Source organism: Bacteroides sp. GM023, from assembly GCF_014750685.1.
GTDB lineage: Bacteria > Bacteroidota > Bacteroidia > Bacteroidales > Bacteroidaceae > Bacteroides.
Map to the genome: position 1 here is coordinate 403,699 of NZ_JAAXGE010000009.1, position 57,671 is coordinate 461,369.

The 57,671-nt window shown below is 43.4% G+C and carries 48 protein-coding genes and 1 tRNA gene (2 of these 49 only partly in view); 26 read left to right on the forward strand and 23 right to left on the reverse strand.

Features of this window, described 5'->3' with window-relative positions:
* The 7 genes from HC965_RS19735 to HC965_RS19765 form a co-directional block, all read left to right on the forward strand.
* Positions 1–214 carry the end of a SusC/RagA family TonB-linked outer membrane protein gene (locus HC965_RS19735; protein ID WP_191033062.1) on the forward strand. The gene continues 3,164 nt to the left of window position 1, outside the view, so 214 of the gene's 3,378 nt are visible here — the last part of the coding sequence; its start codon lies beyond the left edge, outside the window; it ends in the stop codon at positions 212–214.
* Between the two features lie 20 nt (positions 215–234).
* Complete coding sequence (locus tag HC965_RS19740) at positions 235–1,842, forward strand: RagB/SusD family nutrient uptake outer membrane protein (protein ID WP_191033063.1); 1,608 nt, start codon at positions 235–237, stop codon at positions 1,840–1,842.
* A 10-nt stretch (positions 1,843–1,852) separates the two neighbouring features.
* Positions 1,853–2,728: a DUF4843 domain-containing protein gene (locus HC965_RS19745; protein WP_191033064.1), complete on the forward strand. Its 876-nt coding sequence runs from the start codon at positions 1,853–1,855 to the stop codon at positions 2,726–2,728.
* A 34-nt stretch (positions 2,729–2,762) separates the two neighbouring features.
* Positions 2,763–4,679, forward strand: coding sequence for a PKD-like family lipoprotein (locus tag HC965_RS19750; RefSeq protein WP_191033065.1), 1,917 nt, complete (start codon positions 2,763–2,765; stop codon positions 4,677–4,679).
* Between the two features lie 78 nt (positions 4,680–4,757).
* Positions 4,758–6,122, forward strand: coding sequence for a TlpA disulfide reductase family protein (locus HC965_RS19755; RefSeq protein ID WP_191033066.1), 1,365 nt, complete (start codon positions 4,758–4,760; stop codon positions 6,120–6,122).
* 4 nt (positions 6,123–6,126) lie between these two features.
* Complete coding sequence (locus HC965_RS19760) at positions 6,127–7,374, forward strand: retropepsin-like aspartic protease (RefSeq protein WP_191033067.1); 1,248 nt, start codon at positions 6,127–6,129, stop codon at positions 7,372–7,374.
* Positions 7,375–7,470: 96 nt separating this feature from the next.
* Positions 7,471–8,871 (forward strand): alpha-L-fucosidase, encoded by a 1,401-nt coding sequence (locus HC965_RS19765; protein WP_191033068.1) that lies wholly within the window; start codon positions 7,471–7,473, stop codon positions 8,869–8,871.
* A 41-nt stretch (positions 8,872–8,912) separates the two neighbouring features.
* Here the strand turns inward: HC965_RS19765 and HC965_RS19770 are convergent, their stop codons facing one another.
* Positions 8,913–10,343 (reverse strand): DUF4419 domain-containing protein, encoded by a 1,431-nt coding sequence (locus HC965_RS19770; protein ID WP_191033069.1) that lies wholly within the window; start codon positions 10,341–10,343, stop codon positions 8,913–8,915.
* A 202-nt stretch (positions 10,344–10,545) separates the two neighbouring features.
* Between HC965_RS19770 and dinB the strand changes: the two genes are divergently transcribed.
* The 3 genes from dinB (at position 10,546) to HC965_RS19785 (ending at position 14,431) form a co-directional block, all read left to right on the forward strand.
* Complete coding sequence (dinB, locus tag HC965_RS19775) at positions 10,546–11,637, forward strand: DNA polymerase IV (RefSeq protein ID WP_191033070.1); 1,092 nt, start codon at positions 10,546–10,548, stop codon at positions 11,635–11,637.
* Positions 11,638–11,744: 107 nt separating this feature from the next.
* Positions 11,745–13,679, forward strand: a complete 1,935-nt coding sequence (locus tag HC965_RS19780) for a heparinase II/III family protein (protein WP_191033071.1) — start codon at positions 11,745–11,747, stop codon at positions 13,677–13,679.
* A gap of 50 nt (positions 13,680–13,729) precedes the next feature.
* Positions 13,730–14,431, forward strand: a complete 702-nt coding sequence (locus HC965_RS19785; protein ID WP_191033072.1) for a DUF4627 domain-containing protein — start codon at positions 13,730–13,732, stop codon at positions 14,429–14,431.
* Positions 14,432–14,523: 92 nt separating this feature from the next.
* Here HC965_RS19785 and HC965_RS19790 read toward each other — a convergent pair whose 3' ends face one another.
* From HC965_RS19790 to HC965_RS19825, 8 genes are all read right to left on the reverse strand, one after another.
* A complete protein-coding gene (locus HC965_RS19790; protein WP_191033073.1) occupies positions 14,524–15,702 on the reverse strand; it encodes a C1 family peptidase in 1,179 nt (392 codons plus the stop codon).
* A gap of 117 nt (positions 15,703–15,819) precedes the next feature.
* On the reverse strand, positions 15,820–17,853 hold the full coding sequence (locus tag HC965_RS19795; RefSeq protein WP_191033074.1) for a hypothetical protein: 2,034 nt from the start codon (positions 17,851–17,853) through the stop codon (positions 15,820–15,822).
* 18 nt (positions 17,854–17,871) lie between these two features.
* Positions 17,872–18,861 carry a glycoside hydrolase family 43 protein gene (locus tag HC965_RS19800; RefSeq protein WP_191033075.1) on the reverse strand — a complete coding sequence of 330 codons (990 nt, stop codon included), beginning with the start codon at positions 18,859–18,861 and terminating at the stop codon, positions 17,872–17,874.
* Positions 18,862–18,887: 26 nt separating this feature from the next.
* Positions 18,888–20,546 (reverse strand): DUF1735 domain-containing protein, encoded by a 1,659-nt coding sequence (locus tag HC965_RS19805; RefSeq protein ID WP_191033076.1) that lies wholly within the window; start codon positions 20,544–20,546, stop codon positions 18,888–18,890.
* A 72-nt stretch (positions 20,547–20,618) separates the two neighbouring features.
* Positions 20,619–22,433 carry a RagB/SusD family nutrient uptake outer membrane protein gene (locus HC965_RS19810; protein ID WP_191033077.1) on the reverse strand — a complete coding sequence of 605 codons (1,815 nt, stop codon included), beginning with the start codon at positions 22,431–22,433 and terminating at the stop codon, positions 20,619–20,621.
* A 12-nt stretch (positions 22,434–22,445) separates the two neighbouring features.
* Positions 22,446–25,760, reverse strand: coding sequence for a TonB-dependent receptor (locus HC965_RS19815; protein ID WP_191033078.1), 3,315 nt, complete (start codon positions 25,758–25,760; stop codon positions 22,446–22,448).
* A 200-nt stretch (positions 25,761–25,960) separates the two neighbouring features.
* Positions 25,961–29,950 (reverse strand): hybrid sensor histidine kinase/response regulator transcription factor, encoded by a 3,990-nt coding sequence (locus tag HC965_RS19820; RefSeq protein WP_191033079.1) that lies wholly within the window; start codon positions 29,948–29,950, stop codon positions 25,961–25,963.
* Between the two features lie 99 nt (positions 29,951–30,049).
* Complete coding sequence (locus HC965_RS19825) at positions 30,050–30,187, reverse strand: hypothetical protein (RefSeq protein ID WP_191033080.1); 138 nt, start codon at positions 30,185–30,187, stop codon at positions 30,050–30,052.
* Positions 30,188–30,486: 299 nt separating this feature from the next.
* Here HC965_RS19825 and HC965_RS19830 point away from each other — a divergent pair, with 299 nt between their 5' ends.
* From HC965_RS19830 to HC965_RS19845, 4 genes are all read left to right on the forward strand, one after another.
* Positions 30,487–33,174 carry a transglutaminase domain-containing protein gene (locus tag HC965_RS19830; RefSeq protein ID WP_191033081.1) on the forward strand — a complete coding sequence of 896 codons (2,688 nt, stop codon included), beginning with the start codon at positions 30,487–30,489 and terminating at the stop codon, positions 33,172–33,174.
* 119 nt (positions 33,175–33,293) lie between these two features.
* Entirely contained in the window at positions 33,294–33,674 is a 381-nt protein-coding gene (locus tag HC965_RS19835) for a hypothetical protein (protein WP_223854954.1), read from the forward strand.
* Positions 33,675–33,801: 127 nt separating this feature from the next.
* Positions 33,802–34,233, forward strand: a complete 432-nt coding sequence (locus HC965_RS19840; protein WP_191033082.1) for a LapA family protein — start codon at positions 33,802–33,804, stop codon at positions 34,231–34,233.
* A 14-nt stretch (positions 34,234–34,247) separates the two neighbouring features.
* The gene (locus HC965_RS19845) at positions 34,248–35,462 is read left to right on the forward strand and encodes a sodium ion-translocating decarboxylase subunit beta (protein ID WP_191033083.1); all 1,215 of its coding nucleotides are present in this window, start codon (positions 34,248–34,250) and stop codon (positions 35,460–35,462) included.
* A gap of 141 nt (positions 35,463–35,603) precedes the next feature.
* Here HC965_RS19845 and HC965_RS19850 read toward each other — a convergent pair whose 3' ends face one another.
* From HC965_RS19850 to HC965_RS19870, 5 genes are all read right to left on the reverse strand, one after another.
* On the reverse strand, positions 35,604–36,527 hold the full coding sequence (locus HC965_RS19850) for a hypothetical protein (protein ID WP_191033084.1): 924 nt from the start codon (positions 36,525–36,527) through the stop codon (positions 35,604–35,606).
* 11 nt (positions 36,528–36,538) lie between these two features.
* On the reverse strand, positions 36,539–37,288 hold the full coding sequence (locus HC965_RS19855; protein ID WP_191033085.1) for a copper homeostasis protein CutC: 750 nt from the start codon (positions 37,286–37,288) through the stop codon (positions 36,539–36,541).
* Positions 37,289–37,358: 70 nt separating this feature from the next.
* Positions 37,359–38,894 (reverse strand): ribonuclease Y, encoded by a 1,536-nt coding sequence (rny, locus tag HC965_RS19860; protein WP_191033086.1) that lies wholly within the window; start codon positions 38,892–38,894, stop codon positions 37,359–37,361.
* A 118-nt stretch (positions 38,895–39,012) separates the two neighbouring features.
* Positions 39,013–39,303, reverse strand: coding sequence for a cell division protein ZapA (locus HC965_RS19865; protein ID WP_022138753.1), 291 nt, complete (start codon positions 39,301–39,303; stop codon positions 39,013–39,015).
* 11 nt (positions 39,304–39,314) lie between these two features.
* Positions 39,315–39,629, reverse strand: a complete 315-nt coding sequence (locus tag HC965_RS19870) for a hypothetical protein (protein WP_022138754.1) — start codon at positions 39,627–39,629, stop codon at positions 39,315–39,317.
* A gap of 990 nt (positions 39,630–40,619) precedes the next feature.
* On the opposite strand from HC965_RS19870, the gene HC965_RS19875 reads away from it, so the two are divergent.
* Together HC965_RS19875 and HC965_RS19880 are read left to right on the forward strand one after the other, a co-directional pair.
* The gene (locus tag HC965_RS19875; RefSeq protein WP_191033087.1) at positions 40,620–41,906 is read left to right on the forward strand and encodes a Fic family protein; all 1,287 of its coding nucleotides are present in this window, start codon (positions 40,620–40,622) and stop codon (positions 41,904–41,906) included.
* A 24-nt stretch (positions 41,907–41,930) separates the two neighbouring features.
* Positions 41,931–42,497: a nucleosidase gene (locus tag HC965_RS19880; RefSeq protein WP_191033088.1), complete on the forward strand. Its 567-nt coding sequence runs from the start codon at positions 41,931–41,933 to the stop codon at positions 42,495–42,497.
* On the opposite strand, the gene HC965_RS19885 is transcribed toward HC965_RS19880, so the two are convergent.
* Positions 42,467–42,826, reverse strand: coding sequence for a YbaN family protein (locus HC965_RS19885; RefSeq protein WP_191033089.1), 360 nt, complete (start codon positions 42,824–42,826; stop codon positions 42,467–42,469). The two genes, HC965_RS19880 and HC965_RS19885, sit on opposite strands and share 31 nt — an antisense overlap.
* 128 nt (positions 42,827–42,954) lie before the next feature.
* Between HC965_RS19885 and HC965_RS19890 the strand changes: the two genes are divergently transcribed.
* The 8 genes from HC965_RS19890 (at position 42,955) to HC965_RS19925 (ending at position 49,315) form a co-directional block, all read left to right on the forward strand.
* Positions 42,955–43,335: a 6-carboxytetrahydropterin synthase gene (locus HC965_RS19890; RefSeq protein WP_191033090.1), complete on the forward strand. Its 381-nt coding sequence runs from the start codon at positions 42,955–42,957 to the stop codon at positions 43,333–43,335.
* Positions 43,336–43,362: 27 nt separating this feature from the next.
* The gene (locus tag HC965_RS19895) at positions 43,363–43,908 is read left to right on the forward strand and encodes a radical SAM protein (protein ID WP_191033091.1); all 546 of its coding nucleotides are present in this window, start codon (positions 43,363–43,365) and stop codon (positions 43,906–43,908) included.
* Positions 43,909–43,957: 49 nt separating this feature from the next.
* Positions 43,958–44,698 (forward strand): (Fe-S)-binding protein, encoded by a 741-nt coding sequence (locus tag HC965_RS19900; RefSeq protein WP_191033092.1) that lies wholly within the window; start codon positions 43,958–43,960, stop codon positions 44,696–44,698.
* The gene (locus HC965_RS19905; protein WP_191033093.1) at positions 44,695–46,080 is read left to right on the forward strand and encodes a lactate utilization protein B; all 1,386 of its coding nucleotides are present in this window, start codon (positions 44,695–44,697) and stop codon (positions 46,078–46,080) included. Before HC965_RS19900 ends, HC965_RS19905 begins: the two co-directional genes overlap by 4 nt.
* Positions 46,077–46,658, forward strand: a complete 582-nt coding sequence (locus HC965_RS19910; RefSeq protein WP_191033094.1) for an LUD domain-containing protein — start codon at positions 46,077–46,079, stop codon at positions 46,656–46,658. The genes HC965_RS19905 and HC965_RS19910 overlap by 4 nt, the downstream gene beginning before the upstream one ends.
* A gap of 149 nt (positions 46,659–46,807) precedes the next feature.
* Positions 46,808–47,326 carry a methylated-DNA--[protein]-cysteine S-methyltransferase gene (locus HC965_RS19915; RefSeq protein WP_191033095.1) on the forward strand — a complete coding sequence of 173 codons (519 nt, stop codon included), beginning with the start codon at positions 46,808–46,810 and terminating at the stop codon, positions 47,324–47,326.
* Between the two features lie 12 nt (positions 47,327–47,338).
* Complete coding sequence (locus HC965_RS19920; protein WP_191033096.1) at positions 47,339–48,196, forward strand: methylated-DNA--[protein]-cysteine S-methyltransferase; 858 nt, start codon at positions 47,339–47,341, stop codon at positions 48,194–48,196.
* A 246-nt stretch (positions 48,197–48,442) separates the two neighbouring features.
* Positions 48,443–49,315 (forward strand): pyridoxamine kinase, encoded by an 873-nt coding sequence (locus HC965_RS19925; protein WP_167963086.1) that lies wholly within the window; start codon positions 48,443–48,445, stop codon positions 49,313–49,315.
* 34 nt (positions 49,316–49,349) lie between these two features.
* Here HC965_RS19925 and HC965_RS19930 read toward each other — a convergent pair whose 3' ends face one another.
* The 5 genes from HC965_RS19930 to HC965_RS19950 are packed head-to-tail and all read right to left on the reverse strand — an operon-like array spanning position 49,350 to position 53,538.
* Positions 49,350–50,678 carry a carboxypeptidase-like regulatory domain-containing protein gene (locus tag HC965_RS19930; RefSeq protein WP_191033097.1) on the reverse strand — a complete coding sequence of 443 codons (1,329 nt, stop codon included), beginning with the start codon at positions 50,676–50,678 and terminating at the stop codon, positions 49,350–49,352.
* Entirely contained in the window at positions 50,675–51,247 is a 573-nt protein-coding gene (locus HC965_RS19935; RefSeq protein WP_191033098.1) for an RNA polymerase sigma factor, read from the reverse strand. The genes HC965_RS19930 and HC965_RS19935 overlap by 4 nt, the downstream gene beginning before the upstream one ends.
* A complete protein-coding gene (locus HC965_RS19940) occupies positions 51,248–51,904 on the reverse strand; it encodes a lysophospholipid acyltransferase family protein (RefSeq protein WP_191033169.1) in 657 nt (218 codons plus the stop codon).
* A gap of 24 nt (positions 51,905–51,928) precedes the next feature.
* Complete coding sequence (locus HC965_RS19945) at positions 51,929–52,885, reverse strand: phosphatidate cytidylyltransferase (protein ID WP_022138765.1); 957 nt, start codon at positions 52,883–52,885, stop codon at positions 51,929–51,931.
* Complete coding sequence (locus tag HC965_RS19950; protein ID WP_191033099.1) at positions 52,882–53,538, reverse strand: CDP-alcohol phosphatidyltransferase family protein; 657 nt, start codon at positions 53,536–53,538, stop codon at positions 52,882–52,884. The genes HC965_RS19945 and HC965_RS19950 overlap by 4 nt, the downstream gene beginning before the upstream one ends.
* 190 nt (positions 53,539–53,728) lie before the next feature.
* Between HC965_RS19950 and HC965_RS19955 the strand changes: the two genes are divergently transcribed.
* A complete protein-coding gene (locus HC965_RS19955; protein ID WP_191033100.1) occupies positions 53,729–55,570 on the forward strand; it encodes a VWA domain-containing protein in 1,842 nt (613 codons plus the stop codon).
* A gap of 54 nt (positions 55,571–55,624) precedes the next feature.
* Here the strand turns inward: HC965_RS19955 and HC965_RS19960 are convergent.
* The 3 genes from HC965_RS19960 to HC965_RS19970 form a co-directional block, all read right to left on the reverse strand.
* Positions 55,625–55,697 (reverse strand) — tRNA-Trp (locus HC965_RS19960).
* 65 nt (positions 55,698–55,762) lie between these two features.
* Complete coding sequence (locus tag HC965_RS19965) at positions 55,763–56,116, reverse strand: arsenate reductase family protein (RefSeq protein WP_191033101.1); 354 nt, start codon at positions 56,114–56,116, stop codon at positions 55,763–55,765.
* 42 nt (positions 56,117–56,158) lie between these two features.
* A complete protein-coding gene (locus tag HC965_RS19970) occupies positions 56,159–56,737 on the reverse strand; it encodes a uracil-DNA glycosylase family protein (RefSeq protein ID WP_191033102.1) in 579 nt (192 codons plus the stop codon).
* Between the two features lie 109 nt (positions 56,738–56,846).
* Here HC965_RS19970 and HC965_RS19975 point away from each other — a divergent pair, with 109 nt between their 5' ends.
* On the forward strand, positions 56,847–57,671 hold the 5' end (the start) of the coding sequence (locus tag HC965_RS19975) for a TonB-dependent receptor (protein WP_191033103.1). The gene runs 2,304 nt beyond the window's last position; the window shows 825 of its 3,129 coding nt (coding positions 1–825); the start codon lies at positions 56,847–56,849; the stop codon falls past the right edge of the window.

Sequence of the window (57,671 nt, forward strand, 5' to 3'; positions counted from 1 at the left end):
TTTCATACAGAAAGACGATCAGTTCCGGGGAGAAAGCTTTAAAATCTCCTACGATTTCACCAAAGACAAGTGGATCAAGAAGTGGTATCTCAAAGATCTCAGAGTACATTTCTCCATGCAGGAGTTATTCGTGATAAGCTCCATGAAACAGGAACGTGGATTGGATTATCCTTTCCAGCGAGCATTTTCGGCAGGTATAAGTGCCAGATTTTAATTTTAACATATAAACGAAACATGAAAGCAATTAAATATAATTTCATTCTATTGTTGAGCATACTGTTCGCAAGTTGTAACGACTGGCTTGATATAACACAATTGGGAAATGAAACGGAAAAGACCCAGTTTACTACGCTCGAAGGCACAGAAAGAGTTCTAAATGGTTTTTACCGCGAAATGATTTCTTCCAATTTATACGGAGCTTATTTAAGCCAAACCGCTATTGAAGCTATGGCTAATCGATTTGTTTATAACGACAAAGGAATCAGCACCTCTGAAAATGCGGCAACTATGATTGAAGAATTGAGCAATCACAAATATACGGAAGCTAATATAGAATCTATTTTTAGCGCTATATGGAAAAGCGGATATACGTTGTCTTTCAGGATAAACAATTACTTCAAATCAATAGAGGAAATGAATCTTCCGATGGACCCCGACAAGAAGAACATTCTTTTAGGAGAGGCTTACGCGATTCGCGCATATATTCATTTTGATTTGTTCAGAATCTTCGGTACAACTTATGAACTCCAAAAATTGCAGGAGGAGCGATTGCCTTATAATGATTTGGACTTTATCGACAAAACGGAAGATATAGTAAACAAATTATACTCTTTGCGAGAAGAGAGTACAGAGAAATTCTTCAAGAAACTGCTGCGAGATATCCAGACGGCAGAAAGTTTATTGGAAAAATCAGACCCTATATTAACCAATCCCGGTGCTGTCACCGAAGAGTTGGTAATTGATGATTTCTATATGAATAGAAACCGTAGAATGAACTACTATGCCGTATTGGCGCTTAAAGCTAGAGTGCTGCAATATATGGGCAATACTGAAGAAGCGGTTTCGGCTGCCGAAAAAGTACTCACGGCAGTAGGAGAGGGAAAGCCCTTCCAATGGCATACAGCTTTGCGGGGATCTGACTATACATTCTTCTCAGAAGTGATATTCGGAATCCACTACTTAAATATGTACACAGACGGAAATAGCCGCTATTATGGTTCCAAAGTATTAAGCGGATATTTTGTATCCCAACAGATGTTGAATAACTTTATGTTTGCTAAACCTGCAGGTCATGACAATCCGGATGTCGCACTCGGAGATTTCAGAAGAGAGTGCTGGACGGAGAATAACGGAACCGATGTAGGAACGGGTAGCAATATATTTGGCGAAGGGGATGGAGTAACCAAGGTCTTTATCCAAAGACGTTTTAAGGAACCGGCAAACTCTACGACTCAATCGAATGCCTACCATCAGCCCCTTATTCGTTTGGCGGAGATGTTTTACATTATCGCCGAAGCCAAAGTTGAAGCCGGACTTTATGATGATGCCATAGCAATGTTCAATGAACATCTGGAACGCAGAACAGTCAATGAAATCTATCGTTTCGGGCATTCAAACAACCCAATCGATACCAATAGTCCCGAAATTAAAAGTGTCTTAATGGATTTTATCCGGAAAGAATATTACTGCGAATTTGCCGGTGAAGGACAATTATTCTTCTTTAATAAAAGACAGCAACAGGATACATTCCGTGATTCGAATACAGTAAATTCAATATTGCAAATTCAGGATAAAGAAAAAGCATACGTCATAGACATACCGACTATAGAAACTAACATTTAAATGCATGATTATGAGAAAATATATAGTATTAGGTTTATTGGCTACCTTTTTGATTGCATGCGAACATGAAAAAGTGGTAAGTTATTCCTCACAGGATAGAGTTTACTTTAAACATGGAGATAATGGCAAAATAGATTCTATGTACGTGAATTTAAAAGAGATGAATGCCGTTGAATTTAAAGAAGACTCTATTATTAATATTGAAATCTCATTATTGGGAGGTATTGCCGATATCAACCGTCCTATCAATGTGCAGCCTAAGGACACCACCATTGCCAATGGGCAAAAATATACGGCGAAAGAAGGGGTCGATTTTATAATCAAGCAGGCATTTGTATCGGCGGGAGCAAGCAAAGGCAGCATTCAGATACAATTATTGAATTCTGACAAATTGAGAAACGACGGGGATACACTGATTGCTTACCTTAAACTACTGGAAAATGATATGTTCCTCACTGATTATAACAAGCAAAAAGGAAATAGTGATAAAGAGATCAAGAACAGTACGGAATTCAGAATTTTCTATTTTTCTTCAATCAATGTTCCGCCACGTATGTGGGAAGAATTCTATCATGAAACTTCAAGAATCGGAATGAAAGCTTATTTGGGAGAGTATACTCCCCAGAAACTTGAAATATTTCTGGCGGCGACCGGGCTGTCGCTTGCTTCTTTGGAGTATACCCAGGAAGAATTGGATGCACAGCCTGATAAAGAAATATACAAAAAGGCTGAAAGAATATTCAACAGTAGATTTGGCGGAACAAGAATTTTCGACAGATGGAAAGCACTAGTGAAATTTTATTTGCAAGATAATGAGGATAAATATCCGGAACCAATTCAATGGGGAGTCTGGTGGAACATACTTCATACACCAGGAGTAAGTTGACTTTTAAAGGTGAATAAGATAAATAAAAGACAATATGGAAAAAATATTCAATCTATTTAATAAAAGTGTACTCCTGCTGGGTACATTCTTGCTTCTCTTTTCTTGTAATGAAGACAAAGGAAATTATGATTATCAGGAAATTAACGACCTGAATACAGCGGAGTTTAAAGTGAAAAATGCCACCGGAGATTACATCACTAAGGGAGAAAACGAGACGTTCTACGATGTTACTGTAGAAGCGGGCGACAATCTGATTTTAACTCCGGAATTAGCTTTCATATCAGACGAAGAGGCAGACTATTCATTCAAATGGTATGGTTATCAGAGAGGTAAAACCAAGCCGGAAGAAGGTCTGGTTGTTTCTGAAGAAAAAGATCTCATATATCCTATGACGAAAGAATGGGGAGTAGAGACTACAGCTCAATCAGGTGTGTATTCATTTGCTTTTGAAGCCAGCAACAATAAAACAGAGGTCAAGAGAATATGGATGTTCAGAATCAGTGTACATTCCCGTGCAAAATACGGATATGTTGCTTTATGCAAAAAAGAATACGGATTTGATGTTGATATAATAGCCAAGAATGAGTTGAAATATCATCTAGTGACCAATTTATTTAGCAGTATCAAGAACTTGGATCTTTCAGCCGAGCCTTATGGTATTGAGACATTATGGGATATCACTGCACCGGAAGTAGGACGAGATAATTATGCATTCTACGTATTAACGGATAAAATAACGACACGGCTTGCTCCCGGTGACTATTCGTATGATGAAAAATACTCCATTTCATCTATAATAGAACCATGGTCTCCGTTGGCCAATCAGAATGTAGTCGCTAAGAAAATAGTAGCGAGGGGCCCCAATGCTGCAGGCGCCCAGACTCGTGCTTATTTTCTGTATAACGATGACTGGTACTTTCAAAATACGAGTAGTTCCTGGTATTATCTCGATCAACCGGTCAACCGCATGGTTGTATATAATGATGAGGGGCAAATAACTGAAATAAAGCATTATAAACCAGCTCCCTTTGTTGCTATAAACGTGAATAATGCTAATGGTATTGGTATTTTATTTAATGAGACAGATAAGAAATTTGTCTGTCACAAATTGAGTAAACCAGGCAATCGTTACGAAATCTTTTATACACAGGATATTAATGCTGAATTTAATGATAAAATGATGTTCACCGATGCGGGAGTATCAGATCCGCATACGAAATTAGTATATCTGGCTGATGACATCCGGAGTCGGACTTATAGTTCTACCAGTCATACAGTTGTACAGGATAATTTTGCCATTTTTCAAGGTCCGCAGGGAGATTACCGGGGTGTTTTATTCAGAACAGATAATAACGGGGTAATAGATGCCGGATTTAGCAGATTTTATTTTCCTTCAATGTTAACGAATAAGAACATAAAAATTTGGTTTAAAAGAGCATTGACTCTATATTGTGTAACAGATGACAATACCATTTACAAATTTAAGTTGCAGGGATTGACCGTAGGTAGTAAGAGTCAGTTGGTACCTCAAGGAAAAGATGATGGTTTCTGGGATGCCGGCGGCAAAGGTACATATGAAGATGTGACCAGTCAGTTTGTAAAAGACGGATATACAACGGTAACCTGTATGAAATCTGTGGATGATCACAATCTTGGAAGTTGGGATAACCCTTACTCTATGAAAATACAACAATCGAGAGGATCAAAATATGGAACAGTAATTGTTGGTACTATGAATCCGAACTTGCCTAAGGGAAAGAATGGCAAAATGGAGTTTTTCCAATACAATTATACAGAAAACACGTTGGTTCCCCGTCTGCTTCCTTTAGCCGGGACGGAAAATGAAAAAAGCAATGTTTTTACCGGAGTAGGTGAAATTATAGATGTAGTATATAAAGGAGGTTTAATATCTCCGACAGTTAATGATTCGCAGCCCGATCCGCTCATTTAAAACAACGCGCGTGATAATTAAGTTTGGTACATCCAATTGAAAATGAATTCAAAATACGTTATTTAAAATAGTTTTAATATGAAAAAGTATCTTCTGAATTTTGCACTTCTCATACTCGCTTTTTCAGCAAGTGCACAAGACTTCTCTACAGTAGAAGGAGTCTGGGAAAAAGGCAAATCTAAAAATATTAAGTTATTTGCCATTGAAAATAGTAATTATAAAGAGGTGGCATCTTCCAGAGTGGATGAAAGCGGTCGGTTCGTTATCGCTTTTTACCCTGCTAAAGAAGGAATCTATGCACTTAACAATTATAACTTTTATTTTAAACCCGGAGATAAGCTATCTATAAATATAACTGATACAAGTTATGAACTGAAAGATGAAAACACTCCTGAAAATATAGAGATTGCCCGCTGGGAACTGCTTGTCACACCGTTGAAAGAGATGCGGCGGCGTACACAAACTACATACGCCGATTTTTTTCCTTTACTTGTACAAACCGAAAAGGAAATGAACTATAAGGCATCTACGCCGAACAAGACATTTAACGCTGTTTTTGACAAATACAAAGAGCTTAATCTTTTGGATATAGCGACGAACTATTTGTTTTCTCCCCGTACGGCACATCCCCGGAAAGAAGATTTCCCCGATTATTTCAAGAAAATAGACTTGAAGAAAATGATAGCCGATCCTTTTATTTTGAATTATCCCAATGGTCTCTCTCTTTTGGGAAAAAGCAAAATTATCCCGATATGGACAGGAGAAAGTAAAAGTACGGAAAAAAAGAAAGATATTACTGCTTCTCCTGAATCCGGTATTATTGATAATGAAGAGTTAATGAAGGTGGCCGATCCTATGGTAAGGGCTGAGCTGGTTTTACTATACGCTAAAAACAAACAAGTATTAATTGTATTCGACGAGTATGTAGACATGTATAGTAAATATCTCGTCACAGACGAACAAAGACAAAGACTTGCGCAATTAAGATTCCCGCTTATTAAGAATGATAAAGGAGAACCGGCAACGGATTTCGCTTTTACAGACGCCAATGGAAAATCACACGCTCTTTCCGATTTTAAAGGAAAAATAGTTTATGTCGATGTTTGGGCCACTTGGTGTGCACCGTGCAAAAAAGAGCTACCTCATTTAAAAAAGCTGGAAACTGAATATAAAAACAATAAAGACATTGTATTTGTCGGTGTCAGTGTAGACAAGGAGAAAGATAAACAAAAATGGAAAGAATTCCTTGTACGTGAAGAATTACCGGGTATTCAACTATTTGCAGGTGACGAAGCTTCCGAAAAACTGATGAAACCTTATAAAATCACTGGAATTCCACGCTTCATCTTAGTGGACAAAAATGGCAATTTGCTTTCTGCTAATGCTCCCCGCCCTTCCTCACCGGATGTCAGAACGGTATTGAATGATGCGCTAAAGAAGTAAATACATGGTTACAATAAAAACGCTAACTATCTTATGGGCGGTCATAGCACCATTGGCAGTAACAGCTCAGGTAAACATAGACAGTATAAAGGTGGATTTATCCACCTTTTCTGCAGGGTTAAAGGCTAAGGATTATACGATTGTTCAGAAAGCGGTAGCTCCGGAGTTTGGTATTTATACGTATACATGGCCCTCCGCTCAAAGTCTATTGAGTCAAATTTGGGAGAGTCAGGAAATCAGTTCATTGGAATTGTCCTCCGAGCGACTGTATGAAGAAGAAGGAAAATTTGTAGTAGATGCAGTCTTCACTTTGAGCAATCAAACCCGCCAAAAATCTAAAATAGGATTTAATCGGAATCATAAGATTGTATTTGTTGATTACTTTGATCGGTTATTCGGTAGTAGTCGCTATACGGAGTCGGTTCGGGTGGCCACCCTCCCTTTTGAAAATTCCGAAAGTTCCATCATACTTACTTTACAGTTAAACGCATCCCAGCGTCCTCTACGTTTTTTATTAGATACCGGAGCTGACGGCATGGCCATCCGTAAAACACTGGCTGATTCATTAGGGTTAACCGTCACGCATACTCAACAAGCACATGTAGTGGGTGGGCAACAGCAAATTGAAATTTCCAAAGGAAATACCGTGCGACTCTCAGAATCACTGGTGCTGAATAATCAGAATATAGCCCTTTTCCCTCGGGTAAGACATCAGATGGATGGCATTATCGGATTAAATCTAATCAAACGCTATATTACTGAGATAAATTATGATAAGAGTGAAATCTCTTTCTATACATTTGGCAACCGAAAATATGAAAAGAAAGATATCACACTGCCTGTGAAAACTTCCTATGGGCTTATTCTATTGCCGGGCAGTATCAACCTGGCAGGCGACCAAATCACTGGTGGAAACTTTATTATGGATACAGGCGCTGCTTACTATTTGATTTTGTTCAGTCCTTTTGTATACACAAATAACTTGCTTCAATCGGGATTCAAGCCCGAATCACAAGCACAGACTGTCAGTTTAGGAATCTCCTCTTTAGTTTATAATGGAAAATGTAACGAACTTTTCTTGGGAAATGGTTTTGTTGACAGGAATATTCCTATTACATTACAGGTCGGTTCTAAAGAAAATAGCACTATCTCCCCATCCTCACCTGATGGTTCTTTAGGCGTAAAGTTTTTTAGTAAATTCAATTTTATTATTGACTTGCTGAAAAATGAAGTTCATCTAATAAAAAGATAACTCCAGATATAACTTATATTATATTTATTGCTTTCTATTTTCACTGATAAAATGTAATTTTACAGAGAAATCTAATTCCAAAAAACATTATATTATATGAACAATAAACTTATATTGCTTATTCTTTTATTATTCTGGGTGACAAGTTTAAAAAGTCAGAATACCTTTGTACATGGACGTTCACACAACTATGAATGGCCTACTGACTTACTCGTGTTGGAAAAACTAGATCGGTGGCAAGACCTGAAATTCGGAGTCATCTTCCACTGGGGGCTGTATGCTGTACCCGGTATTGTTGAATCGTGGGCTCTCTGTTCCGAAGATGTTGACTGGATTAGTCGCTACGGACATGACAATTATCAAGAATTTAAGAATTGGTATTGGAACGGATTGAGCCAGCAGTTCAATCCCGTTCATTTCAATCCTACACAATGGGCTGATATCATGAAACAGGCAGGAATGAAATATATGGTGTTCACTACTAAACACCATGATGGTTTCTGTATGTTCGACAGTAAATATACCAATTTTTCCATCGCGCAGGGGCCTTTCAAAGGAAACCCCAAAGCCGATGTTACCCGCTATGTATTTGAGGCTTTTCGCAAAGCAGGCTTTATGACGGGCGCCTACTTTTCTAAACCGGATTGGCATAATCAAGATTATTGGTGGGATTATTTCGCAACTCCTAACAGAAATGTGAATTACAAAATCGAACGTCATCCCGAAAAATGGGAAAATTTCAAGACCTTTACTTACAATCAGATTGAAGAACTTATGAGCGGCTATGGGCCAATAGATATTCTTTGGTTGGATGGTGGTTGGGTATCCATCCGCAATAACCAAGATATTGATATGCCACGAATAGCCAACATGGCACGAAAAAAACAGCCCGGTATATTGGTGGTAGACCGTACCATAAGTGGTCGATATGAAAATTATCAGACTCCCGAGCGGTCAATCCCCGAAACACAACTTCCTTTTCCGTGGGAAAGTTGTATCACCTTAACTTCAGATTGGGGATGGGTAAAGAACGCCAAATACAAAACTTCCAATCAGGTTATTTCCATGTTGATGGAGGTCGTTGCTAAAGGTGGTAGTCTGCTTCTCGGTGTAGGACCTACCGCAGAGGGTATTATTGAACAACCTGCCATAGAACGTCTTGCCGAGGTGGGCCGTTGGCTGCAAAAGAATGGAGAAGCGATATACAATACCCGTATTACTTCCAATTACCATTCTAACAATGTTTGGTTTACTGCAAACAAGAACGGGAAAACACTGTATGCACTTTATGCTTTGCCGGAGGGTGAAAAAATACCAGCAAGCATAGAATGGCAAGGGAATATTCCTACAAAAAATAGCCGGATCAAGTTGCTGGTCTCCGGTCAGAAGGTAAAATGGACGATAAAGGATAATGATAGAGTTATACTTACTGTTCCTGATAAATACGTAGGTAGTAATGAACCGCTTGCTTTCCAATTGGAAATTTGCGATAAATAACGTGAACTCGTTATATTGAACTCACGTTAAGTAGATAATAATTAGAAGAGACGGAATGGCTTGCTCTCGCCATTCCCTGTTCCGTTTATTGTTATATCCGTATTGGGTAACAGGCTTTTAATACGCTCTATTCCTTCTTTTGTAATCTTTCCATATAGCACTAAGCTTCCGATTTTTATTTTTGATATTTCATCGGGAATATCAATGTCGTCGATAAATCTTATTTCCAGTCTTTTTATCTCTTTGAGTTCTAACAGGACAGGTGGGAATTCTTTTACTCTGATGGAAATGCCATTGCCCCAACCTTCGCTCTGCGCGTCAGCACTTAGCTTACTTTTTAATCTGTCATTTTTAACGTCTTTCTTTCTGACCATCCAGCCAATTTGTAGTCTTAGAGCGAAATTTCTCTTATTTTGTTTCAGTCCGATAAAACCTGCCCAAAGTTCTAATGGAGTATCTTTGACAGCGTTGGCATATACTTCCTGATACTTTAAATCCACTTTTACAATCTCATCCGGCAGGCTGTTCGTACCTTTGAGCTCTTTCAGGTTATTTCTTTTTCCTTCCTTGTCATAAGGGAAGAATTTCACTATCCATCCGTCGATGATGTTGGGAGCTCCATATTCCTTCTGTGAGTGGTATTTAAACATATTGCGCCAAAAGGTTTTGTTTACGTCACCTTTAGAAGCATTTACAAACTCTTTCAAAAGAGGTTCCAGTTCGGAAATCCACCATTCAAGTTCGTAACGTTTTAGTTCTTTAGCTTTGTTCAGTACTTTTTCCCAGTCTTCGGGAGTCCCTTCAAGAGTTATTTCAGGGATACCGCAAAGTACACGCATGACTATAAATTCAAAGTAAGGCTTGACCGTCTCCATAATGGTTATTTCAGAAGCGATTTTCTCTAAAGAAGTTGTTGTGGAAAAATTGCAAGTCAGTAGTTCGGTCAGGTCATTGCCGGCATATTTTTGTATTTGTTCGGTGAATTTTGGGAAGATTTCTTCCCATGAAAGAGTAGGGTCGTCCGGTGCTTTGTCTGCTGAAACGATTAGGGACAGTTTACCGGAGAAATCAACAAAATGATGTCTCATCGTTTCCTGATTGGTATTGATATGTTGTGCAAATCCCTGGCTGATTAGTAGCCAAATCATGTCGGGAGACAGAATGAACGGTCGGTGGTCTGCATAAGCCTGATACATACCGTTAAAAAAAGAATTGTATCCATAAGATACCAGGCTATCGGGAGCTTCGCTCTTGGCGAGTATGTTATAGGGTATTTTGAGATTGTCCTTTTTTACCTTGTAAGGTGCTATGTCCATACCTGATAAGATAAGTCTTTCATAAATCTCGTTATGGGAATACAAATCAAGTAGTTTTTCGGATTTTGAGAGAGTCTCGATTTTGAAAGTAACTCCTTTCTGCGCAACTACTGAAACACTGCAAAGTATGAATAAGCAAAATAATACGTTTCTCATAATACTGAATTTATAGTATGGTGATATAGCTTTCGGATATAGTCGATACTATGCAAATATACTATTATTATGAGTAGTCTTGATGTGATATTGAATATTTTTTGACTTATATCTATAAAAATCATAACCATATTATTTCTTGAACCTATAAGCGGGAATAATTCGGGAATTTGTAGTAAGTTTGCTCTGCTAATTCCCTGAGATGACTCAAAGAAAGATTATACATATTGACATGGACGCCTTCTACGCTTCAGTAGAACAGCGTGATAATCCGGAACTTCGCGGCAAACCTTTGGCGGTAGGTCATGCAGAGGAGAGGGGAGTTGTGGCTGCTGCCAGTTACGAAGCCCGGCGTTATGGAGTGCGTTCAGCTATGTCCTCGCAGAAGGCGAAACGGCTTTGTCCGCAGTTGATTTTTGTACATGGGCGGATGGAAGTCTATAAAGCAGTTTCCCGGCAGATACATGAGATTTTCCATGAATATACCGACATTATCGAACCTCTTTCTTTAGATGAGGCTTTCCTGGATGTAACAGAAAATAAGAAAGGCATTTCATTGGCTGTGGATATAGCGAAAGAGATTAAGCAGAAGATTCGCGAACAACTGAATCTGGTAGCATCCGCCGGAATTTCCTACAATAAATTCCTGGCAAAAATAGCTTCGGATTATCGCAAACCGGATGGATTGTGCACCATTCACCCGGAACAAGCTCTTGATTTTATCGCACGTCTTCCCATCGAATCATTTTGGGGAGTAGGCCCTGTGACTGCCAAAAAGATGCATTTGCTAGGCATTGGCAACGGTTTCCAATTGCGGAAATGCTCTCTTGAGATGCTGACTGCGCATTTTGGCAAAGTGGGAGCACTCTACTATGAATGTGCGAGAGGTATTGACGAACGTCCGGTAGAAGCAGTCCGTATCCGTAAATCCATTGGGTGCGAACGTACGCTGGAGCAGGATATTTCGGCTCATTCTTCTGTCATTATCGAACTGTATCACGTGGCGGTAGAACTGATTGAACGTCTCAACCATAAAGACTTCAAGGGAAACACCTTGACATTGAAAATCAAGTTTCATGATTTTAGTCAGATAACCCGAAGTATTACCCAATCACAGGAACTGACAACTTTGGACAAGGTACTTCCGCTTGCAAAGGAATTACTTAAAAGTGTGGAATATGCGCAACACCCCATCCGCCTTATCGGGCTCTCCGTTTCCAATCCGAAAGAAGAAGCGGATGAGCAACATCGGACGTGGGAGCAGTTGAGTTTTGAATTTAGTGACTGGGAATAGTACGATTTTTGAAGTATGTACTTTTTTGTCATCAGGTTCGTATGATTTGCTCACCTTGTTTTTTTAGAGATACACTATCTTTGTACTGCTTAAATGAACAAAATACCATGAATCGAATGAAACATTTGCTTTGTGTTCTTCTAGTAGCAGCTTTGGGAAGCTTTTCTTTCAAAGCCAACGCTTACACCGAACGCAACATGCTGCAAAAAGCGGCAGACGAAACTACGTTGAAAAACGTGCTAGTAATGAAACAAGCCTGGGTGCCTTACCCTGCTTACACAGACCGCGCCGCCTGGGACTCACTGATGGGCCCCAACAAACAACGCCTCATCGAAGCCGGCGAAAAACTTCTCAACTACAAATGGCAACTGATTCCTGCCACCGCTTATTTGGAATACGAACGCAGCGGTAACCGGAAAGTGATGGAAGTCCCTTATGACGCCAACCGCCAGGCACTCAACGCGCTGATGCTTGCCGAATTGGCCGAAGGCAAAGGACGCTTTATCGACCAACTGCTGAACGGAGCTTATATGAGCTGCGAAATGAATTCATGGGTTTTATCCGCACACTTGCCCCGTCAGAGCAGTAAACGTTCACTTCCCGATTTCCGTGAACAGATTATCGACCTTGGTTCAGGCGGCTACGGAGCTTTGATGGCTTGGGTACACTATTTCTTCCGCAAACCATTCGATAAAATAAATCCCGTCGTATCCCTGCAAATGCGCAAAGCAATCAAAGAACGCATTCTCGACCCTTATATGAACGACGATGATATGTGGTGGATGGCCTTCAACTGGCAGCCGGGAGAAATTATCAACAACTGGAATCCCTGGTGCAACTCCAATGCCCTGCAATGTTTCTTCCTGATGGAAAACAACAAGGATAAGTTGGCTAAAGCCGTTTATCGCTCCATGAAATCCGTAGATAAGTTCATCAATTTCGTGAAATCCGACGGTGCTTGCGAAGAAGGAACATCCTACTGGGGACATGCTGCCGGCAAACTCTATGATTATCTTCAAATCCTGTCTGACGGTACAGGTGGTAAAATATCCTTGTTCAACGAACCGATGATTCGCCGGATGGGAGAATATATGTCCCGTTCTTATGTTGGCAATGGCTGGGTAGTGAACTTTGCCGATGCTTCAGCACAGGGTGGGGGTGATCCTCAGTTGATTTACCGTTTCGGAAAAGCTGTAAACAGCGATGAAATGATGCATTTTGCCGCTTACTTGCTGAATGGCAGAAAGCCATACGCTTCTATGGGCAATGATGCTTTCCGCTCACTCCAATCCCTGCTTTGCTGCAATGACCTGGCGAAAGCAACCCCGAAACATGATATGCCGGACGTGACCTGGTATCCCGAAACGGAATTTTGCTATATGAAAAATAAGAATGGCTTGTTTGTTGCCGCCAAAGGCGGATTTAATAACGAAAGCCATAATCACAACGATGTAGGAACTTTCTCTTTATATGTGAATACCATTCCTGTATTTATCGACGCAGGGGTAGGCACTTATACCAAGCAGACTTTCGGTAAAGACCGCTATACCATATGGACGATGCAGAGCAATTATCATAACTTGCCGATGATAAACGGCGTACCGCAGAAATTCGGTCAGCAATACAAAGCTACGAATACCGTCTGCAACGAGAAGAAACGTACTTTCTCTACGGACATTGCCACTGCTTACCCTGCGGAAGCAAAGGTAAAGAACTGGAATCGCTCCTACACGTTGGATGACCGTAAGTTGACTATCGCAGACAACTATACACTGAACGAAGCAGTAGCCCCCAACCAACTGAATTTCCTGACTTGGGGAAATGTAACTTTCCCCTCACCGGGCAAAGTACGTGTCGAGGTGAAAGGACAGAAAGTCGAATTGGACTATCCCTCTCAATTCAAAGCCGAACTGGAAACCATCAAATTGGACGACCCGCGTCTTTCTAATGTATGGGGCAAGGAGATTTATCGCATCACACTGAAGACAGATGAAATGAAAGCGACTGGAAATTATAAATTTGTCATTCAACAAGTAAAGTAAAATAAGAAGTTAGAAAAAAATAAAGGTATAAACATTTAAATCACAGTAAGATGAAAAAAGTATTATTTGCCGGCCTTTTGGCTATTGCAGGAGTGACTGTAAGCGCTCAGAATCTGATTAAAAACGAGAAGTTCGCCACAGAAGTAACGAACAAGGTGACCAATGCCAACAAGGCTACTGCCGGCGAATGGTTTATCATGAATAACGAAGCCGACGGAGCAACTGCCATCGTCTGGGAACAAACCGGTGACACAAAGTATCCTAATGCTATGAAAATAGACAACTCGGGTGCTGCAAAGAACATCTCCTGGTACAAAGCATTCCTGGGACAGCGTATTACAGACGGATTGGATAAAGGTATCTACGTCCTGACTTTCTATGCAAAAGCAAAAGAAGCAGGTACTCCGGTAAGTGTTTACATCAAGCAGACTAACGAAGAAAAGAATGATAACGGTAAGTATAACACTACCTTCTTCATGCGCAGGGACTACGATGCCGATGCACAGCCGAACGCGTCAGGCGCGCAATACAACTTCAAGATTAAAGATGCTGATAAGTGGACTAAAGTAGTGGTTTACTACGATATGGGACAAGTAGTGAATGCTATCAGCAGCAAGAAAGCCAATGCCGACCTGGAAGTGTCTGATACGGACGATGACGCTGCTATCCTGAAAGATTGCTATGTTGCCATCCTTTCACTGAATAAAGGCGGTGTTGTAGAAATCAGTGATGTGACATTGAAAAAGAAATAAAAGAAAAGGGGTTTAAAATAATAAGTTAATAAAAAATATAGGGCGATCAAGTAGTGATACTTTGTCGCCCTATCTCTTTTCTATCTTCTCTTTTAGTTAATCCCAAGCTTCTTTTTCAGCTCTTTCGGGAGAGAGTCTTTGTGTACCATGACGCTGATTGTTTTGGCACGTACATAGCTTTCGGACATATTCTGATAACCGCCGAATTTATTCCCTTCCGCTCCCCAGGAATTCTTGGTAATATAATATTTGGTTCCGTTCTGGTCTTTTGCGATACCGGTGATATGCATCAGGTGGTCGTCGGTTGTCACAAACTTCTCATAACCTTCCTGGCGGATTTCCGGTGTCACGTCGATTTCAGGATAAGGATGCTCGAACTTGAATACTTCTTCCATACGCTGATACTTCGGCATTGCTTCGAAACGGGCACGGTCGGTAGTAGAGTAGTCTTTTACATCTTCCACCTGCGGGTTGATGGCAATTCCGTTCTTATAAGAGAAACCCTGTTCGCTGACGTCACCGTCCCAACAGATGGTATATCCGCTGTTTAGCGCGTGGTCGATAGCGCCAATCAACTCGTCCAAAGGAAGATTATACATTGGCTGGTTTTCCCAGTTGTCGGGAACTTCGGGTGAGAACGTTTCGTAATAAGGTTTATGCGTGAAGCTGGTCAACTCGATGTAGTTATTCATATCCAGTCCCAGGCTTTCTGTGAAAGATTGGGGAGTATATTCCTTTCCTTTATAAGTAAATTTTTCGGGAAGCTTGCCCAGATACGTGTCAAACAGATTATTGATAAGGGCATCATATTCAGGCGTGCGCTTCTTGGAAGCGATATTGGCATCCACCAAAGCTTTGAAATAGCGTGTCAGTGCTCCGTGATTATGGTCTTTGCTATCATTGAGCAAACCGGAATATGCTTCTTCGGGAACGATACCTACTTGCTTATAGGCATTTGTGAATGTATGCGCCAGGCTACCTTCTCCGATATTTCCCTTTCCGCGACGGAGATAGTTATCTTCCATCTGATTCATATACTTCTGACGGACGATGTACATTTCCGAGAGATCATATTCTCCTTTACCCATGCGGAGCAGTTCGGACTCCATGAAAGAAGCGGTGGCAAAGCACCAGCAAGTTCCTGTGGAACCCTGATCCTTGACGGGAGTTGCTTTGTGGGATACAACGGTTGTGAATTCATAACCGGGTGTTTGTGCAAAAGAGGTTGCAGCTATGAGAAGCAACGCAACCGACATTAATAATTTCTTCATGATATATGTGTTTTATTATCTTTGAAGTACAAAAGTAAAAATAAAAAGTGAAGAATCTCCTCTTTTACTTATGAAAAGAGCAGATTCCTCACTTTTTACCGTTCGCTGATTGTTCCTTTATTTTCCGATGAATTTCTCCGGTCGTCCCGGTGAAAGCAGTTCCCATAAAGAGGCGACTACCCAGCCCGGTGCGAATATATGATTGTAATACCCTTTTCCATTTTTACCGTAATCCCAGTTGGTATGCTGAACCACTTCCGGGTAGTATCCTTTCTTGGCGATGCCGCATTGATGTCCTTCGTAAGGTAGCAGTTGGCGCATGGAAGAACTGATTACTGCCGCAAAGTCGGCGAAGCGCGGTTCATTATACTCTTTGGAGAGCCAATGAAGTACGTCGGCAAAGTCGAAGACAAAGACGTCGATGTGATTATTTTCTACCGACACATTGCCCCAGCCACGCGTTTTCAGGCCGATGTCACCTAACATTTGTCCCTGGGCAAACGGAACATCCCAGGTGTAGTACCATGACAGAGCGAAGTAAGTAGCTTTTTTTGCCAGTCCGGCATAGTGTGCACGTTCCGCTCCTTTGGTAGCCAGTGCCAGGTAGTAGGCGGCAGTGGAAGCGTAGAGTGAAGCCTCTTTGTCTTCACAGTTGGCATCAAGGGTAGACGAGAAGTAGTCTGCTTTCGAGATTAATTCCTTTTCCAAATAATCTACCGAGTGTCTGGCTGCGTCGAGATAACGTTTATCCTTGAAATATTTGTATCCCATTACTAAAGGCAATGTTGCCGACGGGGTACTCCCGCCGCTCTTGTCTACAATAGACAGGTCGTCCATGAACTTACGCGGGAAACTACCGTCTTCATTTTGCAGGCGCAGGAAGGTGTCGAGCATTCCTTTGATACGTTTTTCCCATTCGGGATGCTTGCGCCCCTTGTTCTTTTCGTAGTTCAGGTAGTAGAGCGTGGAATACACACCTTCCGACTGGCGACGGATGCTGTGCACAGGTTCTACAAAATTGCGTTTGTAGTGTACCACTTCGTTGAAGAATCCTGCCGGCGAGAAACCGTTTTGCAGGTAGGAGTCAAAGATAGCGTTGGCATTTGCCACCAAATCCATACGTTGCTTGTCTTCGCCATATTCCAGTGCATTAAAAGCATTCAGCAGATTGCGTCCTACGAAACCGACTTCGGCTACATCTACATTGTCGCACGTTTCCGTATGAAGTTCTACGCCTGAATAGTAGCGGGTAGGGGTATCGCCTATGAAACTTTCTACGAAGAAGTTACTCATTACTTCTTTCATGATTTCGTTGGTATAGGGCGTCTCCACCTTTGTAGGTTTGTAGAGGTCGTAGCTATATTCCCATGCTTGCTTCACGCAGTCGGAGAAGTCGGCAGGAGTAGCTTCGTTGATTTCCCAGGTTAGTGTCATGCTTTTTCCCTTGCCTAAAAACTGATAGGCTTCTACGGAAGGGGCTAACGTCAGTTTGCGGATGTAAGTCTTCGGCGCTTCTTTATAAGGATAGCCGAAGGATAACGTAGCTACGCCATTGCAGTTTTCAAATCCGGTATACCCCAAAGAGGTAGTACCCGATAAGATTACTTCACCCTCTTTGTGCGTGGTCAGCGCGTCGCTCTTGAACTTGTCAATGCGGGCTACTGAAAGCGACTTGCCGTTCTTCTCATCAAAGATGGTTGTCATAGGCGTGCTCAAGCGGTCTTCACGTACCACCCAACTGTCCGAAGTATGGAAAGAAGGCGCTTCTTTGGGGGAACGGAGATTACGGCGATACCAAAAGCCCGGCATATAGAACAAGCAATCGTCATGGCGTGCTCCGCTCTTCACTAATTCGCCATAGTTGAAGTAGATGTCTTCGGTGGCTGTGATGAAAAGGGTAATCCGCTTGTTGGTTTCCCCGCCTTCTACTTTTTGGTAGAGAAGGACAGGAAGGCTCTCCGCACCCGTCAATTGGTAGTCGAACTGTTCTTGCTGGAGTTTGCGGAACTCCAGCGGATAATGTATTGCAGCGTTTCCCGGGATTTTCAGTCCGATAGAGGCGGATACATTGGCAGGAGTGTACTCGATGGCATTGGCGGTCGATATTCCTGCCAGTAACGCTATTCCGCTGATTATTTTTATAAGGTTCATATGATTCTTTTTTAATGGTTATTCCTGATAAGGCTCTATTACTTCTTCTTTTTTGACGCTTATGTCGTAGATACCGCTTTCGTTCTTTTCGAAATGCAGGGGGATAATACGTGTCTTACGTGGAGAAACGTTTGTTTTTGATGCATGCACGTGGTACACATAGTAATAGTTGCCTGCTTTATCCATAAAGATGTCACCGTGTCCCGAACCATTCTCGCCTACGATATTGCGATGAATGATAGGGTTGTTTTCACTCTTCGTCCACGGGCCGGTGGGAGAAGTGGAAGTGGCATAGCCGACGGCATAGTCAATGCTCCGGAAATCATTGGCAGAGTAGAAGAAGTAGTACACACCTTCCAACTTAATGATGGTAGGGCCTTCCATTACGGGATTGGAGATGTAAGAAGCGGTTGCTTCCCATTCTTCAGTACTTTCCATACACTTCTTTAGTGTGCCGGGGATGATTTCACCTTTGGCTATATCAAATTCTGCTACCCAAAGAAAATTACCATTGTCGAAACGTACGTGATACAGGTAATATCTGCCGTCATCATCGCGGAATAAGAATGGGTCGATATTCTTTTGGCTTCTGTCTATCGGCTTTATATCCGTTTGGCGGAAAGGTCCCATCCAAGTGTCGGCAGATGCCATTACAGTCTGCTCATTAGCGGTATAAATAAAGTAGTAGCGGTCTTGTCCCTTGAACCATTGGGGAGCCCAGAAGCCTTCCGTGCCATAGGTCTGGTCACCTTTCTTCAGGACAAATTCATTGTCCTCTACGGTGTGCCAGCTTTTCAGGTCGGATGATTCCAGCATGACGAAGCCTTGCTGTTGCTGGTTGCCTGTTCCTGTCAGATAATACTTGTCGCCCTCTCTGATGATGGTAGGGTCTGCCAGGAAGATTTCGTCTCTGTATTGCGATGCTCCGTTATAAATGCCTTCGGAGTCTTGTGCGCATCCGGTAGTAACGAATGTCATTATTCCGATAAAAAATTGTAGTACTTTCATATCTGTTTTCTCCTAAATTTATAAAGTTAGTTGGCAGCCGATTGCCAGTTGAATTGTGGTTTTTCTCCCGAGAAGTCCCAAATCTCCATGCTCCATCCCAAAGTATTTTGGGTAACGTTTATCAAGTCAGTAGCTATCAGACCGTGGTATCTGAGCGAGGAACCGTTTGTGGTGTTGAAACTTGCCGAAGGTTGAATGTCATTGCCTGCCAGCGGATTGCCGTTTACTATCACGTCCACTGCCTTGGCATAGCAGTCCTCACCTTTGTTGCCATTCGTGCCGTTGCCACGGGGCATCCAGCCGCAGATACGTCCTGAAGCAATATCCATGGTAGAAGAAATATAGTCATTCCAGGCTACACAATTGACTATATAGTTTGTATTGTTGCTGTCTCCATCTCCGAGCTGGCATTGTCCGGCAATACCGCCTGCACTGGCATGACCTTTCACTGTGGCTGTAGAGTAACAGTTGCGTATATTGCTGCCGACATATAAACGTGCTGCGATACCTGCCGCAGGGCCAGTAAACTCTCCGTTCGGTGATAATGTAGATATATTTCCCACGCTGTAACAGTCGGAAACGAGAGCACCGTGAACACTCCCCACTATACCACCTGCACTGTAAAGGGAGTAAACAGAACCTTCATAACAACTCTTTTCGATGGTAGCTTCTACCAACTGACCTACCAGCCCGCCTACGCACCATTCGCCTGTGACATCGACTTTGGCGGAGCATTCGCTGATTTTACCTGTACGCATATCTCCTACAATGGCACCTACTGAGCCTGTACCCCAATGGTCACGTCCGTTTTCCACTTGGTTGACTGTGCCGTTAATTACACGTGTGTTACTGATTTCTGTATCCGAAATCACATTAGGGATATGGCCTGCAACGACACCGGTAGGAGTTTGGTATCCACTGATTTCAACTTCTTTGAAAGTTACGTTCTTGCAACTGCCGATTAACTGTCCGAAGAAACTCGGGTATGCTCCCTGAGTACATTTCAGGTTACTAATCGTGTGGTTGTCTCCGTCGAAGTTGATGCGGTATTTTCCTTCCACGTTGAGCGGCGTCCATTCTTCGTTATTCATATCAATGTCTTCCATCATCTTGAAGCAGATGGTGACATCGGGTTTCAGCAGGCTGCCCATACTCTTCAGGTCTTCGAGCGTGCGGAGACGGTATGGGTTGCGGAGCGTGCCGCCTTCGCCCGTATTCAGTATCAGGATGATATTTTCTTGCGTTGCGGGTACATCTATTCTTTGGCTCGAAGAAGTGAGTTTCAAGCCCAGTGCATAATTGACAGCAGGTTCCAACTGTTCGATGTTGGTGAAAAGGATGTTTACCGATTGAGACTGTTCGTCTTCGGCAAATTCCAGTTCGGTGCTGCTAATGCGGTATATATTGCTTGCCAGTGGCAGATATTCGCTGCCAAGCTCTTCCGCACTCATCACAGAGAGCGAAGCGGTCGTCTCAACAAAGGGATGGCTCTTTTCTATATTGAAAGAAAAAGAGGGGCGGGTCTTGTTCAGGTCCACTTGCTTCTTGCCGAATTGTGACAAGGTAAGTGTTATGTCCAGTGGTTCAACCAGGCTTTCGCCCGGTTTCACGATGGAATCATCCTCTACACAGGCAGTTGTCACGAAGCACGCCAATAACAGAGGTAGTAGGAATAACTTTTTCATGATAATTCTTTTAAAAGGTAAATTATTGTTTTACTCATAATTTCAATTCAAACGTTTCAGGTTCCTGGCTGCTTATTTCCAACCTTCGTTTTGCTGCATATTAGGATTCATCTGCATCTCACGGGCAGGAATAGGCAGTGTCCAGTAGTTGTTTCCTCCCCAACTGTAAGAGTAAGTCGGGCTTCCCCAAACCTGGCGCATACCGTTCGTGCGACCTTCCTTGTCGGTGTAGAACTTCAGTTCTTTCCAGGTACCCCAACGTATTTCGTCGAAGTAGATAAGGTCTTCGCCTACCAGTTCCCAATGACGCTCGTTCATGATGCGGCGGTGCATATCTTCTTTGTCCTTGACAGTAGTATATTGGTTGGAATTCAGGGCAGCTACTCCGGCGCGGTTGCGCACCTCGTTCACCTTGCTGACTGCTCCGGGAATATCGTCCAGTTCATTCAAGGCTTCCGCCCAGTTCAGCAGTACGTCCGCATAACGGATGAACGGGATGTCTATCTCAGAATAATAGGTCATGATTTCCGTGCCTTCACCTACAAACTTACGGTTCAGATAGTACATCTTGGCATTGGTATCCGTTTCGATGTCCTGTGTACCCCTGCCTCTCGAACGGTAAGGGAAACGCATGGTGTAAGGCAACGGTTCGCCTTCAATACCGCCTGTGAATGTAGAATAAGGAGTGATGACGGAAAATGCGAGACGCGGGTCACGGTTGGCATAGGCAGCCTTGATGCGGTCTTCATTACCGGAGTTCTTATACTGGCTCATGTCGGCACCAGCCGCTTCTGCGTTGGCACGCTCTGTTGCGTTGATTTCGTTGCGCAGGAAGTAAACCAAGCGTGCATCCGTGCTCATGGCATTATAGCCGGGGATGATGTCGTCCCAGTTGAATGGACTTCCATCTTTGTTCTCGTATGAATCTACGAATTGCGGATTTATTACGTAGTTGTTCCATCCTATACCTTTTCCTTCGTTGTCGGGTGGCAGACAGCGGTTTCCGTAACCACGGTTCTTGATACCGCCGAAGCCTTCTTCGCTGATACACTGCAAAGAGAATATCATTTCGTCGCAATGCTCGTTGGCTGCCTTGAATAGCTGCTTGTAGGCATCGTTCCCGTTCGTGTAGAGCTTGTAGCCGCATTTGCTTACTTCTTCGAAGTCTTTGGCGGCTTTTCCCCACTCTTTCTTCCACATATAGACTTTACCTCTCAAGGCATAGGTGGCTCCTTTGGTGATATGACCGTAGTCTTCGCTGTCGGCACCGTACTTGTTCGGCAGGTTGACATCTTCGATACATGAAGTCAGGTCCTGAATCAGGTAGTCCCATATTTCATCTTGGGTGGAACGTGCTTTCTTGGCACCGTCGATGCTCTTTACCGGTTCGGTATAATAAGGTACTCCGCCGTAAAGAATGTTGAGACGGTAGTACCACCAGGAGCGCAGGAACTTACATTCGGATACATAACGTGACTTTTTAGCCTGGCTGATACCTTCTACACCGGGAAGATTGGTTATCACATCGTTGGCACGCAAGATGCCGGAGTAATAATTCTTCCACCAACGTTCGCTACCGAAGTCACTGGTAGGGGTGTTGTTGGCGTGCAGGAAGTGATAACCTGCCGTCCAGTTGGCATCAATATCCATGATACTCGACCACATGTCGAACCATCCTTTGTTCGGGTCTGCCGTATAATCTTCGAATAAGCGGTTGTAGACACCGGCAATGGTCTGTTCTGCCATACTGGCGCTGTTCCACACATTTCCTTCGGACGGAGCGTTCGCCGGAGCGAGGTCCAAGTCTACGCATGCCGTAAGCGTACCGCCCATTACGAGTGCAGCCGAAGCTGCCGCCATTATATTTTTTATGATACTCTTTTTCATCTGATTCTTCTTTTAGAATGTAACATTAATGCCGAAAGCGTATTGACGCATTGGAGCATATCCCACACCAGTCATCATTTCAGGGTCCATGCCTTTGAACTTCGTGATAGTCAGCAGATTCTCACCGGAAGCATAGACGCGGACATTCTGCATATAGGCTTTCTTAACCCATGTTTTCGGGAAGGTGTATCCGATTGTCAGATTCTTCAGTTTCAGGTAGTTGCCGTTGTGCAGACGCCAGGCGCTGGCTGCACTTACCTGTCCCGCCTGGTCGGTAGTCAGACGAGGGGTGCTCGACGTGAGATTCGTGCGGGGATCATCCGGATTTTCCGGGTCATAGTAGTAGTGGTCATAAGCTACATCCCTGCCGATGCCGTATCCGTAGGTAACAATCGAGCTATTTTGTGCTTTCTCGTACCAGTTGATTTTGAATCCGGCAGCACCGCTCCAGTTCATGGAGAGGTCGAAACCTTTCCATGCTGCGTTCATTTGGAGTCCGAAGTAGTATTTCGGTGTTCTGGAATATCCCTGGAAGGCACGGTCGTCATCGTCGCCATATACGCCGTCACCGTCGAGGTCGTCATAGATAATGTCGCCATACCATATTTTGTCTTTACCTACTCCCTGTTTGGGATAGAACTGATAACCGGCGGTCATCATGGCTTTCAGCCACTTCATGTTTTCTTCGGTGCGAATCATACCATCGGTAGGTCCACCGGCCGGATTGACCGAACCATCGGGGTTGAAGGCGTTGCCCGAGCCTTTGTAAAGGTTCAACACGTAGTATTCGTTCATCATGTGGCCTTCTACGATGCGTTCGTCGCCACCGGTAGAAACTTCGCCGAGGTTGGTTTGGTAAGTCCATTTGCCATTGGCGTCTTGCTGCCATTCGCGTATCAGTTTGCCTTTATATTTGCTGACTTCGTTCTTGTTGAAGGAGAAGTTAGCGGATATGCCGTAAGAGAAATCTTTGATGCGGTCTTGCCAGCCCAATGTTACTTCAAAACCTTTGTTGGTGACTTCGGCAATGTTCTGTCGGGGAGAACCGAAGTAACTCAATGTCGGTGAAAGGGTGGGATTGTAGAGGATACCGTCCGTCACCTTGTTATAATAGTCGATTGTACCTGTCAGACGGTTGTCCAGCACGCTGAAGTCGAGTCCGAAGTCGGTTACTGTAGTCGTTTCCCACTCCAATGCATAGTTGGAGAAAGAAGACATGCCCAGGCCGGATACTTTCTTGTTGCCGAAAACGTATTGGGTGGCGGCATAGACGGCTTGCCATTCGTAGTTGCCTATGGAGTTATTACCCAACTGTCCCCATGAAGCGCGGAACTTCAGATTGTCGAACCAACCGAGGTTCTTGATAAAACGTTCTTCGGAAAGGCGCCATCCGGCAGAGAACGAGGGAAATACACCCCAACGACTTTCGGGAGCAAAGCGGGAAGAACCGTCGTAACGTATATTGGCTTCGAGCAGATAGCGTGAATCGTAGGCGTAGGCGGCACGACCGAATACGGAACGTGAAGAGAATTCCGTAGTGGAGCCTTTGATATATCTCGGGTCGGTCAGGGCATCGAAATCAGTCAGGCTCGTATCCACCATCCCTTTCTTATCTATATCGACAGTGGAACGCCATTTGCGATATTCTTCATAACCTGCCATAGCGTTCACGTCATGTTTCTTGCCGAACACTTGGGAGTAGTTGAGAATAGTGGAGCTTTTCCAACTTTGGTCGCCGTCATACCACATGGCTACGTGATACTCTTGCAGGGCATCGGAAGTCGGAGGAGCATTCTTTACTTCACCCGCCTGGAAACTGAACTGTTCGCGATAATCGGAACTGTTCCACTTATGTTCGTTTCTGAAGTGGTCGTAATAGAAGTTGTAGCTCGCGGAGAAGTGTTTCAGGAAGTCTACCTTTACGTATGGGTTAACGTAGAACTTCGTTTGCTTGTAATAACCTTCTGCGTTATTGATAAAGTAGACAGGATTACTTGCCGAAGGGTCTTCTTCTGTTGCTTCGGGCACACCGTATTTACCGTTGTAGCGGGGATAGATGCCCGGTATACTTTTCTGCATCTGCAAGCCGTTCAGGTTATCCACGTCATTACGTTCCTGGTCGGTGTGGTAACCCCAGGCACGCATACCTACGGTAAGGAAACTGGTGACACGTGATTCGATGTCGCTACGCAGGTAGTATTTCTTCATTCCGGCGTTTTCTACCAGTCCCGGGTTGCTCAGGTAGGTCGCGCTCAGGCTGTATGTCGTACGTTTCTCAGAACCGGAAACGGTTATGGAGTGCTCTTGCATCAGCTTCGGATTGTACACTTCGTCATACCAGTCGGTATTAGGATAGGCTACATAGTTGGGATAACCGGATTCGGACAGCCCGTTGGGATTCTTGTCTGCTTCTCTCCATTTCTTGATGGTGCTTCCGTTGAAAATTTGGGTTTGTCCCGAATTGATGGAAGCTTCGTTCATCAACTCCATGTAGTTGGCGTAGTTGGCAACCATATGGATAAGATTGGCAGGGGTATTATAAGAGAACTTACCCGAGTAGGTGACATTGATTTTTCCGTCGTTTCCGCGTTTGGTTGTTACCAAAATAACACCGTTCGCACCCCGGTTACCGTAGATGGCGCATGAAGCGGCGTCTTTCAGAACGGAAATGGTGGCAATATCATTCGGATTGATTTCATTGAGCGGCATTTCCATGCCGTCTACCAATACTAACGGACTGGAGTTGTTCAGCGTTCCGTTACCGCGTATCAGGATGCTGGCTCCTTCGGAGTTCGGTTTGCTGCTGGTCTGCATTACGCTCAGACCGGCTGCCATACCCGACAAAGCCGAAGAAACGGTTGTTACGGGGCGTGACAGCGTCTTGTCACTGAAGTCCACTGTGGCAACGGAACCGGTGAGGTTTACCTTTTTCTGTGAACCGTATCCCACGACTACTACTTCGTCCAGTATTTCACTGTCGCTCTGCATGGTGATGTTCAGAACTTGCTGACCTTTGATGACGATGTTCTCTTTTTTATAACCTATATAAGAGATTTCAAGTGTTTCGCCGTCGTTTACTGTCAACGAGAAGTTGCCGTTAGCATCGGTGATGGTTCCTCCCTGTGTACCTTTTACCAGGATACTTACTCCGATAAGAGCTTCTCCGGTGGCGGCATCTGTAACTGTTCCTTTGAGTGAGCGTTTCGCCTGCTGTGTCATCAGAAGGGTATTACCGGCATTACTCAAGCCGGCATCAGCCATGATGGGGGCAATGCCCAAACCGGAACATAGGATTAAACTAATAAAAGATTTTGTTCTACCTTTCATAAGATTTAAAGTTAATAATTCAACATTATTGGCTTTGACAAATTTGTTTTTAGCACCACAAAGCTATGTGAAATAGACGTTGCAGGCTAGAACAATAAATGCAAAATATAGAACAATACGCTCAAAAATCCACTTTAGAGAGTATCTGAAGCCGGATGGAAGGATTGTTCTATTTTGTGAGCCTTTTGTTATAGGACGGATTATATGGTGGTGAAATCTTTGGGCAATACTCCGAATTGCTTTTGGAAACATTTCGTAAAATAGGAAGGCGTGTTGAAGCCTACCATGTAACACACTTCGTTGATTTTACAATTTTCCTCTTTCAATAGTCGGGCGGCTTTTTTCAGACGCTCTATGCGGAGATAGTCGTTGGGGGTTACGTTGAGAAGTCCCTTGATTTTACGGTTCAGACTGGAACGTCCCATAAATAACTGGTCTGCCATATCTATCAGGCTGAACTCGGGGTTCTGCATATTGGCTTGGACGAGAGCATTCAGTTTCTTCAGAAATTCTTCGTCCGCTTTGCTGATGGCTATATTATTGGTAGGAACGAAGGGGGCGTGCATAAAGGTGGCTTGCAGTTGCTCCCGGTTCTTGAGCAGACTGGAGATACTTACTTTCAGATATTCCATAGAGAACGGTTTCTCCACATAGGCATCCGCACCGGCTTGCAGGCCGTCTATCTTGGACTGCAAAGTAGTCTTGGCGGTGAGCAGGATAATGGGGATATGGCTGTAATCCAATTCAGTCTTTACCGTATTGCATAGCTCCAAACCATCCATTTCGGGCATCATCACGTCGGATACAATCAGGTTGACGATGGATTCCTGCAATATTTTCAATGCTTCCACGCCATTGTTGGCAGTCAGTACCTTGTAAGATTCGGAAAGCTGTTTGACGAGGAACTTATTCATTTCCATATTATCTTCCACTACCAGCAAGGTGTAGCGGAATTGGGGAGAAGTAGTGAGATTGGGTGATTTGTCGGAAGTGGTGGTTTCTTCTTTTTCTGTCTCTGCTTTCTCCGGTTCGGCTGTCATTAGTTGGAGTGTCTGCTCTTGGCGTAACGGCAATGTCAGGATGAAACGGTTGCAGTCCAATGCATCGTCCATCGTAAGTTCTCCGCCATGCAGTTCTGCGAGCGAACGTGCCAAAGCCAGTCCGATACCCGTTCCCGGCACTTGGTATGAGCTGTTTCCTTTGTACTGTATAAAGGGTTTGAATATTTCCTCACGCATCGTAGCCGGAACGATTTCACCGTCGTTTGTGACGGAGAGTTGCAGGGTGTCGTCCTTCTCTGCCGGCTTCATTTCGACGTGAATACGGCTCTTGCCATATTTGATGGCATTAGTGAAAAGATTACTGACTATCTTTGTGAATCCTTCCTTGTCAACGGCCGCATATAGATTCTCAGCAATGTCGATAGTAAACTCGAAATTCTTGTCACGCGCCAGGGAGATGAAGCGTTTATAAGTTTTTTGGAGGATTTCGGAAAGATTGTAGTTCATAAAATTAAGGTGGAAACCTTTGGTTTCGGTCTTTCGGAAATCGAGCAGTTGGTTCACCAGGTCGAGCAGGCGGTTGGTGTTCAAGTCCATTATTTCCAGGTCTTCTTTGATGGCATCGTTCACGTGGTCGGAAACCAGGACGTGTTCCAACGGACTTTTGATGAGCGTTAGCGGTGTACGTATCTCGTGAGCTACGTTGGTGAAGAAGTTTATTTTTGAGGTATAGAGTTCGCGTTCCTTTTCATACTTCAATATTTCCATGGCTTGCTGGTGCTTGCGGTGGTTACGCTTGCGGAAGTAGCGGATTATGAAAGTGACAGTTGCTGTCAGCAGCAGGAAATAAATGATATATGCAGCCCATGACAGATAGAAAGGCGGGTTCACTTGTATTTTCAGCAATCGTTCCTGTGGATTCCAGACACCGTCACTGTTGGCGCCGCGCACGCGCAGTGTATAGCTGCCGTAGGGCAGATTGGAGTAACTGATACTGGTATTGATGTCGTTGGTAGAGTACCACTCTTTGTCGAATCCTTCGAGTTTATAGAGGATTGTGTTCGACATGGGCGCCTGATAGTTCAGTACTGCCGCACGCAGGGAAAAAGTATTTTGGTCGGCATTCAGTTCGATGGCTTCCGAGGTAGTGATGCTTTCTGACAGGGGCGAGTTTTCCTCGCCTATCGGCAACCGTTTGTTGAACTGCCGGAAGTCGGTTAGTACCAACGGAGAAATTTGCTTGCTCACGGTAAATGTGGTAGGATTGAAAGAGACAAATCCATTGACACTGCCCAAATAGAGCGTTCCCCTCTTGTCTTTGTATCCCGACTGGTAATTGAATTGGTTGCTTAATAAGCCGTTCGCGGTAGTGTATAGATGCTTCGTGTCCGTTTCGGGATGGAAAGATACCAGTCCTTTGTTGGTGGTGAGCCATAACAGTCCGTTATCGTCTTCCAGCATTTTATATACGGTGTTTCCGGGGAAGCCTTGTGACATGTCGTAGCGCACGAAATCATCCGTTTCGGGGCGTAAGCGGCAAAATCCCGCTCCTTGTGTCATGAACCAAAGTTGCTTGTGGCTGTCCTCGAATATACTTATTACCTTATTATAAGGTAGAGAGTTTATATTACCGGACTTTTGAGTGTATTGTTTCCATTGGTTTTTCGATGGGGTGTAGCAGAATACGCCGTCAGAGTAGGTTGCCAGCCAAAGTTTACCGTAGCTGTCTTCCAATATGTCATATACGAAGATATTGTTCATTTCGGGGATACGCGTGAAGTCGTCTGTTTTTCGATTATAGCGCATCAGGCCGGAAGTCGTTCCTATCCACAAGTTGTTGGTGCTGCTTTTGCAGATGGAAAATATGTTATCGGCATTCAGTGTATTGGCTGCTTCACCTTTACTGTAATGCCGCAATTCCCGGTTGTGAAGGTCGATGCGGTTCAGTCCGCCGGCAAAAGTACCTACCCACAGGTAGTTATCATCTATGCATAATCCGTGAATGTTGTGGTACAAGGCAGGATGATGGAAAGGGGTAATCGTTCCGTCCGTAGGGCTGAAATGAAATAATCCCTTATCTTCCGTGCCGAACCAAATCGTATCGTCATTACTTCCGCAGAATTCGCGTATGCGATGTCCCAAATACCGCATACCATCTCGTGGATAATACTTCTCGAAATAGGTATATTGATAAGGATAATAGTTGAGGCCGCCGAAGTAAGAACCTATCCACATACCATCTTCACGGTCTTTGAAGATGGTATAGATGGCATTATCGGCCAATGCGTAACGGTCTTCGGACTCCGAGGTGGTGAGATGGATGTATTTATTCGTTTCCAGATTGTAGATGTAGACACCTTGTTCCGTACCTATCCACAATTCCGTATCCGAACGCAGGCAGATGCTGCGTACATAGTCGGTTAATAAACGGCGTACTTTGCGGGTAGTCAGGTTAATTTCCGCCAGGCCGTTGGACGAACCTATATAAATACAGTTGCGCAACCCCTTGACGTAGGTAGTGATAATATCTCCTTTGAAGGGTTCACCGCCTTCTGCATCCCGGAAGACAGTAAATTGGTTCGTATCTTCCGAGCGATACAGGTTGTCTTCGTAGCAACTAGCCCACAACTCGTTGTCTTCGAACCAAAAGCGGGTGATGTTGTGTGCCCTTTTACCTATTTTGGAAGAACACTCTTTCAGGCTGTTTTCTTTTTTATTGTAATGAAAGAGCCCCTGGGAGTCGGATGAAATCCAAATATCTTTTTGCGGGTCGGAGTCTATCCACGTTATGGTACGGCTGATAGTCCCGCCGATGCCTTCGATGGAGATGTCGAATGGAGTGAACTTTTCTAATTGGGGATTATAGATATAGACACCTGCGTCTGTCCCTACCCAAATATTTCCTTCCGCATCCTCATGTAGGGCTGTGATGAAGTTGTTGCCCAGTGAAGAGTTCTCCTTTTGGAAGGTACGGAATACAATGCCGTCATACTGGTTGAGCCCGTCTTTCGTGCCAAACCACATGAAGCCTTGCCGGTCTTGCAGAATGGCGTTCACCGAATTGTGTGAAAGTCCATCTTTAATGTCCAGCGTACGGAAATAATAATAAGGAGTTCTAGCTGCACTCTCCATCAAGAAGACTGGAAGAAGCAGACTGATGATGGCGCATAAAATGCTTTTTGTTTTCATAGCAGACAGGATTGCAATATCTATTCAGCTACAAAAGTATAAAAAAAGCGAGGATACTCGAAAGTTCCTCGCCCAAATTCATATAATTAGTGTGTTTATTTACATGGTAACCTGCTGTGACAGCAGTTTTTGAAGTTGACCGTTCAAGGTTTGACACATAGTACCATTTCCCATTGCTTGATAGCGTTTAATACGGTACTGTAACATCATAATTTTTTCATTTGCATTCTTTTTCATAATTTGTTTCCTCTTTTTTTGCCCTCCACGTTTTGAAGAGCGGTTTTACATCTTGTTTTCTTTATTAACACTGCAAAGGTACAAAATGTTTTTGAATTATATGCTGTAAAACATAAAAATCTTCTTTTAATTCTGATTTTTCTTTTTAAGAGAGGTTCGAACACGGTAGATGTTACAAACCTATTACATACATTTACAGCTACTTGTGCCGTCTTTCAGAAAAAAACTTGTAATTTTGTGAATGTGTACTTTGGTATGCATATTTATTTGACTATCGTTTATTTAATTAACACATAAATATGAAAACACTCGTCCGTCTTTTACTTGTCCCGTTTTTCTCTGTACTATTATTTTCATGCAGTGAATCCCATTTTCTGAAAGAAGAAGCTTATCGTAACCAGGTACTTCAAGATTTTGAGCAAAAACAACAGGCTCTTCCCGATGGAAATCTGTTTGCCATCCTTTCGGGGGATAGTTTGAGTCTCTCCGAACGCGAAGCGCTGATGTTTCTGTATGCATATATGCCGATAGGGGATATAGCAGATTATCCCGGCGACTACTACCTGAGAAATATTCGCCTTTCCGAGCAAGCCCGTCGTGAAATGCCTTGGGGAAAGACTATTACCGATGAGTTATTCCGGCATTTTGTACTGCCTGTCCGTGTGAATAATGAGAATCTGGATGAATCCCGGGAAGTGTTTTATAGAGAACTGAAGGAACGGGTGAAAGGTCTTTCGATGAAGGATGCGATTTTAGAGGTAAATCACTGGTGTCATGAGAAAGTGGTATATCGTCCGAGTGATGCTCGTACCAGTTCGCCGCTGGCTTCGGTGAAAACGGCTTATGGACGTTGCGGGGAAGAGTCTACTTTTACTGTTGCCGCCTTACGTTCAGTCGGGATTCCTGCCCGTCAGGTATATACTCCCCGTTGGGCGCATACGGATGATAATCATGCCTGGGTAGAAGCCTGGGCAGATGGCAAGTGGTATTTCTTTGGTGCTTGTGAACCCGAACCGGTGCTGAACCTCGGTTGGTTCAATGCGCCCGCAAGTCGTGGAATGTTGATGCATACAAAAGTATTCGGTCGTTATAACGGGCCGGAGGAGATTATGCTTGAGACTCCGAATTATACTGAGATTAATGTGATAGATAATTATGCGCCTACGGGAAAGGCGGTAGTCATGGTGACTGATGCTGACGGTCAGCCTGTCACCGATGCGAAGGTAGATTTCAAAGTTTATAATTACGCCGAGTTTTATACGGTTGCCACTAAATATACCGGTGCGGACGGTCAGGCTTCGTTGACAGCCGGAAAAGGAGATATGTTGGTATGGGTTTCCAAAGATGGTAAATTCGGTTATGGTAAACTGTCTTTTGGCAAAGATGATAAGCTGGTTCTTGCTTTGGATAAGAAAGAGGGGGAAGCCTATGCATTCGATTTGGACATTGTTCCACCCGCGGAAGGAGCGAACCTGCCCGAAGTAACTCCGGAACAACGCAAGGAAAATGATTTCCGGCTGGCTAAGGAAGATTCCATTCGCAATGCTTATGTGGCAACTATGATGACTGAAGAACGTGCGAAAGATGCACTTGCCAAATTTAACCTCAGCAATGAAGATAAGGAGAAAATGATAAAGATGCTGGTTGCTTCCCGGGGAAACTATAAAACGTTGCTTGTTTTTATGGAACTGGCTGCTGTGGATAAGAAAGAAGGGTTCGCTTTGGCATTGCTACAACAACTTTCTGCCAAAGACTGGCGGGATGTACAACTGATTGACTTGATGGATTATTTAATTGAAACTCCTGATTATCAAAAGTTGGGAGCACAGGCCAGTGCGGAACTGGTCAATCCGCGTGTAGAAAATGAAATGTTGACTGCTTACCGGTGCTTTTTCATGAGCGCCTTTTCACAAAAAGAGGTGGAATCTTTTGTGGAAGAACCGTCCAGTTTGGTTGAATGGTGTAAGAAAGAGATTAAGATTAACAATGAACTGAATTCCCAACGTATCCCTATTTCTCCGGTAGGAGTATGGCAAGCTCGTGTTGCCGATGAAAAGTCGCGTGATATTTTCTTTGTGGCAATGGCTCGTACTTTCGGCATACCTGCCCAAATAGATAAGGTGACGGGAAAAGTACAGTATGTGAATAAAGAAGGACATACTATAGATGTGGATTTTGCGGAAAGTACTCCGGTACAGGCTGCTACCGGACTGCTGCGTGCCACTTACAAGCCAATTCGTTCGTTACCCGACCCGAAGTATTATTCCCATTTTACTCTTTCCAAATTCAAGGACGGTGTATTCCAGTTGTTGAACTATGACGAAGGGGATGCCGATATGGGCGCAGGTACTACATGGTCAAATCTGTTGAAGAATGGCACTCCACTGGATGCCGGTTATTATATGCTGGTCACCGGAACGCGTATGGCAAGCGGTGCGGTGCTCTCCAAAGTAACCTTCTTTACCATAGAACCGGACAAGACGACAACCATTGATTTGGTAATGAGGGAAAGTGACGAACAGGTACAGGTGATTGGAAATTTCAACTCGGAATCACTGTATATTCCTGTATCGGGTGACAACTCATCTGCAACGCAGAGCCTTCTTCAAACTTGTGGAAGAGGTTATTTTGTGGTGGGTGTGCTGGGAGTAGGGCAGGAGCCTACTAATCATGCATTGCGGGATATAGCCGCTTTAGGCGGTGAGTTCGAGAAATGGGGTCGGAAAATGGTCTTCCTTTTCCCGTCTGAAGAACAATATAAGAAGTTCCATCCTACAGAGTTTCAGGGGTTGCCGTCTACCATTACTTATGGCATAGATATGAATAATAGTATTCAGCAGCAAATTGCTAAATCCATGAATCTCTCCAATCAGAATATTCTGCCCATGTTCATCATTGCCGATACATTCAACCGTGTAGTCTTTGTTTCTCAAGGATATACCATCGGCCTGGGCGAGCAACTGATGAAAACCATTCACGGATTGTAGAAAGAACAGATAAAGAAGGAACAGAAAGTAGTAATGCAGTGTGACAGGATGCAATAATCGTTAATTCTCTGTATGGAGCGCACTTTTATGCGAATTAATTGTTACGTTTGTAGAGAGTTATGATAAAGTATCTTTTGTGCATACTGTCACTTGCATTCTTACTTATTGGAGGTAGTCTGTCTACCTATGAAGAAGATGTCCGGGGATTTCGGGAAACAACCGTAATCTCTGTGGAGAATGACGCAGTCGCTACTACGACATTCTCTTCAACCCCGGAAGAGAGCCATTCCTTAGGAATCCTGACTACCTTCTCACTTCCACGAAACATAACTCCCGTCAGGACATTGAAGTTTAATGATATTCCTGTCATTGTCCAGTTATTAAGTTCCCGCTCTTTCCGTTTGCCCGAAGACAAAAGGAAAATTCTTCTTTCCGACACTAATTATCTGAAATATTCTAATAGGTACTACATTTATACCTTGGCACATATCTTAATTTAGCCTTTCTTTTGCCATAACTATTCCTGGGAATTTGCGCAAATATGTTTTATAAGTCCGGATAATATTCATTTCCGGGCATGTCGTGTTTGTGCATCAATGATTATACAACCTGTTTTTTTATACTACTATGATTCATTTATTACTATCTACGTTGGCTATGATGGGGTTGACCTTTCTCATAGGCTTTTTCGTTGCGGCAGTGATTAAGTTAATTGCTTATGCTGCCGATTCATTCGACTTTTACAGTTCCCACCGATTGGAGTTACTTCGTCTGCATCGCTGGCGGCAACATCGTCAGAAAGTGGAAAAACTCGTCAGGCAGATACCGCTTGATGCGGAAGAATCCATGGGAGATTACCGTGAAGACTTCAGCCGTGGTATCAACCGTAACTTTACCGGTTATGCGGGTTATTATCATGGTGTGAGTCCGGGTGCTTCGGACGAAAACCTGATGGATTATTATTATCCACGGGATACCCGCGAATTCTTTCTTAAAGAGGAAGAACGAGCACATATCAACAAGAAAAACTCCAAGAAATCAGCTTCAGACAAACAATAAAAAAGACATTCATTATGGAAAATATAGATTTTGCGACCTTATTTCAAGGCATTGGTACAATGATGGCAAGCGGTTGGTTCCTCGCTTCTGCCAGAATCTTTTTGGTAATTCTCGGTTTGTTACTTATCTATTTAGGCTGGAAAGGCGTACTCGAACCTATGGTTATGATTCCAATGGGGCTGGGAATGGTAGCTATCAATTGCGGAACACTGATAATGCCCGATGGTACACTGGGTAACCTTTTTCTCGACCCGATGCTTTCAGATACGGACGCATTGATGAATACGATGCAGATAGACTTCCTGCAACCTGTCTACACGCTTACGTTCAGTAACGGACTGATAGCTTGTTTTGTTTTTATGGGCATCGGGACACTCCTTGATGTCGGCTTCCTGCTTCAGAAACCATTTGCGAGTATCTTCCTTGCACTGTGTGCAGAACTGGGAACTTTCCTGACAGTGCCTATCGCCGCCGCTCTCGGACTGACTTTGAAAGAAAGTGCCTCTGTAGCTATGGTAGGCGGTGCCGATGGTCCGATGGTGCTGTTTACTTCACTGGCTTTGGCAAAACATCTGTTTGTCCCTATCACGGTAGTTGCTTATCTTTACTTAGGATTAACATACGGTGGCTATCCTTACCTGGTAAAACTTCTGGTTCCCAAACGTCTCCGTGCCATCAAAATGGTAACGAAGAAAGCCCCGAAAAACTATGATGCAAAAGTAAAGCTAGCCTTCTCCGCTATTCTTTGTGCCGTTCTTTGTTTCCTGTTCCCGGTTGCTTCGCCTTTATTCTTCTCCTTGTTCCTCGGAGTTGCCGTCCGTGAATCCGGTATGAAGCATATTTATGATTTTGTAAGCGGCCCGTTGCTTTATGGTTCTACCTTTATGTTAGGGGTATTGTTGGGCGTACTTTGCGACGCACACTTATTGCTTGATCCGAAGATTCTTAAATTATTGGTTTTGGGTATCGTAGCTTTGTTGCTTTCCGGTATCGGTGGAATCTTGGGCGGTTATATCATGTACTTTATCAAAAAGGGAAACTATAATCCGGTGATTGGTATTGCCGCTGTTAGCTGTGTGCCTACTACTGCAAAAGTAGCTCAGAAGATTGTCAGCAAGGACAATCCGGACTCATTCGTTTTAGGCGATGCCTTGGGAGCTAATATATCCGGCGTAATCACCTCGGCCATTATCACAGGTATTTATATCACAATCATACCTTATTTATAAATTAAGGAATATTGAGTGCTGTTTTTAGACAGGGCTTATGAATGATGTAAAAAGAGAAATGGTGAATAAAAAGGTCTGAAATCCTTTTGTTCACCATTTCTTATTTATAGCAAGATAAAAAGCTGCTTTTGGGTTGATGACTTAATCAGCTGCGAATGTAATTTTAGCCAGCGTACTGCTCTCTTTTTTAATAATATCCATATAGGTAGTTCCTCCCGGATATTCTAACTCTATATGAAGATTATCAGGAGTTTTATATTGATAAGTAAGAGTTATATTCCCATCATCTTCTGTATATTTCAGGTCTTTGTCAGGCAACTCATTTTTTAGATGCGTATCTATCTGCTTTGCTATGGCATATACCTGTTGCATGGTGGCACCGGGGAAATTATATTTCTGAATAGTGGTATAACCATCATCTTCTTGATATTGCTCGTATGTCAGGCCTTCCCAGTCAGAGTCTATAAGAAAGTTAACATCATCATTTGCCAAGTCTTCTTCTCTGATGATAGTCTCATCATTTTCTTGTATACTGTTATCATTTATCGTTTGCCATTGGGCGAAGAAGATTGTATCATTGGAGAGCGTCGTGTAATATTGAGGAATTTCCGAATTCGTTCGTTGGAATATGTCGTTTATGTATACTCCGCCTCCGAAACCACATTGGCAATCCTTTTCATCTTCGATGATAGTCACCGCATTATACGTGAATTCAAAATATAACAGACAGTCATCATCACCGTAATCGAAATCTTGTCGGAAAGTGGCTCTTCCGTCTTTTACGGTTATGCGGCCATCTATTTCCCCGCAGTTGTAGGATGGCGCTCCTTTACTGATATTCAAATAGAATAACAGGGTGCTGTCATTTTCAGGGTAAATATATGCTATGCCATTCGGGTCACCCTCAGAATTTCCTCCGAATGTATATGTGCCACCGTATGTCAGTTGTGTTGAAAGCGTATCAGTTTGAGTTTGTGACATTGCGGTCACTTTTGCTTTTTGCTTGCAACTGCTCGTAATCAATGCGAGAAAGAAGACGAGAAATAGTGTTTTTCTATTATTCATTATTGGAATATTTATTTTTGTAAGGCATAAATAGTCTCTTGCACTCTCTTTACAGAAGTCACATTGTGCTCGTATTCATTGATATGTACTGTTCCTCCCATTGAAACGGCTTCATTCTTATATTCCATTTCGCTCTTGATACTCTCTCGTGCGGAGAAATGAAACTCATTTATGTCGGTTTCTGCGGCAATGCGGGCGATATTTTTTTCATTTACTCCGCATCCGGCAAGTAACGTGATTCTCCCGGCTGCCTGTTTCTGCAATTCTTTCAATAGGGGGATTCCCTGTTCAGCCGTAGGTTGCTGGCCGGAAGTCAGAATACGGTTGCATCCTAACTCTATTAGTTGTTCCAAGGCTTTCTGCGGATTGCAGCATACATCAAATGCCCGGTGAAAAGTGACCGATAATCCTTTGGAAGCTTCCATAAGTACCTGCATTGTGGCAAAGTCTATTTCACCTTTTGCTGTCAGACAGCCGAATACAACTCCGTCTGCTCCTAAGCTTCGGGCAATTTCAATATCCTTCAGCATCGTCCTGATTTCAATATCCGAATAGAGAAAATCTCCTCCACGTGGGCGGATAATTACATGCAAACGAGTATTGCTTAATACTTCTCTTGCAATAGCAATCTCTCCATAGGACGGTGTTGTTCCACCCTCCGGTATTCCGGCGCATAGTTCCACACGATCTGCGTTTCCTTCCTGCGCCGCCAGGCAACTTTCTACCGAGTTGGCACAAATCTCGAATTGATATTTTCTCATAGCTGTGATATTAAAAAAGGGCGAATTGCTTCGCCCCTCTATCTTTGTATTCTTTTTTAAGTCTTTGGTCTTACTTAGCGAAGCTAACCGCACGTGTCTCACGGATTACGGTAATCTTCACCTGTCCCGGATAAGTCATCTCATCCTGAATCTTCTTGGCGATTTCGCCTGACAGGTTTTCAGTCTGCTTATCATCAATCTTATCCGCACCAACGATTACGCGGAGTTCGCGTCCTGCCTGGATTGCATACGTTTTTGTTACACCCGGATAAGCCATAGCCAATTGTTCGAGGTCATTCAAGCGCTTGATATAAGCCTCAACGATTTCGCGGCGTGCGCCCGGACGTGCACCTGAAATAGCGTCACATACCTGTACGATAGGAGCCAGCAAACTGGTCATTTCCGTTTCGTCATGGTGAGCACCGATAGCGTTGCAGATATCCGGTTTTTCCTTATATTTCTCTGCGAGCTTCATACCCAGCAATGCGTGTGGCAATTCCGGTTCTTCATCAGGCACTTTACCTATATCATGCAGCAAACCTGCGCGTTTTGCTTTCTTCGGATTCAGTCCCAGTTCCGATGCCATCACGGCACAAAGATTGGCTGTTTCACGAGCATGTTGCAACAAGTTCTGACCATAAGAAGAACGATATTTCATCTTACCGATAATACGGATCAATTCAGGATGCAGACCGTGGATACCAAGGTCGATTGTAGTACGTTTACCTGTTTCGATGATTTCTTCCTCTACCTGTTTGCGTACCTTAGCTACTACTTCCTCGATACGTGCCGGATGAATACGTCCGTCGGTAACAAGCTGATGCAGTGCCAAACGTGCAATTTCACGGCGAACCGGGTCGAAAGCTGAAAGCACGATAGCTTCAGGAGTATCGTCTACAACGATTTCAACACCTGTGGCTGCTTCGAGTGCACGGATATTACGTCCTTCACGTCCGATAATACGTCCTTTGATTTCGTCAGATTCGATATGGAATACCGTAACAGAGTTTTCGATGGCAGTTTCCGTAGCTACCCGTTGGATAGACTGAACGACAATACGTTTTGCTTCCTTGTTGGCAGTTAGCTTGGCATCATCCATGATGTCGTTGATGAATGACTGAGCCTGTGTTTTAGCTTCCTCTTTCAGGGATTCCACCAAACGTTCTTTTGCTTCATCGGCAGACAGTCCGGAGATTGCTTCCAACTTGTCAATTTCCTGCTGTTGCAGTTTATCCAGTTCTTCTTTCTTCTTATCGACAATCACCAGTTGCGCTTCCAGGTTCTCTTTGACAGCTTCGGCTTCCATCTTCTTGCGTTGGATTTCTTCCTGGCGCTGTCCGAGCACCATTTCGCGTTGTTTCAGTTTGTTTTCCGCCTGTTGAATCTTCTGATTCCGCAGAGCTACCTCCTTTTCAAGATCAGCTTTCTTGTTCAGGAATTTCTCCTTCACTTCCAGCAGCTTGTTTTTCTTAATTACTTCCGCTTCCGTCTCTGCTTCTTTCAGGACATTCTCGTATCTGGACTTCAATGCATACCGGAATAGTATGTATGAAAAGACTCCACCTACGATGAAGCAAGCAATTGCTGTTGCTATTATTGCTATCATTCTACATTTAATTTAATATATAAATAAAAACGCACCGCCAAATATCTAAGCAGGTTCTTGCTCGGATATTGTGCAGTGCGTGGTTGTTTTTCTCTTATCAGCGAATAGCCGGTCGGGTTTATTCCTCTTTGAAATAATCTTCCAGCAATTCATTTAGTTCTTTTACCTTCTCCGTATAGGGGCTGGTATCATTACGTTGCAATAATTGCAGTCTCTCTAACGAGAACTGATAGGCTACCATGGCAATAATCTTTTCCGGTTCGAGGTTCTTGTAAACTTCCCGGTACTTATTAAGCCTGATATTTACCTGCTTGGCGGCTTCCCGTACCATTTCTTCTTCCTCACGGTTGATGGTTAACGGGTAGTTTGAGTCTGCTATCTGCAGGTTTATCTTTATTTTATCGTTCATACATCTTCTTCTTATTCATTCAACAAAGCGATGCATTTATCGACTTCACGCACTAATTTAGACAATCGCAGCTTCGTCTCTTTTACGTCGCTGCCGTTAAGGCTGATTGCCGTAGCTGTTTTTAGGTTTGTGTAGTTGACTTCCAATTCGTCGTATTGAGCCTGTACCTTCTCATTTTTTAATTTTTCAATATCGAGAAGTTTCTTCAGCTCCGCATTTTCACGCTTTAATTCATCGTGCAAATAAATCAAATGCCGTAGCTGCGTCTCAAAGGTATTCAATAACTTTTTTTCTTCTTCTGTCATCACTACACCAAAATTGTACACAAAAATACGATTAACTCTGATATTACAAAAACTTTTCGGGATAAAATGTTCATTTTAGCGCAAATTAGCGGATTGGCAGGGGAAAGAAGGGAGAAAATGAGGATACGACAAATGTTTTGAAGAGAGCCTGTGAAAAGTGCATAATTGTCGGAGTTTTCTTTTCTCAAAGTTTCCCTTTAGTATATATAAGTAGGTAAAGAGCTAAAATTCTTTGTGACATTTTTGTTTCTATTTTAAGTTTTATACGGGGAGAAACAAAAATGTCACAGCGCTTGTAATCAGTAACTTATCCTCTAAAACAGTCGAAAATAAGAGAAGTTTACATAAAACGTATATAGAGTTTAGGCCTTTTTCGGAGATGAAACTGCATTTTTATGGTAATTGTTTGAATTTCAATCTTTTAACGACTCTATTTGTTTCATGTCGTTCTATAAAGTATGTTCATGATACAATTTCTTTTAGATGATTATTGTTTGTTGCACTTGAGTAACTGACTGGATGCACTTGTGTGTATCGGCGGTTACACAAGTGCGTTTGGGCAGTTGCTCAGGTGAAACAGGTTAATTTATGCGGATGAATTTGCTAAAGGATAAGGGGGAATTATTAATAGGTGCGGTAGAACTTATTAAATCTTCCTTATAGGTTGGTAAAAACATCTTGTCGATTTGAAACATTGCAAAGGTAGAAAAAAAATTAATAAGGGAAATGATTAATGAATCATGTCTTGACTATTAAACTTTTTCGTTGTAAAAGTTAATGTTCGGGTTGCTGAGTATTAATAGCCTATGTCTCAGGTGTTAATGTCTTGTATATCAGATGTTAACAGTCTGTGTATTGAGTGTTAATACTTGAGATATAGGCTATAGTTGAATGAGTTGCGGTTAAAATCAGCAAATAAGCCGCAAAATATGCGGCTTATTTGCTGATTTTAACCGCAACTTTGTTGATTACTTCAATTAAAGAGTTATTTTTGTAGAAATAATCTACGATATGTTTATTCACGAAATAGAAAACTGGACATTGTTCAGATGGAATGCTAACCGTTTGTCGGAACAAATAGCCCGGACAAACAGAACTATCGGATACCTTGCGGGTCGCCTAAGTACTATTGGATTTGATAATCAGATGGCGGCTACCGTAGAGGCGGTTACACACGATGTTGTTTCATCTTCCGAAATCGAAGGGATAACTTTGAATACGGCAGAAGTACGTTCTTCTGTCGCCCGAAAATTAGGTGTGACCGTGCCGGATACCAAAGAACCAACGCATTATGTTGACGGAGTTGTTGAGATGATGCTTGATGCTGTGATGAACTATGACACTCCATTGAATCATGATAGATTATTCGGATGGCACGCAGCGCTTTTCCCAACAGGCAAAAGTGGATTTTCGGATATTGTAGTGGGGGCATACCGGGATGAATCTATGGAAGTTGTATCCGGAACATTCGGACGGGAAAGGGTACACTATCGCGCACCAGAACCGGAACGGGTACTAGATGAAATGAATAAGTTCTTTTTATGGTTCAATGATAAAAATATATCTCCATCATTAGTGAAGTCTGCAATAGCTCATCTGTGGTTTGTATGCATTCATCCGTTTGATGATGGAAACGGGCGAATTGCAAGAGCTATATCAGATATGGTATTATCGCAAATAGACCGTAGCAAATTACGTTTTTTCAGTATGTCTCTGCAAATTAGTAAAGAGAAAAAAGAATATTATCGTATGTTGGAACGTACACAACGCGGGAATGGTGATATTACAGAATGGTTGGAATGGTATTTTACTTGTATTGAACGGGCTGTTAGTGAATCTAATATAATGTTGAGTGAAATACTCAATAAAGCTACCTTTTGGAAGAATCATTCAGAAGCGGTTATTACAGAAAGGCAACGGAATATTCTCAATATATATTTGAATGGTTACGAAGGAAAGTTGACTGCTAAAAACTGGAGTAAACTAGCCGAAATCTCCTTGGATACTGCAACTCGGGATGTGAAAGACTTGGTAGCAAAAGGAATTCTTTCTCCTGTGCAAGGACGTGTCAGAGATATATCATATACATTGAATTATATAGTGCCTGATTCCAGAATGTTTGATTTTACAGATTCGGCTATTATCAATCGTGATGGGAAAGACTATATTTCTACTGTATATAAGGGGCAAAAGACAATAGAAGAGGGGATATCTCCACTGGACAAAATACGTTTTGAGCAAAATGAAATGTCAATTGATGACTTGGTATTTAAGTATTTTGCTTATCTTTCGGAATAGAATTTTTATGAAATAGAAAAATATATGTTGAAAATATTAGTAACCTACGCCGTTCAAGGCGAATTTGTAGAGATTAAATGGCCTGATGTAGAACCCTATTACATCCGTACAGGCATTGGTAAAGTGAAATCTGCCTTTCATTTGGCAGAGGCGATTCGTCAGGTACAGCCGGATATGGTGTTGAATATCGGAAGTGCGGGGACCGTCAATCATCGGGTGGGAGACATCTTCGTCTGTCGCAAGTTCATCGACCGTGATATGCAGAAAATGAAAGAGTTCGGGCTGGAATGCGAAGTTGACTCATCGGCTCTGCTCGAAGAAAAAGGCTATTGCAAGCACTGGACGGAAGACGGAATCTGCAATACAGGAGATGGTTTCTTGACGGAGCTGACTCATGTTAGCGGAGATGTCGTAGATATGGAAGCCTATGCACAGGCATTCGTTTGCCGTTCGAAAGAAATTCCGTTTATCTCCGTGAAATATGTAACTGACATTATCGGTCAGAATTCCGTGAAGCATTGGGAAGATAAGCTGGCAGATGCCCGTCAGGGACTTTCCGACTATCTCAATGTTTTGAAAGAAAGAATATGATAAGTGACACCTGCGGCTATCAGTCCCAGGAGAATCTTTACCCATATCAGGGGAATCAGGAAGAAGATGCAGTAAAGCATGGTGCCCCACATCAATACGAGAGAAATGATTTTGGCACGGAGCGGAATAGCTTTATTTTCGCGGTAGTTGCGAATATAAGGACCGAAGTGCCGATGGTTCAGTAGCCAATTGTATAGTCGGGGCGACCCTTTGAAATAAAGGGCGGCGGTAAGTAGTAAAAAAGGGGTGGTAGGCAATAGTGGCAGAAAGATGCCAAGAATGCCGAGTGCCAGGGAAATGCTTCCTAAAACAATATACAGAGTTTTCATGCGGCAAAGATAGTACGAAAATAGGAAAAAATAACTGTCTTTGCTGAATGAAAACTCTATTTTGTATTACCTTTGCCGTTGCATCGAGGTGACATTAGATGCATGTAACTATTAAAATACATACAGCAATGTTTACAGTAATCAAACGCATGGAGATTTCAGCTTCCCATAAGCTGGTGCTCCCGTATCGCAGTAAATGCGCCAGTTTACACGGTCACAACTGGATTATCACCGTCTATTGTCGTTCCACACGACTCAACTCCGAAGGAATGGTGGTAGATTTCACCCGCATCAAAGAAGTGGTCACGGAGAAACTCGACCACCAAAATCTGAATGAAGTACTTCCATTTAATCCCACAGCCGAGAATATCGCCCGATGGGTTTGCAAGCAGATTCCGCAATGCTATAAAGTAGAAGTGCAGGAATCCGAAGGAAACATCGTAATCTACGAAAAAGACTATACCTCAGGAGAAGAAAAAGACCACACGGCAAGAGAAGAACAGGAGTAAAGAGCAGCAAACAAAATACATATGACGATGAGAAAGATTAATGAAATCTTCTACAGTTTGCAGGGCGAAGGATACCATACCGGAACCCCCGCCACTTTTATCCGTTTCTCCGGCTGCAACCTGGAATGTGACTTTTGTGACACCTGCCACGAGGAAGGAAGAATGATGACCGACGACGAAATTATCGCCGAAGTGGAGAAATATCCTGCCGTTACCGTTATCCTGACGGGTGGCGAACCTTCCTTATGGATTGATGACGAATTTATCGACCGCCTGCACCGGGCGGGTAAATATGTTTGTATCGAAACAAACGGCACGCGCCCCCTGCCCGAAGCCATTGACTGGGTGACCTGCTCACCCAAGCAGGGCGTGAAACTGGGTCTCGACCGGATGGATGAAGTAAAAGTAGTCTATGAAGGACAAGATATAAGTATTTATGAACTACTTCCTGCCGAACATTTTTTCCTTCAGCCTTGTTCTTGTAATAACACTGCTTCAACAGTGGACTGTGTAATGCGACATCCCAAATGGAGACTAAGCCTGCAAACACACAAATTAATCGACATCCGATAGCCTGATAAACGGATGTAGCGGAAGAGCTTAATTTATTACAAAATATAGTATGAAAGTAGGTTTGTTTATTCCTTGTTATATCAATGCTATCTATCCCAATGTGGGAGTGGCATCGTATAGACTATTGAAAAGTTTGGGAGTAGACGTCGATTATCCGTTGGACCAGACCTGTTGCGGACAACCGATGGCAAATGCCGGTTTTGAAGATGAATCGGTGAAGTTAGCACTCCGTTTTGGTGATTTGTTTCAAGAGTACGATTACATTGTCGGCCCATCCGCCAGTTGTGTGGCTTTCGTGAAAGAGAACCACCCCGGCATCTTGGAGAAAGAAGGTCATATCTGCCAGAGTGCAGGGAAAATTTATGACCTTTGTGAGTTTATTCACGATGTGTTGAAGCCTTCGAAAATTCCGGCGCGCTTTCCGCATAAAGTCAGTATTCACAATAGCTGTCATGGGGTACGCGAATTGTTTATTTCGGCTCCTACGGAGTTAAATATTCCTTATTATAATAAATTACGTGATTTGCTCGACATGGTCGAAGGTATCGAAGTTTTCGACCCCAGCCATATCGACGAATGCTGTGGCTTTGGCGGTATGTTTGCCGTAGAAGAACAGGCCGTATCCGTCTGCATGGGACGTGATAAGGTGAAAGACCACATGGCTACCGGAGCCGAATATATCGTCGGAGCCGACAGTTCCTGCCTGATGCATATGCAAGGTGTCATCAAACGGGAACACCTGCCGATTCAGATTATCCATATTGTAGAAATTCTAGCGTCGCAATCATGAGTACCAAACATTCAAAGGCTGCCGAAAAGTTCTTGCAGGACAGCAAGATGGCAGCATGGCATAACGAAACCCTTTGGATGGTCCGCGCCAAAAGGGATAAGATGAGTAAGGAAGTTCCCGAATGGGAAGAGTTGCGCAACAAGGCTTGTGAACTGAAACTGTATTCCAACAGCCATCTCGAAGAACTGCTGCTGGAGTTCGAGAAGAACGCTACCGCCAACGGTGCCATCGTCCATTGGGCGAAGGATGCCGATGAATACTGCGCCATCGTCTATGAGATACTGAACGAACATAATGTGCACCATTTCATCAAAAGTAAGTCGATGCTTGCCGAAGAATGTGGCTTGAATCCTTTCCTGATGGAACGTGGCATTGATGTCGTAGAATCCGATTTGGGCGAACGCATCCTCCAGTTAATGCATCTCGAACCCAGCCATATCGTACTGCCTGCCATCCACATCAAACGGGAACAGGTAGGAGAACTTTTTGAAAAGGAGATGGGAACGGAAAAAGGAAACTTCGACCCTACTTACCTGACTCATGCCGCCCGCAAGAATCTGCGGCATCTATTCCTGAATGCCGAAGCAGCCATGACAGGAGCCAATTTTGCTGTGGCTTCAACCGGAGACATCGTGGTCTGTACCAATGAAGGAAATGCCGACATGGGAACTTCCTACCCGAAACTGAATATCGCCGCTTTCGGTATGGAAAAGATTGTACCGGATTTGGATTCGCTGGGTGTATTCACCCGGTTACTGGCCCGTTCGGCTACCGGGCAGCCAGTGACAACATACACTTCTCATTACCGTCGTCCGCGTGAGGGTGGCGAATACCATATCATCATTGTAGACAACGGCCGAAGCTCCCTGCTTTCCAAGCCCGACCATATCAAGACACTGAATTGCATCCGTTGTGGCGCCTGCATGAATACTTGTCCTGTATATCGCCGGAGTGGGGGATACTCTTATACATATTTCATTCCCGGCCCTATCGGAATCAATTTGGGGATGGCTCATGACCCGGAGAAATATTACGATAATCTTTCTGCCTGTTCCTTGTGTATGTCCTGTTCCGATGTCTGCCCGGTGAAAGTCGATTTGGCCGAACAGATTTATAAATGGCGTCAGGATTTGGATGGTCTTGGAAAGGCAAATACGGGAAAGAAGATTATGTCCGGTGGCATGAAGTTCCTGATGGAACGTCCGGCATTGTTCAATGCAGCTTTGTGGGCATCTCCGGTGATAAATGGTCTGCCGCGTTTTATGAAATACAATAATTTGGATGAATGGGGCAAGGGACGTGAACTACCGGAGTTTGCCAAAGAGTCGTTCAATGAAATGTGGAAGAAAAATAAAGTACAGGGAAAGGAGGAATCCAAATGAGTAGCAGGGAAGAGATATTAGCCAGTATCCGAAAGAATACGCAGGTGCGTTACGATAAACCGGATATAGCGGATATGAAACGATTGTCATATCCCGATAAGATAGAGCAATTTTGTGCTATCAGCCGTGCGGTCGGCGGCACAGCAGTTGTATTGGGTAAAGGAGAAGATGTGAATGCCGTAATTCGCCGGACGTATCCCGACGCTATGCGCATTGCTTCCGTATTGCCGGATATTTCCTGTGCCACTTTCAATCCTGATAACCTGGACGACCCGAAAGAATTGGATGGTACGGACGTAGCAGTGGTGAAAGGAGAAATCGGCGTAGCCGAGAACGGAGCTATTTGGATTCCGCAGACAGTAAAGTATAAAGCTGTTTATTTTATCTCGGAGAAGTTAGTCATTCTGCTCGACCGGAATAAGATTGTGAATACGATGTATGATGCTTACCGGGAATTGGATGGACAGGAATATAAGTTCGGTACGTTCATCTCCGGCCCTTCAAAGACTGCCGATATCGAGCAGGCATTGGTGATGGGCGCGCATGGTGCACGGGATGTGTTGGTCATATTAATGTAGTGTCTGTTTATTATTCTAACTTTGAATTGAATATAGCAATTTTCGGGTCGTTTATGAAAAAGCCTTGCAGTAACTTTGTATAGTCAAAACAAAAATATATATTGCACCGTGAATGACATAAAAGCGGTTACAGACCGTACGAAATTTGTATGAAAGAGAAGAATATAATCAAGATTAAACGTTATGAATCGCCGTGTGGTACATTGATGCTCGGCTCATTTGGCGACAAGCTCTGTCTATGCGACTGGCAGGTAGAAAAGCACCGGGAACATGTGGATAAACGATTGAAACGGATATTACGTGCCGAATTTGAGGAAGGAATGTCGGACGTGATTGGAGAGGCCGCAAGACAACTCGACGAATTCTTTGCAGGAAAACGCAAAGAATTCACTGTCCCGCTCCTTTTCGTCGGTACGGAGTTTCAAAAGGTTGTATGGAACGAACTACTGAAGATTCCTTTCGGTCAGACGATTTCTTATGGAGAAATGGCACAGCGTATCGGTATGTCCAAGGCTGTCCGTGCGGTAGCCAATGCCAACGGGGCGAACTCCATGTCGATTTTTGCGCCCTGTCATCGGATAATAGGCAGTGACCGTTCGCTGACGGGCTATGGTGGAGGACTTCCGGCGAAAAAATACCTGTTGGAACTGGAAGCGAATAACGAATAAACGGAGCCTCTGATGAACGGACAGGAAACACTCGACTATACGCGCATCGCGCAAGCAATCGAATATATTCGTGCAAATTTCAAGCATCAGCCGGGACTGGACGAAATTGCGAACGAAGTTGCTTTGAGCACCTCCCGTTTCCAGCGGGTATTTACTGAATGGGCAGGAGTCAGTCCCAAGAAATTCCTGCAATATACCAGTATCGAATACGCTAAGAAGATACTGGACGAAACCCATGCTTCACTCTTCGATGCCGCATTGGAAACAGGGCTTTCAGGAACGGGACGGTTGTACGACCTGTTCGTCAATATAGAAGGAATGACACCGGGCGAATACAAGAATGGCGGTGAAAATCTCACCATCAATTATAGTTTCGCCGAAAGTCCGTTCGGTGAAATACTAATCGCATCGACCGAAAAAGGAATCTGCTGTATGGAGTTCGCGGACAACCAAACAGACGCTTTCAATTCTCTGCAAAAGAAATTCCCTCGTGCACGGTACACGCAGATGGTGGACGGAATCCAACAAAATGCATTATTTATCTTCACGCGTGACTGGAGCAGGCTTAAAGAAATCAAGTTGCACCTGAAAGGTACGGATTTCCAACTCAAAGTGTGGGAAACTCTGCTCAAGATTCCCGCCGGAGGATTGACAACCTATGGGGACGTTGCTTCGCAAATCGATAATCCACGGGCTTGCAGGGCTGTCGGTACGGCAGTTGGCGAGAATCCTGTGGCGTTTCTGATACCGTGTCACCGGGTTATTCGAACTACGGGAGAATTTGGCAATTATCATTGGGGTGAAATTCGCAAGACTGCTATTATCGGTTGGGAGGCTGCCCAAAAAGAGAAAATCTCAAAGACAATATGAAGACCATTCGAATATTCCGTTATAAGTTCATTACTCAATTGGCTATATCAATCCGATTAAAATCTAAAATAAATTTGGTTTCAAAACAATGGAGCTTTATTTTTGTTAGCACAACAAAACAGAGGCTCTGTTACAGTAAAACAGAGCTTCTGTTTACCCGAAATAGAGGCTCCGTTTGGTGTAAATAGAGCGTTTGTTCCAGCTCGTTGATTCAGAAGAATAATAAACTGTTTAAATAAAAATAATATGTATGCCAATAAAGTAAAGAAAATAGCCGCCGTCCATGACCTTTCGGGAATGGGGCGCGTATCTCTGACTGTCGTTATTCCTATTCTTTCATCAATGGGCTTTCAGGTTTGTCCGCTTCCTACGGCGGTATTGTCCAATCATACGCAATATCCCGGCTTCTCCTTTTTAGACCTCACCGATGAAATGCCGAAGATTATAGCCGGATGGAAAAAGTTGGAAGTACAATTCGACGCCATTTACACCGGATACCTCGGTTCGCCGAAGCAGATACAGATTGTTTCCGATTTTATCAAAGACTTCCGTCAGCCGGATAGCTTGGTAGTAGCTGACCCGGTGCTGGGAGATAACGGCCGCCTATATACCAACTTTGATATGGAGATGGTAAAAGAGATGCGTCACCTGATAACGAAAGCGGATGTGATTACTCCTAATCTGACGGAACTGTTCTATTTGCTGGACAGACCTTATAAGGCAGATAATACGGATGAAGAATTGAAAGAATATCTTCGTCTTTTATCTGATAAAGGCCCGGAAGTCGTTATCATTACCAGTGTCCCTGTACATGATGAACCTCATAAAACGTCCGTTTACGCCTATAACCGCCAAGGAAACCGTTATTGGAAAGTGACCTGTCCTTATCTGCCTGCCCATTATCCGGGCACAGGAGATACTTTTACCAGTGTCATCACCGGTTCTTTAATGCAGGGAGACAGCCTTCCAATGGCACTAGACCGTGCCACGCAGTTTATCTTGCAAGGTATCCGTGCCACTTTCGGCTATGAATATGACAACCGCGAAGGTATCCTATTGGAAAAAGTACTTCACAATTTGGATATGCCGATACAGATGGCAAGTTATGAACTGATTTGATATAAAGAACAGAAGGAGTGAAGTTTTGAGTTTATCAGAACTTCACTTTTACTTCTACCGGTAGCTTTCCTGCTGTCCATTTAGGACCTTCTTTGATTAAACGTATGGCTTCTTTATCTGCTGATTCGCATAATCCTTTTGTTACGGTAATATTCTGCGGCTTTCCTTCCTTGTCAATCAGGAACGAAAGAATAACTTCTCCTTTCACGTCTTTACATGATTCATCTGTCGGACGAATCAGACTGTCTTTCAGATACTTCTGATATTTGCGTTTGCCGATAATAGGTTCTGGAGTCCGTTCGTCAATCTTTTCTCCATTTTTTTCATCAATCTTTTCGTCAATCTTTTCATCAATCTTTTCGTCAATCTTTTTATCACTCTTTTCGTCAATCTTTCCTTTGGCCGCCGCAACATTTCCGGCAGTAATTGACTTCTTTTTCTTTTGTGCTCCATATCCCACTACAACCACTTCACTAAGTGTCTGATTATCTTCGTTCATGGCAATGAGCATTGTACGGCTGCTATCCACCGGAATCTCTACCGGTTCGTATCCGATATATTGTGCAGTCAACTTTTTCTGACCTTCTTGTTTTAGTAAAGAAAACTCTCCATTGAGGTCTGTAATCGTTCCGAAATTGCTACCTTTATAGAGCACACTGGCTCCGATGATAGGTTCTCCCTTCTCGTTCGTTACCTTTCCTTTTATCATGTTCTGTGTAGGATTGGCCACTACTTTCGCTATCCTCATTTTATTGTCGGATTCGGAATGAAAAGTGTCCGTTGCTGCCACTGCTCTTGCTTCCTGCATCATCATGGACTCGGCAGATTCTTCTAATGCCGACACTGGCTCTACAAATACATCTTGTGTTTTCGCAGCCGATTTACTTTTGGCGATAATATCCTTTCTCCCTGTCTGCTTCACGGTCACTTCATGTGCGGAATCCCGGTCTGTCCTTTCAGCAGATAAGGCAGTATTTTCTTTTACGGCAGGAGTAGGGGTCGAAACAGGAGCGGGAGCAGGCGGGCTGGCAGGCTCAAAAACTGCTGAAGGAGTATCCTCTTTGGCAATAAACAACATATCCTCTGTCATACTCTTTTTCAGGAACAGGAAATAGCTGCTGATACCGATTCCGATAACGAGACAGGCAGCAATGCTCCAGGTGACAGCGTATGAATTCTTTCTCTTTGAAGAATGAGCCGAGACTTGCATCCGCAATTTCCTGATTCGTTCTTCGTGATTCCCTTCCACCTGGCTGTATCCATCCATAGCATCAGCCAGGAACGAGTCTTTCATCGACTCTTTTTCCAGTCGATGTGCCTCTTTTCCTTTGCGGAGTCCTCGTATGTAGTCCAATAGTTTCATAGGGTCTGTTTCTTAATGCAATTTTTTAAGTTTCGCTTTCCGTTTTGGATATAGCTTTTCACATTGTTCAGAGTAAATCCGGTTTGTTCGGCAACGTCAGCATAGGACATCTCCTCTAAGAAGAAACGCGTAATGCTGAGGCGTTGTTCTTTGGGCAACTGTTCCAGGCAGTGATGCAATGCCTTCAATTGCTCTTCCGAACTTTCCTCTTCACTTAATAGATGCAGAAATTCGTCGGATTCCATAACATTAATGCTATAATCTAACGAAATCTCTTTATTTTCTTTTCGTAAAAGCTGCAAGCAATGATTCTTGCCTACCCGGTAGAGCCACGGCTTGAAGACCTTTATCTCGTAGTTGCCCATCTTGGGCAATAAGTCTTCAAACAACTGCATCACAGCTTCCTGGGCACGGTCTTCATCTTGCAGATATTTCAGGCAAAGTCCATACAGTAACGGGATATAACGGTTATACAATTCACCGAAATACTCCGTATCCCCGGACTTTATATAGTGTGTAAGTAACTCTTCGTCCGATAGCTTCGATATGTTTCTTTTGAAAAACAGCATCTATTCTTCGTCTTCTTCTATAATAACCTGATATTTTTCTTTCATTTCTTCAAAATCCTCTGTTACCTGGTTCAGAATTTCGTGTGTATCCGTACTCTTCACCAATGCAGGCATACCGTAATGGATGGATGCTTTATAAGGTAACAGTAGCATTTTGCCTTTGGGCAGGGAACGTCCCATACCGGTCATAAATACAGGTACATATTTTAGTTCAGGACGCAGGGACAGGATGCGGGCTATACCGGATTTTATCTTTCCCATTTGTTCCGGTTTCCCTCTTGTACCTTCGGGAAAAAGGATGAGTGAATATCCGGCATCAATGGCTTCAAGCATTTTACGGATAGGGTCGTGCTCCGAATCTTTTTCTCCTTTTCTTCTGATTAAAAGCGTATTGATAAAATAATTGCTCATGGAAGCCTGAAAGCGGGTTCTTCCGAAATAATCCTCTGCAGCTACGGGTTTGACCTTCCACAGAAGGTCGCCGGGCAGGGAGGATAGCAGGCTCAATGTATCCAGGTGACTGTTGTGGTTGGCAAGAATAATAAATTGCTTTTCCTTCCTGAGAAAGCGGCAGTCGGTGAACTGGACTCCTACGATTAACTTCAGGAACCAGTGGAAAATACCTTTATATATAATCTGCATAGCGGCAGATTGCATGAATCTCTTTTTCATCGTTTCCGCTTAATAAGCAATGTAATAGACTAAATGAAAGAATACAGGAGCCGTATAGGACAGGGAATCAATGCGGTCGAATACGCCACCGTGTCCGGGGATGCTGTTTCCCATGTCCTTGATTCCTTTATCCCGCTTGATGGCTGAGATAACGACATCTCCCGAGAATCCGGCAATGGCAATGAGTGCACTTACCAGGATTACATTAGGGCCGGAAAGCGGAGTGAGGAATCCCAGGAAATAACCGATGATGGTAGTGCTGATAACACCGCCCAGGAAGCCTTCCCATGTCTTGTTGGGACTAACTTTCGGCAGAATCTTATGTCGTCCGAAGAGTTTTCCCCATACGAACTGCATGATGTCATTGATTTCCGTAAGGAATACAAGGAATAGTAATAATCCGCGTCCGCCCGCATTGAAGCCCGGCAGTTCGGGAAGCGAGAGGAGATAGGCAAGGTGACTGATACCGAATACGGAAAGCATCAGTATCCATTGCAATAGTGCCATTGACTTGGTGATGCCGTGTGTCTCTCCTTTCAAGACGAGCCGGAAAGGGAGTACGAGGAACATAACTACCGGAATGAAGATGATATATGCTCCATACCACGCTATATAGGCAAGATAATATTGGATAGGAATAGCCAGTATCCCCCAAAACAGTGCCCCGCGGTCTGCTTCTCTGAACCCCAGCACAGAATAAAGTTCCCTGAAGGCTATGAAAGAGAGGAAGGCGAGGAAGAAATAAGAAATATCATAGCTGATAAATACAGCACCAATAAACATAGCTGCCATAATCCACCAAGAACGGGTGCGGGCGGTGAGTTCACTGATATTTGTTTTCGGAGACAGCTTCTTTACAAGGAAAAGAAGAATACTTGCCGTGACAAGTAATCCGATAATAAGAGAGATAACAATGATTAGTTCATCGCTTAGCGTAGGGAAGATTTTGTCTAGTAGTTCTTTCATTTTATTTCATGGTTTGTAGTGTGCGACATGAGATACAGCCGATAGATAAGTGTGGCAATCAGACCGATATTCATAACTATAAGGGTAATAAGACATACCATCTGTTCGTATCCCCAATGCAGGGTGCAGGTGGCGACAACGAAAGCGAAAGTCAGTAATGCCATGCGGTGTTGTTTCGCCATCGGCCCGTTGAAGAAATGCTGTTGTGTCTTATGAGCACCTATCCAGCGGAAATAAGCGGTCATTACAGCAAGCAGGGCAGCCAGCCACCCCAGTTCTATTCCGAACCCGCCTGCGACATAACCCACCGGAATGATGAACAGGGCATCGGCAAAGCGGTCGGGCATATCATTATAAAGGTCGCCGTTGGCACTTTTCTTTCCTCCTTCGATGGCTACCATTCCATCAAACAGATTGCAGAGCAACCGTGATTGCATACAAACAATAAACAGGATATAGGCAACATATTTATTGAAATCGGGATAGATAACTGTACTTATCAGCAGGAGACAACCAATCAGGGCAAAAAATACGCTCATCATGGATATTTGATTGGGGGTAACGCCCCAACGGGTAAGTTTACGGGCGATAATATGAGCCCAAGCGGTGTTTCGTGAGGCTATTTCCCGCCGTCCGTCTACTTCGTCTTTCATATTTACAGGTGTTTATGAGTCGCAAATATACACATCATATTAAGAGTTGCAAAGGAATGAGGAAGAATTTTGAAATACGCCTGTTTTCAATAAAATAAAAAAAAGTTTCGAGTGGTTTGTGGAATCTGTGTGAAATCTGCATCTCTATAGTAAAAGCGAATTAATTGTATCATTTAAAAATAATAAGGTTATGAAAACAAGTCAATTCAGAGCGATGATGCTCGTACTGCTGATGGCAGTTGTTTCTTTAGGTACAGTGAGTGCACAAACTATTACCGTGATGGGCACGGTGACGGAAGAGGAAACAGGAAATCCGGTTATCGGTTGTTCAGTCCTGGTTAAGGGAACTACTAATGGTGTAATAACCAATATGGATGGCCAGTATTCTATTCTGACTAAAAAAGGGGAAACGCTATTGTTCAGTTACATCGGATACCAACAGGAACAAAGAGTCGTGAAATCAGCACAACTGAATGTGAAGATGAAAGCGGATAATCTAGTATTGGAGGAATGTATGGTAGTAGGTTATGGACGGCAAGATGTAAGAACTGCTAAAACAAAATCAGTTGCTTATATGGCAATCTGTCCAACGCCGGGCATCATGTATGATAATGCAAATACGGAAGAATACGGTCAGATTCAGGAGAACGGCTTCAAGAATGTATCGGATGCCGCACTTTCGACTTTCTCTATTGATGTGGATGCCGCTTCTTATAGTAATATGCGCCGTTTTATCAATAAAGGAGAACTGCCGCCTGCTGATGCTATCCGCACGGAAGAATTTGTGAATTACTTCTCATACGATTACCCGAAACCGACAGGTAGTGACCCTGTGAAAATTACCATGGAATCCGGAGAATGTCCCTGGAATGCTTCCCACCGCCTGGTACGTATCGGATTAAAAGCCAAAGAAATTCCTACGGATAATCTGCCTGCATCCAATTTAGTTTTTCTGATTGACGTCTCCGGTTCTATGTGGGGAGCCAATCGCTTGGAATTGGTGAAGTCATCTCTCAAATTACTGGTGAATAACTTACGTGATAAAGATAAAGTAGCTATCGTGACTTATGCAGGCAGTGCAGGCGTGAAGCTGGAAGCAACTCCGGGCAGCGACAAACAGAAGATTCGCGAAGCGATAGACGAACTGACGGCAGGCGGTTCTACCGCAGGTGGTGCCGGTATCCTGTTGGCATACAAAATAGCGAAGAAGAATTTTATCTCTAACGGCAATAACCGTATCATTCTCTGCTCCGACGGTGACTTTAATGTAGGCGTTTCTTCGGCAGAAGGATTGGAACAACTGATAGAGAAAGAACGGAAGAATGGAGTATTCCTTACCGTATTGGGCTATGGAATGGGAAATTATAAAGATAAAAAGATGCAGGTTTTGGCAGAAAAGGGAAATGGAAACTATGCTTATATAGATAATATGCAAGAAGCCAACCGTGTCTTGGTCGGTGAATTTGGTGCTACTCTCCATACTGTTGCGAAAGATGTAAAATTGCAGGTAGAGTTTAATCCTTCACAAGTACAGGCATACCGTTTGATAGGTTACGAAAGCCGTCTGCTGAAAGATGAAGACTTCAATAACGACGCGAAAGATGCCGGAGATATGGGTGCAGGACATACAGTGACCGCTTTCTACGAAGTAATTCCTACAGGCGTGAAGAATGACTATGTAGGTAAGGTAGATGATTTGAAATATCAGAAGAAAGAAAAAGTGAGCGTGAAACCGACAGGTTCCAGTGAACTCCTGACTGTGAAGCTGCGCTACAAAGCTCCGGATAAAGACGTCAGCAAGAAAATGGAGCTTCCTTTCGTTGACAGCAAAGGAAATAATGTATCTTCTGATTTCCGCTTTGCTTCCGCCGTAGCGATGTTCGGACAGTTACTCCGGGATTCTGACTTCAAAGGAAACGCCAGTTATGACAAAGTGGTAAACCTGGCAAAACAAGGACTGAACAATGATGATAAAGGATATAGAAGAGAATTTATCCGCTTGGTTGAGACAGCTAAAGGCCTGGTGAAATAAAGGTATAAAAGAAAAACCGCAGGTAATCATCGATTATCTGCGGATTTCTTTTTGCACGGGAGGAGAGGCTCGAACTCCCGACACCCGGTTTTGGAGACCGGTGCTCTACCAACTGAGCTACTCCCGTGTTTGCGGCTGCAAAGGTAGTATAAACTTTTGAACCTCCAAATATTCGGGTAAATAAGTTTTGAATTATTTTAATTTTTCCCACTCATCGGGCTTAAAACCGACTAGGACAAAGCTGTCTGCCACTACCAATGGGCGTTTCACCAATTTGCCGTTTGTTGCCAGTAGTGCTATTTGTTCTTCTTCACTCATGCTTGGTAGCTTTTCGCTCAGTTTCAACTCTTTATAAACTAATCCGCTAGTGTTGAAGAATTTCTTTATAGGCAGACCGCTGCGGGGAATCCATGCTTTTAATTCTTCCACCGTAGGATTTTCTTCTACAATTAACCGGTTTGTAAACTCAATGTTATTTTCTGTTAACCACTTCTTGGCTTTCTGACATGTGCTGCATGCCGGGTACTGCAAAAATAAAGGTGTCATACTCTTTTCTGATTTTATTATTTAATACTTGTCACTTTATACTTATGATAGTAGCTGCAAATCCTGATACATAATCCGGTAAGCCGCCGCTTTCTTGTCCAATGCCAGCGGGTAGGCCCGCGATGAAGAAGGCATACGATATAATCTCATAGCCCGTCCTTCAAAAACAAACTCTGCATAATCACCAACTTTCGGTTCTTCCACATCAAACTGTTGACGAAGCGTATCCGTCGCTTTCTGTCCCGTGGTGACGATGGCCTTACATTCGGGAAGCCGGCGAAGCAATGCCGCCACATCGGTAGCTTCCACGACTTCCAAAAACTTATCCGAAGCATTATCCTGCAATCTGCGGATAGAAGAAGCTGTGTCGAACAGCGCAATTCCCTTTTCATTCAGAAAGTCTATAATTCGTTCGCGGCAGAACGCTTTTCGTGTCGGATTTAGAAAGTAATCTTTGTCATTAAAGAACAAAATACCGAAAATCCGCCACATGTCATTATTCAGATTCGGGTAGTAAAAGTCCATTGACCAACGTTTTTTCTGTGGTGGAAAACTCCCCAACATAAGAAGCTTTGTTTTCGCAGGAAGAAACGGTTCTAGCGGATGTTTTTCGATTTCCATTTTTATACGTCATTTTAATTTCCTGCAAAAATAGTGATTCTATTTATTTCCCTCAAAATCAATGCAAAAAAATGCTATATTTAAAATAATTAGTTATTTTTGCAGCATAATGAATGCTTGGTTTATTGTAATATCATTGAGAGTAAGAGTTATTGTAAGTTGCTGTTTTTTAAGCCTGTTCTTTTTCATTAGTGAAAATAGCTACGCTTCAGAGCAACAAGTGTCTAAACAAACAATAGAAACCCCTGCTTATAAAACTACAGTAAGGGGACGAGTTGTTGACACCAATGGCGAACCGCTAATCGGTGCAACTGTACGTGAAAAAGGGGGAGCCAATGGAACCGTGACCGATATTGACGGAATTTTCTTTTTATCCATTCCGGATAGTGCTGTTTTACAAATATCCTTTGTGGGCTATGAAACGATGGAAGTCAGGGTAGCAGGCAGAGCTATGCTTGAAATCACCCTCCAGGAAAATGCCATAGAGCTTGACCATGTTATTGTGACCGCCCTGGGGCTTGAAAAGGATGAGGCTACACTGGCTTACTCCGCACAGAAAATAAAAGGAGAAGAACTCAGCCGCGTAAAAGAAATAAATATGATTACCGCCCTTGCCGGAAAAGCTGCCGGGGTGCAAGTCAATAAAAACTCATCCGGTATGGGTGGTTCTGCGAAAATCAGTCTTCGTGGTATCCGTTCGGCTTTCGGAGATAACCAACCGCTGTATGTAATAGACGGAGTACCGATGTCCAATACCTCTTCGGAACAATCTTATTCAGCTATTGGTGGAACAGCCAATGCCGGAAACAGGGATGGGGGAGACGGTATCTCGAATCTGAACCCGGAAGATGTGGAAAGTATCAGTATCCTGAAAGGTGCTCCCGCCGCCGCTCTATACGGAAGTATGGCAGCCAATGGCGTAATCCTTATTACT

Coding starts and splice junctions, on each gene's coding strand:
- dinB (WP_191033070.1), top strand. CDS start 10,546: ATGACTCAAAGAAAGATTATACATATTGACATGGACGCCTTCTACGCT.
- HC965_RS19750 (WP_191033065.1), top strand. CDS start 2,763: ATGGAAAAAATATTCAATCTATTTAATAAAAGTGTACTCCTGCTGGGT.
- HC965_RS19955 (WP_191033100.1), top strand. CDS start 53,729: ATGAAAACAAGTCAATTCAGAGCGATGATGCTCGTACTGCTGATGGCA.
- HC965_RS19965 (WP_191033101.1), bottom strand. CDS start 56,116: ATGACACCTTTATTTTTGCAGTACCCGGCATGCAGCACATGTCAGAAA.
- HC965_RS19950 (WP_191033099.1), bottom strand. CDS start 53,538: ATGAAAGACGAAGTAGACGGACGGCGGGAAATAGCCTCACGAAACACC.
- HC965_RS19800 (WP_191033075.1), bottom strand. CDS start 18,861: ATGAAAGTACTACAATTTTTTATCGGAATAATGACATTCGTTACTACC.
- HC965_RS19820 (WP_191033079.1), bottom strand. CDS start 29,950: ATGAAAACAAAAAGCATTTTATGCGCCATCATCAGTCTGCTTCTTCCA.
- HC965_RS19825 (WP_191033080.1), bottom strand. CDS start 30,187: ATGAAAAAGAATGCAAATGAAAAAATTATGATGTTACAGTACCGTATT.
- HC965_RS19945 (WP_022138765.1), bottom strand. CDS start 52,885: ATGAAAGAACTACTAGACAAAATCTTCCCTACGCTAAGCGATGAACTA.
- HC965_RS19795 (WP_191033074.1), bottom strand. CDS start 17,853: ATGAACCTTATAAAAATAATCAGCGGAATAGCGTTACTGGCAGGAATA.
- HC965_RS19930 (WP_191033097.1), bottom strand. CDS start 50,678: ATGAAACTATTGGACTACATACGAGGACTCCGCAAAGGAAAAGAGGCA.
- HC965_RS19765 (WP_191033068.1), top strand. CDS start 7,471: ATGAACAATAAACTTATATTGCTTATTCTTTTATTATTCTGGGTGACA.
- HC965_RS19865 (WP_022138753.1), bottom strand. CDS start 39,303: ATGAACGATAAAATAAAGATAAACCTGCAGATAGCAGACTCAAACTAC.
- HC965_RS19810 (WP_191033077.1), bottom strand. CDS start 22,433: ATGAAAAAGAGTATCATAAAAAATATAATGGCGGCAGCTTCGGCTGCA.
- HC965_RS19890 (WP_191033090.1), top strand. CDS start 42,955: ATGTTTACAGTAATCAAACGCATGGAGATTTCAGCTTCCCATAAGCTG.
- HC965_RS19760 (WP_191033067.1), top strand. CDS start 6,127: ATGGTTACAATAAAAACGCTAACTATCTTATGGGCGGTCATAGCACCA.
- HC965_RS19855 (WP_191033085.1), bottom strand. CDS start 37,288: ATGAGAAAATATCAATTCGAGATTTGTGCCAACTCGGTAGAAAGTTGC.
- HC965_RS19915 (WP_191033095.1), top strand. CDS start 46,808: ATGAAAGAGAAGAATATAATCAAGATTAAACGTTATGAATCGCCGTGT.
- HC965_RS19830 (WP_191033081.1), top strand. CDS start 30,487: ATGAAAACACTCGTCCGTCTTTTACTTGTCCCGTTTTTCTCTGTACTA.
- HC965_RS19920 (WP_191033096.1), top strand. CDS start 47,339: ATGAACGGACAGGAAACACTCGACTATACGCGCATCGCGCAAGCAATC.
- HC965_RS19745 (WP_191033064.1), top strand. CDS start 1,853: ATGAGAAAATATATAGTATTAGGTTTATTGGCTACCTTTTTGATTGCA.
- HC965_RS19835 (WP_223854954.1), top strand. CDS start 33,294: ATGATAAAGTATCTTTTGTGCATACTGTCACTTGCATTCTTACTTATT.
- HC965_RS19880 (WP_191033088.1), top strand. CDS start 41,931: ATGTTGAAAATATTAGTAACCTACGCCGTTCAAGGCGAATTTGTAGAG.
- HC965_RS19755 (WP_191033066.1), top strand. CDS start 4,758: ATGAAAAAGTATCTTCTGAATTTTGCACTTCTCATACTCGCTTTTTCA.
- HC965_RS19850 (WP_191033084.1), bottom strand. CDS start 36,527: ATGAATAATAGAAAAACACTATTTCTCGTCTTCTTTCTCGCATTGATT.
- HC965_RS19925 (WP_167963086.1), top strand. CDS start 48,443: ATGTATGCCAATAAAGTAAAGAAAATAGCCGCCGTCCATGACCTTTCG.
- HC965_RS19905 (WP_191033093.1), top strand. CDS start 44,695: ATGAGTACCAAACATTCAAAGGCTGCCGAAAAGTTCTTGCAGGACAGC.
- HC965_RS19840 (WP_191033082.1), top strand. CDS start 33,802: ATGATTCATTTATTACTATCTACGTTGGCTATGATGGGGTTGACCTTT.
- rny (WP_191033086.1), bottom strand. CDS start 38,894: ATGATAGCAATAATAGCAACAGCAATTGCTTGCTTCATCGTAGGTGGA.
- HC965_RS19940 (WP_191033169.1), bottom strand. CDS start 51,904: ATGCAATCTGCCGCTATGCAGATTATATATAAAGGTATTTTCCACTGG.
- HC965_RS19935 (WP_191033098.1), bottom strand. CDS start 51,247: ATGCTGTTTTTCAAAAGAAACATATCGAAGCTATCGGACGAAGAGTTA.
- HC965_RS19770 (WP_191033069.1), bottom strand. CDS start 10,343: ATGAGAAACGTATTATTTTGCTTATTCATACTTTGCAGTGTTTCAGTA.
- HC965_RS19875 (WP_191033087.1), top strand. CDS start 40,620: ATGTTTATTCACGAAATAGAAAACTGGACATTGTTCAGATGGAATGCT.
- HC965_RS19780 (WP_191033071.1), top strand. CDS start 11,745: ATGAATCGAATGAAACATTTGCTTTGTGTTCTTCTAGTAGCAGCTTTG.
- HC965_RS19970 (WP_191033102.1), bottom strand. CDS start 56,737: ATGGAAATCGAAAAACATCCGCTAGAACCGTTTCTTCCTGCGAAAACA.
- HC965_RS19740 (WP_191033063.1), top strand. CDS start 235: ATGAAAGCAATTAAATATAATTTCATTCTATTGTTGAGCATACTGTTC.
- HC965_RS19785 (WP_191033072.1), top strand. CDS start 13,730: ATGAAAAAAGTATTATTTGCCGGCCTTTTGGCTATTGCAGGAGTGACT.
- HC965_RS19885 (WP_191033089.1), bottom strand. CDS start 42,826: ATGAAAACTCTGTATATTGTTTTAGGAAGCATTTCCCTGGCACTCGGC.
- HC965_RS19900 (WP_191033092.1), top strand. CDS start 43,958: ATGAAAGTAGGTTTGTTTATTCCTTGTTATATCAATGCTATCTATCCC.
- HC965_RS19910 (WP_191033094.1), top strand. CDS start 46,077: ATGAGTAGCAGGGAAGAGATATTAGCCAGTATCCGAAAGAATACGCAG.
- HC965_RS19845 (WP_191033083.1), top strand. CDS start 34,248: ATGGAAAATATAGATTTTGCGACCTTATTTCAAGGCATTGGTACAATG.
- HC965_RS19895 (WP_191033091.1), top strand. CDS start 43,363: ATGAGAAAGATTAATGAAATCTTCTACAGTTTGCAGGGCGAAGGATAC.
- HC965_RS19790 (WP_191033073.1), bottom strand. CDS start 15,702: ATGAAGAAATTATTAATGTCGGTTGCGTTGCTTCTCATAGCTGCAACC.
- HC965_RS19815 (WP_191033078.1), bottom strand. CDS start 25,760: ATGAAAGGTAGAACAAAATCTTTTATTAGTTTAATCCTATGTTCCGGT.
- HC965_RS19805 (WP_191033076.1), bottom strand. CDS start 20,546: ATGAAAAAGTTATTCCTACTACCTCTGTTATTGGCGTGCTTCGTGACA.